Origin of the sequence: Pseudomonas sp. PDNC002 (assembly GCF_016919445.1) — a bacterium.
In the GTDB taxonomy this organism is placed as follows: Bacteria; Pseudomonadota; Gammaproteobacteria; order Pseudomonadales; family Pseudomonadaceae; genus Pseudomonas.
This window is the reverse complement of the sequence record NZ_CP070356.1, coordinates 4,724,980-4,781,171: the sequence shown is the minus strand read 5'-3', so window position 1 is coordinate 4,781,171 and position 56,192 is coordinate 4,724,980. Positions and strand designations below refer to the sequence as shown.

52 protein-coding genes (2 of these 52 only partly in view) are annotated in these 56,192 nt (G+C 65.9%); 26 read left to right on the top strand and 26 right to left on the bottom strand.

Going from position 1 to position 56,192, the window contains the following annotated elements:
• Together JVX91_RS21565 and JVX91_RS21560 are read right to left on the bottom strand one after the other, a co-directional pair.
• Nucleotides 1–281 carry the 5' portion of a hypothetical protein gene (locus JVX91_RS21565; protein ID WP_205336177.1) on the bottom strand. The gene continues 16 nt to the left of window position 1, outside the view, so 281 of the gene's 297 nt are visible here — the first part of the coding sequence; its start codon is at nt 279–281; its stop codon lies beyond the left edge, outside the window.
• Between the two features lie 76 nt (nt 282–357).
• Complete coding sequence (locus tag JVX91_RS21560; RefSeq protein ID WP_205336176.1) at nt 358–1,038, bottom strand: TetR/AcrR family transcriptional regulator; 681 nt, start codon at nt 1,036–1,038, stop codon at nt 358–360.
• A gap of 165 nt (nt 1,039–1,203) precedes the next feature.
• On the opposite strand from JVX91_RS21560, the gene JVX91_RS21555 reads away from it, so the two are divergent.
• The 3 genes from JVX91_RS21555 (at nt 1,204) to JVX91_RS21545 (ending at nt 3,527) form a co-directional block, all read left to right on the top strand.
• Nucleotides 1,204–1,695 carry a DUF1543 domain-containing protein gene (locus JVX91_RS21555; protein ID WP_205336175.1) on the top strand — a complete coding sequence of 164 codons (492 nt, stop codon included), beginning with the start codon at nt 1,204–1,206 and terminating at the stop codon, nt 1,693–1,695.
• An 80-nt stretch (nt 1,696–1,775) separates the two neighbouring features.
• Entirely contained in the window at nt 1,776–2,189 is a 414-nt protein-coding gene (locus tag JVX91_RS21550; protein ID WP_205336174.1) for an arsenate reductase ArsC, read from the top strand.
• A 342-nt stretch (nt 2,190–2,531) separates the two neighbouring features.
• A complete protein-coding gene (locus JVX91_RS21545; RefSeq protein ID WP_205336173.1) occupies nt 2,532–3,527 on the top strand; it encodes an LLM class flavin-dependent oxidoreductase in 996 nt (331 codons plus the stop codon).
• A 186-nt stretch (nt 3,528–3,713) separates the two neighbouring features.
• Here JVX91_RS21545 and JVX91_RS21540 read toward each other — a convergent pair whose 3' ends face one another.
• From JVX91_RS21540 to JVX91_RS21500, 9 genes are all read right to left on the bottom strand, one after another.
• Nucleotides 3,714–4,085 carry a YajD family HNH nuclease gene (locus tag JVX91_RS21540; RefSeq protein ID WP_205336172.1) on the bottom strand — a complete coding sequence of 124 codons (372 nt, stop codon included), beginning with the start codon at nt 4,083–4,085 and terminating at the stop codon, nt 3,714–3,716.
• A 58-nt stretch (nt 4,086–4,143) separates the two neighbouring features.
• Nucleotides 4,144–4,530, bottom strand: a complete 387-nt coding sequence (locus JVX91_RS21535) for a YbaN family protein (RefSeq protein ID WP_240201786.1) — start codon at nt 4,528–4,530, stop codon at nt 4,144–4,146.
• A gap of 43 nt (nt 4,531–4,573) precedes the next feature.
• Nucleotides 4,574–5,173 (bottom strand): biliverdin-producing heme oxygenase, encoded by a 600-nt coding sequence (locus tag JVX91_RS21530; RefSeq protein ID WP_205336171.1) that lies wholly within the window; start codon nt 5,171–5,173, stop codon nt 4,574–4,576.
• A 785-nt stretch (nt 5,174–5,958) separates the two neighbouring features.
• Complete coding sequence (locus tag JVX91_RS21525; protein WP_205336170.1) at nt 5,959–8,556, bottom strand: TonB-dependent receptor; 2,598 nt, start codon at nt 8,554–8,556, stop codon at nt 5,959–5,961.
• A gap of 123 nt (nt 8,557–8,679) precedes the next feature.
• Nucleotides 8,680–9,600, bottom strand: coding sequence for a FecR domain-containing protein (locus JVX91_RS21520; RefSeq protein ID WP_205340068.1), 921 nt, complete (start codon nt 9,598–9,600; stop codon nt 8,680–8,682).
• Between the two features lie 95 nt (nt 9,601–9,695).
• Nucleotides 9,696–10,217, bottom strand: coding sequence for a sigma-70 family RNA polymerase sigma factor (locus tag JVX91_RS21515; RefSeq protein WP_205336169.1), 522 nt, complete (start codon nt 10,215–10,217; stop codon nt 9,696–9,698).
• A 166-nt stretch (nt 10,218–10,383) separates the two neighbouring features.
• Complete coding sequence (locus JVX91_RS21510; RefSeq protein ID WP_205336168.1) at nt 10,384–11,772, bottom strand: FAD-dependent oxidoreductase; 1,389 nt, start codon at nt 11,770–11,772, stop codon at nt 10,384–10,386.
• Between the two features lie 14 nt (nt 11,773–11,786).
• Nucleotides 11,787–12,143 carry a RidA family protein gene (locus tag JVX91_RS21505; protein ID WP_205336167.1) on the bottom strand — a complete coding sequence of 119 codons (357 nt, stop codon included), beginning with the start codon at nt 12,141–12,143 and terminating at the stop codon, nt 11,787–11,789.
• Between the two features lie 47 nt (nt 12,144–12,190).
• Nucleotides 12,191–13,549, bottom strand: a complete 1,359-nt coding sequence (locus tag JVX91_RS21500) for an MFS transporter (protein WP_205336166.1) — start codon at nt 13,547–13,549, stop codon at nt 12,191–12,193.
• Nucleotides 13,550–13,888: 339 nt separating this feature from the next.
• Between JVX91_RS21500 and JVX91_RS21495 the strand changes: the two genes are divergently transcribed.
• Nucleotides 13,889–14,767 (top strand): LysR substrate-binding domain-containing protein, encoded by an 879-nt coding sequence (locus tag JVX91_RS21495; RefSeq protein ID WP_205336165.1) that lies wholly within the window; start codon nt 13,889–13,891, stop codon nt 14,765–14,767.
• Nucleotides 14,768–14,929: 162 nt separating this feature from the next.
• Here the strand turns inward: JVX91_RS21495 and JVX91_RS21490 are convergent, their stop codons facing one another.
• The gene (locus JVX91_RS21490; protein WP_205336164.1) at nt 14,930–15,790 is read right to left on the bottom strand and encodes a LysR substrate-binding domain-containing protein; all 861 of its coding nucleotides are present in this window, start codon (nt 15,788–15,790) and stop codon (nt 14,930–14,932) included.
• Between the two features lie 149 nt (nt 15,791–15,939).
• Between JVX91_RS21490 and JVX91_RS21485 the strand changes: the two genes are divergently transcribed.
• Together JVX91_RS21485 and phnX are read left to right on the top strand one after the other, a co-directional pair.
• Nucleotides 15,940–17,055, top strand: coding sequence for a 2-aminoethylphosphonate--pyruvate transaminase (locus JVX91_RS21485; RefSeq protein ID WP_205336163.1), 1,116 nt, complete (start codon nt 15,940–15,942; stop codon nt 17,053–17,055).
• A 34-nt stretch (nt 17,056–17,089) separates the two neighbouring features.
• Entirely contained in the window at nt 17,090–17,917 is an 828-nt protein-coding gene (phnX, locus tag JVX91_RS21480; protein WP_205336162.1) for a phosphonoacetaldehyde hydrolase, read from the top strand.
• A gap of 349 nt (nt 17,918–18,266) precedes the next feature.
• Here phnX and JVX91_RS21475 read toward each other — a convergent pair whose 3' ends face one another.
• Nucleotides 18,267–18,869, bottom strand: a complete 603-nt coding sequence (locus tag JVX91_RS21475) for an XRE family transcriptional regulator (RefSeq protein ID WP_205336161.1) — start codon at nt 18,867–18,869, stop codon at nt 18,267–18,269.
• A 52-nt stretch (nt 18,870–18,921) separates the two neighbouring features.
• On the opposite strand from JVX91_RS21475, the gene rhtA reads away from it, so the two are divergent.
• On the top strand, nt 18,922–19,797 hold the full coding sequence (rhtA, locus tag JVX91_RS21470; protein ID WP_205336160.1) for a threonine/homoserine exporter RhtA: 876 nt from the start codon (nt 18,922–18,924) through the stop codon (nt 19,795–19,797).
• A gap of 27 nt (nt 19,798–19,824) precedes the next feature.
• On the opposite strand, the gene JVX91_RS21465 is transcribed toward rhtA, so the two are convergent.
• From JVX91_RS21465 to gtdA, 7 genes are all read right to left on the bottom strand, one after another.
• Complete coding sequence (locus tag JVX91_RS21465; protein ID WP_205336159.1) at nt 19,825–21,075, bottom strand: MFS transporter; 1,251 nt, start codon at nt 21,073–21,075, stop codon at nt 19,825–19,827.
• Between the two features lie 45 nt (nt 21,076–21,120).
• Nucleotides 21,121–22,473 carry an outer membrane beta-barrel protein gene (locus JVX91_RS21460; RefSeq protein WP_205336158.1) on the bottom strand — a complete coding sequence of 451 codons (1,353 nt, stop codon included), beginning with the start codon at nt 22,471–22,473 and terminating at the stop codon, nt 21,121–21,123.
• Nucleotides 22,474–22,601: 128 nt separating this feature from the next.
• Complete coding sequence (locus tag JVX91_RS21455) at nt 22,602–24,089, bottom strand: benzaldehyde dehydrogenase (RefSeq protein WP_205336157.1); 1,488 nt, start codon at nt 24,087–24,089, stop codon at nt 22,602–22,604.
• Between the two features lie 83 nt (nt 24,090–24,172).
• Nucleotides 24,173–25,303 carry an NAD(P)-dependent alcohol dehydrogenase gene (locus tag JVX91_RS21450; RefSeq protein ID WP_205336156.1) on the bottom strand — a complete coding sequence of 377 codons (1,131 nt, stop codon included), beginning with the start codon at nt 25,301–25,303 and terminating at the stop codon, nt 24,173–24,175.
• A gap of 123 nt (nt 25,304–25,426) precedes the next feature.
• Nucleotides 25,427–26,068 (bottom strand): maleylacetoacetate isomerase, encoded by a 642-nt coding sequence (gene maiA, locus JVX91_RS21445; protein WP_205336155.1) that lies wholly within the window; start codon nt 26,066–26,068, stop codon nt 25,427–25,429.
• A gap of 38 nt (nt 26,069–26,106) precedes the next feature.
• Entirely contained in the window at nt 26,107–26,805 is a 699-nt protein-coding gene (locus tag JVX91_RS21440) for a fumarylacetoacetate hydrolase family protein (protein WP_205336154.1), read from the bottom strand.
• A gap of 14 nt (nt 26,806–26,819) precedes the next feature.
• A complete protein-coding gene (gtdA, locus tag JVX91_RS21435; RefSeq protein WP_205336153.1) occupies nt 26,820–27,878 on the bottom strand; it encodes a gentisate 1,2-dioxygenase in 1,059 nt (352 codons plus the stop codon).
• Between the two features lie 147 nt (nt 27,879–28,025).
• On the opposite strand from gtdA, the gene JVX91_RS21430 reads away from it, so the two are divergent.
• Complete coding sequence (locus JVX91_RS21430) at nt 28,026–28,955, top strand: LysR substrate-binding domain-containing protein (protein ID WP_205336152.1); 930 nt, start codon at nt 28,026–28,028, stop codon at nt 28,953–28,955.
• Between the two features lie 83 nt (nt 28,956–29,038).
• Here the strand turns inward: JVX91_RS21430 and JVX91_RS21425 are convergent, their stop codons facing one another.
• On the bottom strand, nt 29,039–30,454 hold the full coding sequence (locus JVX91_RS21425; protein ID WP_205336151.1) for an MATE family efflux transporter: 1,416 nt from the start codon (nt 30,452–30,454) through the stop codon (nt 29,039–29,041).
• Between the two features lie 267 nt (nt 30,455–30,721).
• On the opposite strand from JVX91_RS21425, the gene pdxB reads away from it, so the two are divergent.
• Nucleotides 30,722–31,870, top strand: a complete 1,149-nt coding sequence (gene pdxB, locus JVX91_RS21420) for a 4-phosphoerythronate dehydrogenase PdxB (RefSeq protein ID WP_205336150.1) — start codon at nt 30,722–30,724, stop codon at nt 31,868–31,870.
• Between the two features lie 25 nt (nt 31,871–31,895).
• Here pdxB and JVX91_RS21415 read toward each other — a convergent pair whose 3' ends face one another.
• A complete protein-coding gene (locus JVX91_RS21415) occupies nt 31,896–32,069 on the bottom strand; it encodes a PA1571 family protein (RefSeq protein ID WP_205336149.1) in 174 nt (57 codons plus the stop codon).
• 247 nt (nt 32,070–32,316) lie between these two features.
• Here JVX91_RS21415 and JVX91_RS21410 point away from each other — a divergent pair, with 247 nt between their 5' ends.
• The 8 genes from JVX91_RS21410 (at nt 32,317) to ubiM (ending at nt 40,660) form a co-directional block, all read left to right on the top strand.
• A complete protein-coding gene (locus JVX91_RS21410; RefSeq protein ID WP_205336148.1) occupies nt 32,317–33,444 on the top strand; it encodes an ATP-NAD kinase family protein in 1,128 nt (375 codons plus the stop codon).
• Nucleotides 33,445–33,529: 85 nt separating this feature from the next.
• Nucleotides 33,530–33,931 carry a GFA family protein gene (locus JVX91_RS21405; RefSeq protein WP_205336147.1) on the top strand — a complete coding sequence of 134 codons (402 nt, stop codon included), beginning with the start codon at nt 33,530–33,532 and terminating at the stop codon, nt 33,929–33,931.
• Between the two features lie 42 nt (nt 33,932–33,973).
• Complete coding sequence (locus tag JVX91_RS21400) at nt 33,974–35,095, top strand: saccharopine dehydrogenase NADP-binding domain-containing protein (protein WP_240201640.1); 1,122 nt, start codon at nt 33,974–33,976, stop codon at nt 35,093–35,095.
• A 166-nt stretch (nt 35,096–35,261) separates the two neighbouring features.
• Nucleotides 35,262–35,822, top strand: a complete 561-nt coding sequence (msuE, locus tag JVX91_RS21395; RefSeq protein ID WP_205336146.1) for an FMN reductase — start codon at nt 35,262–35,264, stop codon at nt 35,820–35,822.
• 10 nt (nt 35,823–35,832) lie between these two features.
• Nucleotides 35,833–36,978: an FMNH2-dependent alkanesulfonate monooxygenase gene (gene ssuD, locus JVX91_RS21390; RefSeq protein WP_054907199.1), complete on the top strand. Its 1,146-nt coding sequence runs from the start codon at nt 35,833–35,835 to the stop codon at nt 36,976–36,978.
• 64 nt (nt 36,979–37,042) lie between these two features.
• The gene (locus tag JVX91_RS21385; protein WP_205336145.1) at nt 37,043–38,248 is read left to right on the top strand and encodes an acyl-CoA dehydrogenase family protein; all 1,206 of its coding nucleotides are present in this window, start codon (nt 37,043–37,045) and stop codon (nt 38,246–38,248) included.
• Nucleotides 38,245–39,363 carry a sigma-54 dependent transcriptional regulator gene (locus JVX91_RS21380; protein WP_205336144.1) on the top strand — a complete coding sequence of 373 codons (1,119 nt, stop codon included), beginning with the start codon at nt 38,245–38,247 and terminating at the stop codon, nt 39,361–39,363. Before JVX91_RS21385 ends, JVX91_RS21380 begins: the two co-directional genes overlap by 4 nt.
• Before the next feature lie 124 nt (nt 39,364–39,487).
• Nucleotides 39,488–40,660, top strand: coding sequence for a 5-demethoxyubiquinol-8 5-hydroxylase UbiM (gene ubiM, locus JVX91_RS21375; protein WP_205336143.1), 1,173 nt, complete (start codon nt 39,488–39,490; stop codon nt 40,658–40,660).
• A 316-nt stretch (nt 40,661–40,976) separates the two neighbouring features.
• On the opposite strand, the gene sfnG is transcribed toward ubiM, so the two are convergent.
• Nucleotides 40,977–42,071 (bottom strand): dimethylsulfone monooxygenase SfnG, encoded by a 1,095-nt coding sequence (gene sfnG / locus JVX91_RS21370; RefSeq protein WP_205336142.1) that lies wholly within the window; start codon nt 42,069–42,071, stop codon nt 40,977–40,979.
• 300 nt (nt 42,072–42,371) lie between these two features.
• Here sfnG and JVX91_RS21365 point away from each other — a divergent pair, with 300 nt between their 5' ends.
• Nucleotides 42,372–42,692 (top strand): DUF2025 family protein, encoded by a 321-nt coding sequence (locus tag JVX91_RS21365; RefSeq protein WP_205336141.1) that lies wholly within the window; start codon nt 42,372–42,374, stop codon nt 42,690–42,692.
• Nucleotides 42,693–42,898: 206 nt separating this feature from the next.
• On the opposite strand, the gene JVX91_RS21360 is transcribed toward JVX91_RS21365, so the two are convergent.
• On the bottom strand, nt 42,899–43,657 hold the full coding sequence (locus JVX91_RS21360) for an SDR family oxidoreductase (protein ID WP_205336140.1): 759 nt from the start codon (nt 43,655–43,657) through the stop codon (nt 42,899–42,901).
• Between the two features lie 151 nt (nt 43,658–43,808).
• On the opposite strand from JVX91_RS21360, the gene JVX91_RS21355 reads away from it, so the two are divergent.
• Complete coding sequence (locus JVX91_RS21355; protein WP_205336139.1) at nt 43,809–44,732, top strand: LysR family transcriptional regulator; 924 nt, start codon at nt 43,809–43,811, stop codon at nt 44,730–44,732.
• On the opposite strand, the gene JVX91_RS21350 is transcribed toward JVX91_RS21355, so the two are convergent.
• Nucleotides 44,729–45,370: an HD domain-containing protein gene (locus JVX91_RS21350; protein ID WP_205336138.1), complete on the bottom strand. Its 642-nt coding sequence runs from the start codon at nt 45,368–45,370 to the stop codon at nt 44,729–44,731. The genes JVX91_RS21355 and JVX91_RS21350 overlap by 4 nt on opposite strands.
• 495 nt (nt 45,371–45,865) lie before the next feature.
• Between JVX91_RS21350 and JVX91_RS21345 the strand changes: the two genes are divergently transcribed.
• The 3 genes from JVX91_RS21345 to JVX91_RS21335 are packed head-to-tail and all read left to right on the top strand — an operon-like array spanning nt 45,866 to nt 49,726.
• Nucleotides 45,866–47,032 carry an aromatic ring-hydroxylating dioxygenase subunit alpha gene (locus tag JVX91_RS21345; protein ID WP_205336137.1) on the top strand — a complete coding sequence of 389 codons (1,167 nt, stop codon included), beginning with the start codon at nt 45,866–45,868 and terminating at the stop codon, nt 47,030–47,032.
• A gap of 9 nt (nt 47,033–47,041) precedes the next feature.
• A complete protein-coding gene (locus tag JVX91_RS21340; protein ID WP_205336136.1) occupies nt 47,042–48,694 on the top strand; it encodes a choline dehydrogenase in 1,653 nt (550 codons plus the stop codon).
• A gap of 9 nt (nt 48,695–48,703) precedes the next feature.
• Nucleotides 48,704–49,726, top strand: a complete 1,023-nt coding sequence (locus tag JVX91_RS21335; protein ID WP_205336135.1) for a GlxA family transcriptional regulator — start codon at nt 48,704–48,706, stop codon at nt 49,724–49,726.
• Nucleotides 49,727–50,502: 776 nt separating this feature from the next.
• On the opposite strand, the gene JVX91_RS21330 is transcribed toward JVX91_RS21335, so the two are convergent.
• Nucleotides 50,503–51,258, bottom strand: a complete 756-nt coding sequence (locus tag JVX91_RS21330) for a class II aldolase and adducin N-terminal domain-containing protein (protein WP_240201639.1) — start codon at nt 51,256–51,258, stop codon at nt 50,503–50,505.
• Between the two features lie 218 nt (nt 51,259–51,476).
• Between JVX91_RS21330 and JVX91_RS21325 the strand changes: the two genes are divergently transcribed.
• From JVX91_RS21325 to JVX91_RS21310, 4 genes are all read left to right on the top strand, one after another.
• Nucleotides 51,477–51,977 carry a VOC family protein gene (locus tag JVX91_RS21325; protein ID WP_205336134.1) on the top strand — a complete coding sequence of 167 codons (501 nt, stop codon included), beginning with the start codon at nt 51,477–51,479 and terminating at the stop codon, nt 51,975–51,977.
• Nucleotides 51,978–52,215: 238 nt separating this feature from the next.
• Complete coding sequence (locus JVX91_RS21320; protein WP_205336133.1) at nt 52,216–55,098, top strand: C1 family peptidase; 2,883 nt, start codon at nt 52,216–52,218, stop codon at nt 55,096–55,098.
• Between the two features lie 75 nt (nt 55,099–55,173).
• Entirely contained in the window at nt 55,174–55,563 is a 390-nt protein-coding gene (locus tag JVX91_RS21315) for a VOC family protein (protein ID WP_205336132.1), read from the top strand.
• Between the two features lie 88 nt (nt 55,564–55,651).
• Nucleotides 55,652–56,192, top strand: the 5' portion of a protein-coding gene (locus JVX91_RS21310) for a LysE family transporter (protein ID WP_205340065.1). 101 nt of this gene lie beyond the right edge of the window; only the first 541 of its 642 coding nucleotides appear in the window; its start codon is at nt 55,652–55,654; its stop codon lies beyond the right edge, outside the window.

Genomic DNA, 56,192 nt, shown 5'->3' with positions numbered 1-56,192 from the left:
GGCTGGCAGACGCCATTGGCGCCTTTCTTGCCGGTGTACGACACCGAGGGCGTGCCATCGGGGTTGATGCTGATGGAGATGGTGACGCCCGAGCCTTTGGCCTCGTAGTAATTGTCGTTGAAGACCTTGAGCTTGGCCTCCTGCCCATTGATGTAGACCGGCCCGCCTTCGTCGGCGTGGACCTGGATATTCATCGGGCAGTCATAGTTGAGCATGGGGATGGCGGCGACAGCGGGCTGCATGGCGATCAGCAACAACGGGGCGATCAGTAGCGATTTCATGACGTCTCCCAGGCAAGTGTGAGCACGGCGCGCGGCCGTGCGGACTTCCACAGCTTAGTGCAGACGCCGGCGCGCGCTAGAGCGGCAAGGGACGCAGGCGTGCCGCCGGCTCGGGCTCGGTGCCGCGCAGGACCAGGCGGGTGATGGTCGCCGCGGCCGCTTCGAAGTCGTCGGCATCCGGCTGCGGCTTGCCGGTGATCATCGCGATCTGCCAGTCGAAATCGACGTAGGTACGGGTCGCCGCGGAAATGCTCAGCAGCAGGTGCTGCGGGTCCACCGCAGCGAGCAGGCCGCGGTCGATCCAGGCGGCGATGCATTCCAGGCTGCGGCGCGATTCCGTCTGCAGGCGCTGCAGCCATTCCGGCGGCAGGCGCGGTGCACCGTGGAGCATTTCGCTGGCGAACACCTTGTAGGCGTACGGCCATTGCCGGGCGATGTACAGGCGCGCACGGATGTGCGCGGGCAGCGCCCAGGCCGGATCGTCGCATTCGCGCAGCAGCGCCGACGCTTCGAGCACAGCGTCCACCACGTTCTCCAGCAGGCGCAGGTAGAGGTTCTCCTTGCTCTGGAAGTAGTAATAGACGTTGGACTTGGGCAGGTCGGCGCGGCTGGCGATGTCCTGGGTCTTGGCGGCGGTGAAGCCTTTCTCGGCGAACTCCTCGCCGGCCGCTAGCAGGATGCGCTGGCGGTTACGGTCGCGAATGCTGAGGGCGGGACGCTGGCGTCTGCGCGTCGGGGCGGGCGCGGTCTGGGGCATGGGGCAACATCGGGGCAGGGAAACGAAGTACCAGAATATACTTTTCTATATAGCGATTGCCCACCCGTACAGCTCACTGGCGGATGGCCATTTATCCGCCATTAGATTGAACCCGACGTATGACGATTCTGTCAGAGCGTTTCAGTAACCTAGGAAGGGGCTGAAATGCTGTTCGTAGTCATGCTGGGCGGGCGCCATCCACGTGCACGGATCGAGATCCATGACGTGGCCTTCGTCATCGGCGATAACCTGAAATCCACCTACCCGCAGTTGCGTGAAGCCTGGTTCGGTAGCCCGGAAGGCCTGCACATCGACTCCTGGCTGGAGGTGGATGGCGTAGAGGCCTATCGCGTCGAATTCAGCGAATCGATGCCCGGACCGGGCGACCTGCGCCTGTTCTTCGTCAACCTGGGCGGATATGAAATGGGCAGTTTCGGCGAGGCGCACCAGTACGTGCTGGTGGCCGCCCGCGACGCCGCCGAGGCCAAGACCCGCGCGAAGCGGCGCATGCCGCGCAGTTGGGACAAGGCGCACACCGACGCGGTGATCGACGTCGATGACTGCATCGCCATCGACCAGGTTGGCGGGCGCTACGTGCATCTGGTCGAGGGCGAGAGCCGAGGCATCGTGCAGCGCAGCGATTACATCGTCTTGTGAGCCTTCATGGTTTCGACACATTCCTGTCACAAAACCTGACGTATAAGGGGCGCAACGCCGACTCCCGTGCCGAGGTAGCCATGACCGAGAAACGCCGTGTCCTGTTCGTCTGTGTCGCCAATGACGCCCGTTCGCCGATGGCAGAGGCGCTGCTGCGGCACACCGATGGGCAGCATTTCGAAGCCTTCAGCGCGGGCATCCATCCGACGGCGATCGATCCGCGCGCCCGCGAGGTGCTCGAGCACGCCGGAATCTCCACCGAAGGGCTGCGCTGCAAATCCATCGACGAATTCCGTGGCCAGCATTTCGATTACCTGATCGACCTGTGCGACAAGTCCAGCGGCGAGGGTGATGAGTTGCCCAGCTCCAGCGAAGTGATCGTGTGGAACTTCGTCGACCCGGCGCACAGCGAGCAGCACGATCCATTCCGCCACACCTTGCAGGAACTCAGCGACCGCCTGAAGCTCTTCGAAATGGTGAAAAACCGCGAATGACGTTTCAGGTGGGGGGAAAGCAAAAAGCCCGCAGGATGCGGGCTTTTTGCTTTGTAGGCCGCAGGATTCGCCGTTGCCTGGGGAGGATTGGCGGCGGATGCCTGCAGAGATGGGGCGCTGGTCCTTCAGCGCCAGGGCAGTCTGGCGGAGCGGCATGACAGGCTGGTGACGGTCCCGTGAACAGGTGATGGCAATGCGCTTCCAGCGTCGTTATCACTCGCCGGCATGAGCACTATCGATCCCGACAAGTGGCCAGCCAGGGATCGCGCCGATAGAGTCACCCTCAAAGTCATGTCCGCGGCGTCGTCTACTGGCGCCTGCGTGACCCGAATCGGAGTGCCTATGAAGTCCCTGTCAGAAACTGCCTTCTCCATGCTCGACCTGGTGCCCGTGCGCGACCAGGGCACCGCGGCGGAGGCGTTGCATAATGCCGTCGAAGTTGCCCGGCACGTCGAGCGCCTGGGCTTTACCCGCTACTGGCTGGCGGAGCACCACAACATGGACGGTATCGCCAGCTCGGCCACCGCCGTGCTGATTGGCCACATCGCCGGCAAGACCGAGCGCATCCGCGTCGGCTCCGGTGGCGTGATGCTGCCGAACCATCCGCCGCTGGTGGTGGCGGAGAACTTCGGCACCCTGGAGACGCTGTATCCGGGCCGCATTGACCTCGGCCTGGGCCGCGCGCCGGGCGCCGACCAGGCCACCATGCGCGCACTGCGCCGCGACCGCCTGGGCGACGGAGCCGATTTCCCCGAGCAGGTGGCAGAGCTGGAAATGTTGCTCGGCCCGCGCCGTTCGCAGCAGTCGCTGCTGGCGATTCCGGGGGAGGGCACCAACGTGCCGATCTGGCTGCTGGGTTCCAGTCTGTTCAGTGCGCACCTGGCCGCGCAAAAGGGCCTGCCGTATGCCTTCGCCTCGCACTTCGCGCCGCGCTACCTGCACGACGCGCTGCGCATCTATCGCGAGAACTTCCAGCCCTCGGCGGTGCTCGACAAGCCTTACGCCATGATCGGTGTACCGCTGGTGGCGGCGCCGACCGATGAGGAAGCCGAATACCTGGCGACCACCGCGTTCCAGCGAGTGCTGGCGCTGATTCGTGGCGACAGCCTGAAGCAGAAGCCGCCGGTGAAAAGCATGGCTGGATTGTGGCTGCCCCATGAACAGGAAGCAGTCGGTAATTTCTTCGGCCTGGCAGTGATCGGTGGTCCGGAGAAGGTGCGCAGTCGCCTGGAAATCCTGCTGGAGCAGACTGGCGTGGACGAGATCATCTTCACCAGCGACATCTACGACCACGAATTGCGCCTGCGTTCGCTGGAGATCGTCGCCGGCCTGCGCTGATGGCTCCATCGTGGGGAGATGTTTTGTAGGAGCGAGCTTGCTCGCTCCTACAAGTGCATGCCAGATATCGGCAGGCGGCGTAGGAGCGGACTTCGTCCGCGATCAAATCGCCGCCGCTCCAATCGACCAGGGAGCTGGGGGAAGTCATCGCGGACGGAGTCCGCTCCTACAGTGGCGGCGTGGGATTCACGCCTGCCCGTCGTCTTCCTTCTTCTTCAGCAGGTCGGCCAGCCCGGCCAATCCCTTGTGCGTCACCTTTGGCCCCTTGGCGCCGGCGTCATTGCTGTTCTGGTAGTGCAGGTCCACCTGCCGCTGGTGCTCGTTGTCGTGGCAGAACAGGCAGAGCAGCTCCCAGTTGGAGCCGTCCTCGGGGTTGTTGTCGTGGTTGTGGTCGCGGTGGTGGACGGTCAGTTCGCGCAGGCGCACGCCACTGAATTCGCGGGCGCAGCGTCCGCAGATCCAGGGGTACATCTTCAGGGCTTTTTCGCGGTAGCTGCTTTCGCGGCGGCGCTGGGCTTCGGCGAGGACGGCGTCGACTTTGCTGGTGGGCTGGTTCATGGCTCGTAGAAAGTGTGCGGGATCGGACCTTCAGCATAAGTCCGCGGCCGCGCGCTGACTATGGCCTGGGCATGTCCGGGCGCGACCAGATCCACAGATTGCCAACCGCCATGCCGAGGATCACCGCGTACAGCCAGAGGCCATGGGGCAGGGTGACCAGCATGATTGCCAGGGCGGCGAGCATCGCCACGCTGGCGCTGATCTTGGCGCGGCGGGCGACGGCGCGGCCGTTGCGCCAGTTGTGCAGGATGGGGCCGAACAGCCGGTGGTTTTCCAGCCAGGCGGACAGGCGCGGCGAACTTTTCGAGGCGGCCCAGGCGGCCAGTAGGACGAATTCGGTGGTCGGCAAGCCCGGCACGACCAATCCCACCATGCCCACACCGAGGCTGACATAGGCGAGCAGGGCAAAGGCCAGGCGCGCCAGTCGCGAGCGGGCCGGGCCCAGCGGGGTAGCGCGCGCCGCTTCGACAGGCGCGCGCTCAACGGCGTCAGACGGTGGCGGGAGCACTGTCGTAGCTGTGCTGCAGCAGGTGGGCGAAACGCTCGAAGGCGGCGATTGCGCCGGCTTCGGCTTCACGTTCCTCGGCTTCGCTCAGTTCCAGGGCGTCGAGGGTGCGGGTGAAGCGCTTCCAGCCTTCAGCGCGGCCGCCTTCGGGCTCGCCGAGGTGGCGCGCGCCGGTGTTCTCGTCCAGGCCCATCGCGGCGACGCGCTTGATCAGGAAGGCAGCGCCCAGCTTGGAACCTTCGGAGACGAACAGCCAGCCCAGGGCATGGGCCTGGCTCGGCTGGCTGACGGCGCCGGCAACGGGGGCGGGCACTTCGGTATCCAGGTCGGCCAGGTCCAGGCGCGCCTGCTCGGCACGGCAGCGCTGCGGCAGGTCGGGGAAGATATTGCCCAGCTCGGCGTCCTGGTACAGGGCCTGCAGCTCGGACTGGAACAGGTACTGGGCGACCACGAAGCGGGCGAAACGCTCGCGGCTGGAGAAGGGCTCGCGGGCCTTCACGGCGTGGTCGAGGCGCTCGTGGGGGGCGTGGGTCAGCGCGTTCAGGCGCTGCGAGCGCAGGGCGGGGAGTTCCAGGGTGGTCATGTCCAATTCCTTGAAATTACAGGTCTTTGTAGACGAGACGAATCAGCGTTTGGAAAGCGTAAAGATTGTCGGGATAGGCACGGTGCGTCGTGTAGGAGCAGTTGCTCTTTATGATGGTTTGTACCTGTAGGTTCCCTCTCCCTAACCCTCTCCCTGAAGGGAGAGGGGACTGGATTGGTGCCGGCTGAGAACGCAGGTTCATCTGGCACGGATAGCTCCCTCTCCCTTCAGGGAGAGGGGACTGGATTGGTGCCGGCTGAGAGCGCAGGTTCATCCGGCACGGATAGCTCCCTCTCCCTTCAGGGAGAGGGGGCTGGATTGGTGCCGGCTGAGAATGCAGGTTTATCTGGCACGGATAGCTCCCTCTCCCTTCAGGGAGAGGGGACTGGATTGGTGCGGGCTGAGAACGCAGGTTCATCCGGCACGGATAGCTCCCTCTCCCTTCAGGGAGAGGGGACTGGATTGGTGCGGGCTGAGAACGCAGGTTCATCCGGCACGGATAGCTCCCTCTCCCTTCAGGGAGAGGGGACTGGATTGGTGCCGGCTGAGAACGCAGGCTCATCTGGCACGGATAGCTCCCTCTCCCTTCAGGGAGAGGAGACTGGATTGGTGCCGGCTGAGAATGCAGGTTCATCTGGCACGGATAGCTCCCTCTCCCTTCAGGGAGAGGGCGGGGGAGAGGGAGCGCCCAACGTAGGATTTTATTGGCGGAAGCGGCCAGCCGGGCAGCGGATAACCTGCTGTTCCAGGTTATCCGCCCTATGCTCAGCCAGCGTCCTTGCGCGTCAGATATCCCACACCAGGTTGATGGCGAAGTTACGGCCCGGCTGCGTCAGGCGGTCGAGGTTGGCCGGGGCCAGCACCGCCGCTTCGCCGACACCGTCGTAGCCGCGCACGTCATCCCACAGCCAGTACTTCTTGTCGGTCAGGTTGTAGAGGCCGGCGTTCAGGGTCAGGTCGTCGGTCAGCTTGTAGTAGCCGGTCAGGTCGAGGATGCCGAAGCCCGGCGTCTTGAACTGGCTGCTGGTGCCGTCCGGGGCGTTGAACTGGGTATCGTCGACGCGGTTCTTGCGCTTGACCAGGGTCCAGTCGAGGAGGGCGCCGTAGCGGCCGGCCTGTTCGTCGTAGCCCAGGCCGAATACGCCGGTGAGCGGGTTGACGCTATTGATCGGCTCGCCGGTGTCCTTGTTGCGGCCGTAGGCGTAGGCCACCGAACCCTTGGTGTAGAGGCCCTGCGGTGCGCCGAAGGCGCCCAGCTCCAGGCGACCCTTCATCTCCACGCCCTTGATGATGGCGTGCTTGATGTTGTTGCTGGTGAAGGTCGGCTCGGAGTAGCCGGGTGTAATGGCGTCTTCGTTGATGAAGTCGCGGTACTTGTTATAGAAGACGGCGACGTCGAACGAGCCTTCCTCGAAGTTGCCGCGCAGGCCGGTCTCGTAGCTCTGGCTGCGCTCCGGGTCCAGGTCCGGGTTGGGTTCCACGCGGTAGCCGGTGGTGGGGTTGTCGAAGCGCCCGTACAGCGCCTTGGCGGTGGGGGTGCGGAAGCCCTGGGCGTACTGCCCGTACCACAGGTAGTTGTCGTTGAACGCGTAGGTCACGCCCAGCTTCGGCGAGAGTTGGTGCCAGCTCTTGTCTTCGCTGCTCACCTCGCCTTCGCCGCTCTGGTCGACGGTGTTGAGGAACTCCTCGGTGACGTGGGGTTTCAGGCGCGTGTGGTCATAGCGCAGGCCGGGCAGGAAGGTCCAGGCGTTCCAGCGGATTTCGTCCTGGGCGAACAGGCCGTAGGTGTCGATGGTCGGATCGGGAAAGTCGCTGCTGCGGGCCAGGGTATCGCTGGCGCTGGGAGCGCCGATGGCGGTGCAGCCTCGGCCGACGGCCAGGCAGGTGCCGGTGCCCTCGCGGTAGCCGGTGACCTTCTGCCGCTTCAGCGTGGTGCCGTAGGTCAGCAGGTGGTCGGTGTCACCCAGGGCGAAGGCTTTGTCCAGCTGCAGGTCGAACACCCACTGGCGTTCCTTGTACAGGGTCTCGCGGGTGCGCAGCACCTGACGGGTCATCGGATAGTAGAACTCGTCGGTGCTCTGGTCGGTCTTGGCGATCTGGTAGTTGAAGGTCCACTTGGCGTGGTCAGCGATGGCGCTGTCCAGCAGCAGCGAGTGCTCCAGGCCGTAGCGCTCGCGGGTGATGGTGTCGTTGCCGGTGCGCCACTGGTACATGCCGCCGGGCAGGACACTGGGCGGGAGTGCCGGGCCGCCATTGTTGTAGGGGCCGCCATAGGCGCTCTTCTGGTCGGTGTCGACGTCGTCCTTGTACTTCTCGTAGACCAGGCCGAAGCGGCTGCCCTCGGCATAGTTCCAGCCAAGCTTCGCCAGCACGTTGGTGGTGCGCACGTCTTCCGGGTTGGCCTCGGTGCGCGACAGGCCGGTACCGCCGGTGCTGCCGTAGGACTCGGTCTCGTGGCCGTTGCGCTGGCTCAGGTGCAGCAGGCCGTCGAAGTCGTCGTGGCGGCCGGCGACGGTCGCCGAGGTCAGCCAGCTGTCATCGGCGGAGCTGTAGCCGGTCTTCAGGCGCGCGCCGACGTCCTTGCCGTCCTTGATGATGTCGTCCGGGTCGAGGGTGAAGTAGCTCACCGCGCCGCCGATGGCGTTGCTGCCATACAGGGCCGAGGCCGGTCCGCGCAGTACTTCGACGCGCTTGACGATTTCCGGGTCGACGTAGTTGCGCTCGGTCTGCGCGTAGGGGCCGTTGAAGAAGCCGTTGGGCAGCTCGACGCCATCGATCTGCGTCAGCACGCGGTCGCCATCGATACCGCGGATGTTGTAGCCGGTGATACCAGCGCGGTTGCCGGTGCCGCCGACCGAGACGCCGGGCATGTCGCGCACCAGCTCCTTGATGGTGTTGACGTTCTTGCGGTCCAGTGCCTCGCGGCTCACCACGTTGACCGTGGTCGGCACCGACGTGACGCTCTGCGCCTGGCGGGTTGCGGTGACGGTGAGCGGCTGCATCTCGGCGACGGAGGAGAGGTTGCGCTCCAGGACCACGTTGCGCGGGCCGAGCTGGCGGACGCTGAGGCCGGTGCCAGCGAGCAGGCTTTTCAGCGCGCGCTCCGCCGGCAGCCGGCCGTTGACGCCCGGCGATTCCACGCCGTCGGCCAGATCACCGGCCACGCCCACCTGCCAGCCGGTGACCGCGCTGAAGGCGTTCAGCGCCTGCGGCAGGGGTTGGCGGGCGATGTCGAAGCTGTAGCCGGCCTGGGTCTGCCCGGCTTCCGCCGCGACGACGGAGGTGGCCGGCAGGCTGGCGAGGCCGATGGAGAGGGCGAGCAACGAAATGCTGGCCGGCGCGGACAGCCGGCGCAGAGGGGCACGCGAAGAAGCGGTGGTCATCGGGAGGCTCTCTTAGTCAGTCATTGTTCGCATCCGTAAATGCGAATCTATTGCATTGGCTTCTGACTTAACGAACGAGCCTTTCGAATCGCGTAAAAATACTTTCAGTTCAGGGGCGGGCGATTAATTGAGGATCAGCAGTTTCGGGTATTCGTGCAGCTCGGCGGAGGTGATCTGCGCCAGCGAGCGGGCCACGCCCAGCGGATCGTCCAGGCGCCAGTTGCCGGTGACGCTGATGTTGTCCAGGCGCTCGTTGGTATTTACGATCCAGCCGGGATAGTAGCGACGCAGCTCGGCCAGTACCTGGCTCATCGGGCAGTTCTCGAACACCATGCGTCCCTTCACCCAGGCCAGCTGCGATTCCGCCTCGCCGCCGTGCTGGCGCTCGCCGAAGCCTTCCGGACCGACCCGGATGCTGTCGCCGGCACCGAGGCTGACGCGGGCATCGTCCAGGCGCGTGCGCAGGTCCACTTCGCCGCGCTGCACGCTGACTTCCGCCTCGTTACCCAGGTAGCGCACGGCGAACGCGGTGCCGCGCACGGTCACCTGCACCGGCCCGGCTTCCACTTCGAAGGGGCGGCTGCGGTCGTGGGCAACGTCGAAGTAGGCCTCGCCACGGTATAGGCGTGCCACGCGCTGCTGGCCGTCGACCCGGCTGGAAAGCGCGGTATCGGTGTTGAGCAGCACGTTGGAACCGTCGGCCAGCTGGACTTTTTGGCGCTCGCCGACGGCGGTGAGATGGTCCGCGCGCAGGCGCGTCAGCAGATCGCCCTGGACCACGACGCCCACCGCGAGCACCAGTACCGCTGCCGCGGCGAGGGGCCTGAGCAGACGCGAGCGGCGGCGCGACCTGGGCGCACCCTGCACGAGCCGGCGCTCCAGCCGCGCAGCGGCGGTGCTGAGCAGCGGTGACTGCCAGGCATCACGCACGCGCCGATATGCCTGCGCATTGCCGTCGCTGGCAGCGAGCCAGGCGTCGAAGCGCGCGCGGGTGGCGGCATCCATGTCGTCCTCGAGGATCAACCAGTCGAGGGCTTCGGCCATCTGCGGGTCATCGGGCGGCGTGGCGTGGGGCACGGGGCGGTCCTTGGAGTGGGGGCCGCGTATTCTTGTCGAATCGGCCTGCGAGCGGTAGTCCGTCATACCGATTCCTCCAGCCGGCTCACCAGCCCGACGCAGATCGCCATGATCAGTTTCAATTCCTTTTGTACCGTGCTGGGCGAGACGCCGAGTTGCTCGGCGATCTCCGCGTAGCCGCAACCGTGCAGGCGGCTGAGGATGAAGATGCGCTGCTGGCGCTCGCTGAGCTGGCTGAGGGTTGCCCCCAGGCGTTCCAGCAGTTTCTCCGCGTGCAACTGGTCCTCGGCGCTGGAGCCGGGTGCCGGCACCGCCTGCACGACATCGAAGGGCACGTCCTCGAGCATGGTCCGCGACTGCATGCGCAGGTGGCGCAGATGGTCCAGCGCAAGGTTGCGGCCGGTCTGGAAGAGGAAGGGTTCCAGGTGGTCGATGCGCCGTTCCAGCAGGGTGCGGGCCACGCGCAGGTAGGTTTCCTGCACCAGGTCTTCGGCGATGCTCGGGTTCTTCACCATCCGTACGAGCGTACGCAGCAACGGCAGGCGCTGGGCCAGAAAGACCGCGTCGAGGTTGGAAGTGCTCACAAGGGCGTCCAGCAGGAATAATTTTCAAATGATAATTAGTATTATTCGTGAGGGGCTGCCGACACAAGGCCAACCTGAATTCCGCGGGTCTCTGGGCAAATGAAAAAGGGCGAGGCGCGCGCAAGGCGGCCTCGCCCAGTCCCTCAGCCGGCAGGTGAGGGGAAACTCAGGCCTTGTCGGCTTTGCCCGCGGCCGCCGCGAAACGCGCGAGCCGCACGTCCAGGCGGCGTGGCCGTTGACCGCGGTCCTCGGCGTGCTCCTTGCGGCGAATGGCGTTGCGCACCATCAGCGAGCCGACGTAGCGGATCGGCTCGGGCGGGAAGAAGCCCAGCGGACCTTGTGTGAGCGGTGAGCGGGTCCACGCGTTGTCCAGCCCGAGGACCAGTGAACTGAGGATCTGCCCGCCCATGTGGCAGGGCCCGACACCGCTGCCGGAATAGCCGAAGCCATAGAACACGTTGCCCGCGTCGCCCAACTGGCCGAAGAACGGCAGGCCGGTCACCGAGCGGTCGGACGGGCCGTTCCAGCTCGCCGCGATGGGGACCTCGGCGAAGGCCGGGAAGAAGTCCGCCAGGCTTTCGCGCAGCAGGTCGAGGTAGGGCGAGGGGCGGTCGAACACCGGCAGCATGCGGCCGCCGTAGGCGAAGGTGTTGCCACCCTTGCCGAGCATGATCCGGCCGTCCGGGGTGTTGTGGTAGTAGTGCACGAAGATGCGCGAATCCAGCACGGTGACCCCGGACGTCAGGCCGATCTCCCGCAGCAGGTCCGGGCGCGGCTCGGTGATGATCATGTCGCTGGAGACGATCGCCACGCTGCGTTCGAACTGTGGGAAGGCGCGGGCCATCCAGGCGTTCATCGCAAGCACGACGCGGTCGGCGCTGACCGCGCCGCGTGGGGTGCGGACGGTGGCGGGCTGGCCGTGGTCCAGCCCGGTCATCGGGGTGCCCTCGTACAGCCGTACGCCCAGCTCCAGCGCCACCCGGCGCAGGCCGCGCACCAGCTTGCCCGGCTGCACGCTGGCGGCGGCCGGGGAGAACCAGCCTTCGAGATGCTTGCGCGAACCGGCCATGCGCTGCACATCCTGAAGCGGGCGCTTGCTGAAGGAGTTGATGCCGTGTTTCTCCAGGGCGGCGATGACCCCGTCGGTGGCACCGACCTGGGCTTCGTTGCTGGCGGTGTACAGCGTGCCGTCGAGCCGGTAGTCGGCATCCACGCCGTAGTGTGTGCAGAACGCACCGATGGCCTGGATGCTCCGCTCGGATTCCTGCACCAGCCGAATCGCCTCGGTCAGGCCGAACAGGCGCTCGAGCGTGAAGAACTTGGCCGACCACGACAGGGCACAACCGCCGTTGCGCCCGCTGGCGCCGGCGCCGCAGATGTCGGCCTCGACGATCACCACGTCGAGTTCCGGGTTCTGTTCCTTGAGCATGATCGCGGTCCACAGACCGGTGTAGCCGCCACCGACGATGCAGACGTCGGCGCGGGTGTCTTCCTGCAGCGACGCGGCGCGCTCGCTGTCGTGCTGCAGGGCCTGTTCGAGCCAGAAGGGGCGCATGGCGTACTCCGTGGTCAATGGTCGGGCAGGGCGGCCGTGGCGATCATCTCGACGCGCCAGGCAGGATCGATGAGTTGCGCGAGGGTGCAGGCGCGGGTCGGGGCATGGCCGAGGGGGAAGAAGTCGTCCCACACGGCGTTCAGGCCGGCGTAATCCGCGCGGTCGGCCAGCAGGATGCGCACCGACAGCAGCTGGGTACGGTCGGCGCCGACGCTCTGCAGCAGTTGCTCGATGCCGTGGAGGATTTCCCGGGTCTGGCCTTCGATGTCGAGGGATGTATCGCTGGCGACCTGGCCGCCGATGTACAGCGTGCGGTCGTGCAGGACCATCTCGGCGCGGCGTTTCACCACGCCGAAGCGTTCGATGTTCATGGGGTCTACCTGTGGGGCGGGTGGGCGCACGTCCTTGTGCGGGGAATTCAGGAGCGCGCCATGCGTACCTTCACGGAGCGGTTGGGGACGCGCGCGGCCGAGGACGCGGCGCCCTCCGGCAGGCTGTTCCAGTGCGGCAGCAGGATGGCGGCGGAAACCAGCGCGGCAATGGTGAAGCCGATGAACACGCTGTAGGTATCGAAGTAGCCGGGCAGCAGGCCGCCGAGGATCGCGCCCACCGAGCCGCAGCCGTTGACGAAGCCCGCAGCGGTGGCAGCGGCCTTGCCGGTGCCGAAGTCGATGGCGGCCGAACCGCTGATCATCGAGTCCGGTCCGTAGAGGGTCAGGCCCATCATGAACAGCAGGGCGAATACCATCAGGCTGCTGCCGGTCTGCATGGCCGGGACGAACAGCGCCAGGCAGGCGGTGAGGGCGATCAGGCTGATCACGCAGGCCGGCATGCGCCGTGCGCCGAAGATCTTGTCCGAGGCCAGGCCGATCAGGATCGGGCCGAGCAGGCCAGCGATCTCGAAGGAGGTCGGCAGGATCGCCGCGCCCACCTTGCCCAGGCCGGGCATGCGCTCATAGACGATCACCGGTCCCCACAGGAGGATGGCGTAGCGCGCCGGCTTGAGCAGGAAGTAGGCCAGGCCCAGGGTCAGTACGGTGCGGTTGCCCAGCACCAGGCTGAGGGTTTCGCGGACGCCTGGGTTCTGCCCCTCGGGCTTGAAGCCGGCGTAGCGCACGGCCTCGGGTTCGGCTTCTACCGGCGGCAGGCCGACGTCTTGCGGACGGTTGCGTTGCAGCAGCAGGAACAGCAGGGCCACGCCACCGACCACCGCGGCGCTGGAGTAGAAGGCCGCGTGCCAGGTGCCGAACACCGAGTACGCCCACCAGCCGGCGAAGGGCGAGGCGACCAGCCCACCGAAGGCGTAGCAGGTGCTCCACAGGCCGAGGATGCGGCCGCGTTCGTGGGTGGCGAAGAAACTGCCGATGTTCTTGCACAGCCCCGACCAGCCGGTGGATTGCGCGAGCCCCTGGATGACCATGCAGGTGGCGAACACCGGCAGGGTCGCCCAGGTGCCCATGACGATGGCCGCGCCGGCGGAAATCACCAGGCCGCCGAGCACCACCACGCGCGGGCCGAAGCGATCGGCGAGCACACCCCAGGTGAACTGGCCCACGGCGTAGGCCGCGAGGTAGGTGGCGTCGAGGTTGGCCATCATGGCCTTGTCGAGGTGGAAGGTAGGGTCCTCGCCGATGCCCAGCTTGGCCACCGAGAAAGCCTTGCGGGTGAAGTAGAAGGCCGCGTAGGCCAGCCAGGTGATGGCGAAGATCTGCCAGCGCCAGCGTTGGATCGATGCGAAGGGCGAGCGCGATGCTGCGTTGCCGTGAGGGTTGAGCATGATCTGACCTCGTTTTTGTTGTTGTGCTGTGCCGGCAGTCGTTGAGCTTTTCTTGTTCTTGTTGTTTTAAGAGCGGGAGCACGTCGCACCGGTAGGGGGTGCGGGTCAGAAGCACGGAGGCTGTCTTGGGTACCGCCGAAATACTTGTGGGAAGCGGCGGTGAGGCGATAGAAACAATTCCGAACAAATAACTGAAATCGATTTATCAAATTTTAAAAATAAGTTTTCCTTGTAAGAGAGTTGCTGTGCGACCTTCGCCTCGGTCGCATGACCCTGTAGTCGCTTTCCGTCGATTTTCCGGGGAGGCGGTCAGTTCGCTGCTTTGCGAGGAATGTCCGGATGTCCGTTTCCCACGCCCAGCTCAAAGCCTTCCACGCCGTCGCCGTGCACGGCAGCTTCACCCGCGCCGCCGAGCGCCTGTTCCTCACCCAGCCGGCCGTTTCCGACCAAGTACGCAAGCTGGAAGAGCGCTACGGCGTGCTGCTGTTCCATCGCAACAAGCGCTCGGTGCGCCTGACGGAATTGGGCGAACGCCTGCTGGCGGTGACGCAGCGTCTGTTCGTGATCGAGGCCGAGGCGCAGGAGCTGTTGCAGGAATCCAGTGCCCTGCAGACCGGCAGCCTGGTTCTGGCCGTGGACGCGGCGGTGCACCTTCTGCCGCAGGTGGCGCTGTTCTGCCAGCGCCATCCCGGCATCCGCGTGCGTATCGAAACGGGCAACACCGACGAGTCGTTGCAGGCGCTGTTCGGCTATCGCGCCGACCTGGCGCTGTTGGGCCGCGCCGTGGAGGACGAGCGGCTGGTGTCCTTCACCCTGCGTCGAGATCCCATCGTTGCCTTCGTCGCCAGTGGCCATCCCTGGGCGGATCGCGAATCGATCCATCTGGCCGATCTGGACGATGCCCCCCTGGTGATACGCGAGCACGGTTCGGTCACTCGGCAGACCCTGGAAGAGGAAATGCGCCGCGCCGGCTTGCGCATGCGCGCGGCCATCGAGGTCGAAGGTCGTGAAGCCGCGCGCGAAGCGGTGGTGGCAGGCATTGGCGTGGGCGTGGTATCGGCGGCGGAATTCGGTTCGGACAACCGCGTCCAGGCGCTACCCATCGTCGATTGCGAAAGGCACATGAGCGAGACCCTGGTGTGCCTGCGCGAGCAAAGCACGCGGCGGATCGTGGCGACGTTTCTAGATCTGGTGAAGGAAGATTTGCCGGCGGAGTAGGGCGGCTGTTCGCATTCATCCGAAGGTTCCGTCGGCACCTGTAGGGCGAATAACCCGGAACGGGTTATCCGCCAGGACGGCGGATAACGCCCTAGGCGTTATGCACCCTACAGGGGATATCGGCGCGCGGCGCTCCTAAAGTCGATTCACAGGCGATGACTATCAGCCCTCCGCCAACTCCAGAAACGCACTCACCACCCGTAATCCCCGGCGGCGCTCCAGGCAGCCGATGGCGTGTCGATTCAGCAGGCCCTCGCCGCTCAGGGGAATGGCCTTCACCCGCGGATCGGGGCTGACCTCCATCGACGACACGATGCCGATCCCCAGCTCCGCCGCCACCGCCTCGGTCACCGCCTCGCGGCTGTCGAGCTCCAGCAGGACGCGCGGTTCTATCGCTTGCGCCGCGCACGCCGCATCGAAGGTGCGGCGGGTGATCGAGTCGGGTTCGCGCAGCACCATGATCTGCTGGTCCAGTTCAGCCAGCGGCAGTTCGCCGACTGACCCGGCCCATACATGGCTGGCTGGCACCAGTGCGCAGATGCGCGACTCCACCAGCCCGCGCAGGAACAGCCCGGCGCGCGGCTCCACTTCGGTCAGCACGGCGATATCGACGTGTTCGTCCAGTAGTGCGGCGAGGGTTTCCTGGGCGTTGCCCAGGCGCAGGTTGACGGTGATGCCGGGGTAGCGTGCACGCAGTCGGGCAAGCATCGGCATCACCAGGTGCGGGCCGTCGGCGGCCACCTCGATGCGCCCGGTGACCAACTCGCGGCTGGCGTCGAGCATGGCCTCGGCTTCTTCCTCCAGGGCGAACAGCGTGCGGCTGATGGCGGACAACCGAATGCCGTCCTGGGTCAGCTCCACACCCCGCGCGGTGCGGCGGAACAGGTTGACCTGGTAGTGCTCCTCCAGCGCCTTCACGTGCCCGGTCACGGCCGGCTGGCTGATGAACAGGCGCTCGGCGGCGCGGGTGAAGCTGCGTTCGCGGGCGACGGCGTCGAAGGCGCGGAGCTGGAAGAGATTCATCAGGTATATGTCCGGCTTATGCAGTGCATCGTGATAAACAATTTGAACGATATCTGGCCCGTCGGCAAGTTATGCCCAGGCCACGGCGATGACGCCGGGCCCCAACCGAATTCAGCCCTGACGACGTTCCCACGAAAGAGGAATCGAGCATGAGCACTGCCGAGCGAGCCCCCATCCTGCTGACTCCCGGTCCGCTGACCACGTCCCCCCGCACCCGTCGCGCCATGATGGTCGACTGGGGCTCCTGGGACAGCGACTTCAACGAGCTGACCGCCGATGTCTGCAAGCGCCTGCTGGCGATCATCCATGGCGAGCAGACCCACACCTGCGTGCCCCTGCAGGGTAGCGGCACCTTCTCCGTCGAAGCCGCCGTGGGCACCCTGGTGCCGCGTGACGGCAAGGTGCTGGTGCTGATCAACGGCGCCTACGGCAAGCGCCTGGCGAAGATCTGCCAGGTGATCGGCCGCGAGTTCTCCATCTTCGAAACCGAAGAAGATGTGCCGACCACCGCTGCCGACGTCGATCGTCTGCTGCGCGAAGACCCCAGCGTCACCCACGTCGCGCTGATCCACTGCGAAACCAGCACCGGCATCCTCAATCCGCTCAAGGACATCGCCAAGGTCATCGAGTCCCACGGCAAGCGCCTGATCATCGATGCCATGAGTTCCTTCGGCGCGCTGGATATCGACGCCCGTGAAGTGCCCTTCGACGCGCTGATCGCCGCCTCCGGCAAGTGCCTGGAAGGCGTGCCGGGGATGGGCTTCGTCTTCGCCCGCAGCACCGCGCTGAATGCCAGCGCCGGCAACTGCCATTCGCTGTCCATGGACCTGCAGGACCAGCACGCCTACATGGCCAAGACCGGCCAGTGGCGCTTCACCCCGCCGACCCACGTGGTCGCCGCGCTGCACGAAGCGCTGAGCCAGTACGAGGAAGAGGGCGGCCTCGCGGCCCGTCATCAGCGTTACGCAAACAATTGCCAGACTCTGCTGGCCGAGATGGCCGAACTGGGCTTCCGCAGCTTCCTGCCGGCCGAGATCCAGGCGCCGATCATCGTCACCTTCCACGCTCCGCGCGACGCCCGCTACAGCTTCACCGAGTTCTACGGCCGGGTGCGCGAGAAGGGCTTCATTCTCTATCCGGGCAAGCTGACCCAGGTGGAAACCTTCCGCGTCGGTTGCATCGGCCAGGTCGACGGCAGCGGCATGCGCGCAGCGGTCGCGGCCATCGCCGAGACGCTGAAAGAGATGGAAGTCTTCGAAATCTGACCCCGGCCACTTACTTGCCACAGGATTGATTGCCATGAACTACGAACAACCCAAGCAACTGCAAGCCGCCATCCTCGATTGGGCCGGTACCGTGGTCGATTTCGGTTCCTTCGCGCCGACCCAGATCTTCGTCGAAGCCTTCGCCGAGTTCGGCGTGCAGGTCAGCCTGGAAGAAGCCCGCGGCCCGATGGGCATGGGCAAGTGGGACCACATCCGCACCCTGTGCGATATCCCGGCCATTGCCGAGCGCTACAAGGCCAAGTTCGGCCGCGTGCCGAGCGACGATGACGTCACCGCCATCTACGAGCGTTTCATGCCGCTGCAGATCGAGAAGATCGCCGAGCACTCGGCGCTGATTCCCGGCGCGCTGGAGGCCATCTCCACGTTGCGCAAGGGCGGCCTGAAGATCGGCTCCTGCTCCGGCTATCCGGCGGTGGTGATGGAGAAGGTCGTCGCCCTGGCGAAGACCAACGGCTACGTCGCCGACCATGTCGTGGCCACCGATGAAGTGCCCAACGGTCGCCCGCATCCGGCGCAGGCGCTGGCCAACGTGATTGCCCTGGGCATCAATGATGTCGCGGCTTGCGTGAAGGTCGACGACACCTGGCCGGGCATCCTCGAAGGCCGTAGCGCCGGCATGTGGACCGTGGCGCTGACCTGTTCGGGCAACGCCCTGGGTCTGACCTACGCGCAGTACAAGGCGCTGCCGGCGGAAAAACTGGACCAGGAGCGCCGTCGCATCGGGCAGATGTTCGAAGGCTCGCGCCCGCACTACCTGATCGACACCATCGCCGAACTGCCGGCGGTGATTGCCGATATCAATGCGCGCCTGGCGCGGGGGGAGATGCCGCAGAGCAGCTGATCCCGAGCGTTAACGAAGAAGGCCCGCTTGTTGCGGGCTTTTTTTGTTGGGGGTTTGGTGTTTCTGCGCCGCTTTGGTGTGCGCGTGGGGTTCTGTCTGAACGGGGCATTCGGGCGCGTGCGGACATTTCTCTGGAAGTCTTCAAGCCAAAGCCGTGTCAGCGGAGTGCTCGCTTTCGTAGGAGCGGACTCCGTCCGCGATCGACCAACCGTCGCTCCGATCAACCAGGGGGCTGGGCACGACCATCGCGGACAGAGTCCGCTCCTACGCAGCTGGAAACGCGGGAGTCGACCTGTAGGAGCGGACCTTGTCCGCGATCAGCGCCGGCAGGCGCGCCTATCCGTTGATCTCAATTCACAACGTTGCGCACAAACCGCACCAGCACATCCCCATGGTTCTGGTAGGAAAACGGCTGGCTGCTCTTGAACACATGGAATCCACCGGCCTCGACATCCACCGTCTCCTCGGCGAGCACGATGGTCAGCCGGCCTTCGATGACGTAGGCCATGTCGTACCAGCCTTCGGCATCCGGCTCGGCGTTGTAGCGGTCGCCGGGAGCCAGCGACCAGTGCCAGAGTTCCGCCTGCCGCGAGGCGGGCGTACTGGCGAGGAGGGTGCCGCGGCTGTCCGCCTGCTGGCCGCCCCAGGCGACGGCGTCGACGCGGGTCAGGCCGCCGGTGGCCGGTGGGCGCACCAGGTCGGCGAAGGTCACGTGCAGCGCGGCGGCGATGCGGTCGAGGGTCGCGAGGCTGACGTTGTTGTCGCCGCCCTCGATGCCGACCAGCATCCGGCGGCTGACGCCTGAGGCCTTGGCCAACGCGTCCTGGCTCAGGCCGGCGTTGCGGCGCAGCATCTTTACGTTATCGGCGACGTGCACCAGCACGCTGGGACGCTCGGAAGGTGTGGGCAGTATATTGCTCATTCTGGCCTTTTTGCGCATTATGTTGCGCATAACAGTCAACCAAGAATTCCCAACCGTTGCAATGCCTGTTCAGGTCCGCATCATGCCTCGCTCGCGCTTTCTCGCTACTGTCTTCCCCATCGCCGTTCTGATCATTTCCATGGCATCGATCCAGACCGGCGCGTCCGTCGCCAAGAGCCTGTTCCCGGTGCTCGGCGCCGAGGGCGTCACCTCGATGCGACTGATCTTCGCCGCGATCATCCTGCTGGCGATTCTTCGTCCGTGGCGCGTCTCGCTGAAGGACAAGCCGCTCAAGCCGCTGATCATCTATGGCCTGAACCTGGGCCTGATGAACCTGATGTTCTACATGTCGCTGCAGACCATCCCGCTGGGTGTCGCGGTGGCGCTGGAGTTCACCGGGCCGCTGGCGGTGGCGCTGTTCTACTCGCGCAAGCCCATCGACTTCCTCTGGATCGCCATGGCGGTGGTCGGCCTGGGCCTGCTGCTGCCGATCGCCGACTTCGGTGCCGGCATCGATCCCAAGGGCGCCGCCCTGGCGCTCGGCGCCGGTGTCTGCTGGGGCCTCTACATCATCTTCGGCCAGCGCGCCGGCAACGACCTGGGTGCCCAGGGCGCGGCGCTGGGCATCACCATCGCGGCCATCTGCATCGCCCCGATCGGCATCGCCCACAGCGGCATGGCCCTGCTCGACATCAGCCTGTTCCCGGCGCTGCTGGGCGTAGCGATCCTCTCCAGCGCGCTGCCCTACACCCTGGAAATGGTCGCACTGACCCGCCTGCCGGCACGCACCTTCGGCACCCTGATGAGCATCGAGCCGGCCTTCGGCGCGTTGTCCGGCCTGTTCTTCCTCGGCGAGCAACTGACTTCGCACCAGTGGATCGCCATCGGCGCGATCATCGTCGCCTCGGTGGGCACGACGCTCAGCAGCCGGCCGAAGCCAGCGCTGGTGACGGACTGAGCAGCCACCAGCCACCGGACCGCTGGGTTACATCGAATCGAGGCCCAGCGAGGGCTCGGCCTTGCGCCTGCCGGCGGGTGCCGTTTCCCTGAGGAACAGGATGACCAGGAAGCCGGCTATCGCTCCGCCCAGCGCCAGGTACAAGGACTTTTCAATCCCATAGTGCTGGGCGATGTACCCCGCCACCGCGGGAAACACGCCGCCACCGAACACTTCGCCAATGCCAACCACCATGCCGGTGGCCGTCGAGGTCAGGGCGGCAGGCACCGATTCGCTGGTCAGCGGGCCCACCACCATGCAGACGATGGCGAAATTGAAGAACATCGCCAGCGCCAGCAAGGTGAACAGTATGAAGGGACGGGCCCCGGTATTGATCATCAAGGCGATGCAAACGGCGGTTGCCAGGCAGCACAGCAACCCTACCGGCTTGCGCCCCAGATGATCGGAAATGGCTGGCACGATGAGCATGCCGAGAAAGCCCCCCAACCCCAGTGCCGACATGACGAAGCCCATCTGCTGCATGTCCAGCAGCAGAAAGTCCGTCAGGTAGTTGGGCAGAATGACCGCGACCACGCTCAGGCACATCTGCATGACCAGCATGCCCAGCATGTTCACCACCACGTTGTGGTAGCGCAGCACCGTCGTCCAGTGGGCGGCGGGCACGGGCTCCACGAGCGCCTGGGCAGTCACCACGTCGCTCGGTTCACGCAGGGTGCGGTACAGCAGCCAGGCGATCAGTAGCCCAGGCAAGGCGACCACCGCGAAAACCCAGCGCCACGAGGGCAGCACCAGCAGTAATTGCGTGGCCAGTATCGGAGCCAGGCCCAACCCCAGCAGGGGAAAGAACGCCTGCTGGAAGCCCATGTTCATCCCCAGGCGCGAGGGGTGGGAGGCTTCGCCGGTGGCGGCAATGGAGGTGGGTGTGAAGGCGCCTTCGGCGGCCCCCATGGCGACCCTGATGACCAGCAGCGCACCGACCCCGGTGGCTAATCCGGAAAACCCGGCGAGCAGGGAGAAAACCACCACGGCCGGAATGATCACCTTGCGCCGTCCCACGCGGTCAGACAGGCGTCCCATCAGGATGGAGGCTACTCCCCAGGCAATGGCCAACACCGCGGAGATATTGCCCAGGTCCTGATAGTTGAGCTGCAAGTCCTTCATCATCGATGGAAACAGCGGAAGGATGATGAATCTATCCAGGCCTACCAGGCCGAAGCCCACCGCCAGCAGCAGTACCGCACTCCACTCATAGTTGATGTCCCAGGCCTTGTTGTTCATAGCCGATCTCCTCCCACAGGAGCGCGCTCCCGTGGCGTAGTGGATTTAGAAGTACACCAGTGCTTCGATGAGGCCGGTGAGCTGCGTACGATCGCGGCCATTTCCGAAGGGAGCGTCATGTTCGAGAGGGTCGAACCAGTCGTAGCGAAGTTCGGGGCGGATACTCAGGTTGGCATTGACGTCGTAGCGCAATCCGACCGTCAGGGCATTCAGGTCGCCGCGCTGGCCGCCCGGCAGGATGTAGCCATCGCGGTCGCGGAAGTATTCTCCGCGTAGCGAATAGGAAAGGTCCTTGCGTTGCTGATAGGTGACGACGCTATTGATGCCCCACCACTGCGCACCATCGAACGTCTTGCCGTTGAGGGCATTGATCGTTTCTGGTTTTCCATCGCCAGCCTGCTGGCCATAGACAAATTCCGCCCCCAGTGACCACTGCGCGTCGAAGGCATGCCAGCCGTTCAGGGAGTGCTGTTGCTTGAATTGGGCGTGCGGGGAGATGACCCGCGAGGCGAACAACTGAACATCGTCCGCATTGGAGTTCTGCTCATTGCCCACGATGAACTCGTAATCGACCCACGTTCCCATGTCGGGACTGCGCCAGCGCAAGGCTCCGGTGACAGACTTGTCATGGTTGTTATCGCGGAGATTGTTCCACCCCTGCACCAGTCCCAGTTCGAGACCGATGATCCCCGCTTCGCTATCCAGCAGCCGCGTACTTCCCAGCACGCCCGCCAGGGTGCCCGGCTCTGAGAGGAAGGCGTAGGTCTTGCTGGCGAAGCGGTTTCTGGATTCGCGGATGTTGGGTGGGATTTCATAGCCGATGGCGGGGCCGAAGATGCCTGCAAGCAGGCTCAGGCCCGTGCCATACGGCAGGTAGGCGCTTGCAAAGAGATTCGGCATGGCCAGGAAGAGTTGCTTGTGGCGCTTGGCCGAAGCTGGGTCGTCGTCGCCGGGGGAGTTGGCGGGCCAGTGCATGTCCCAGCCGTATGTGCGGGCGAACTGGCCATTTCGACCATACAGCGCTTCCATGCTGAAGCCGAAGGAGAACGCCTCCGGCTTGATACCGGGCAAGGGCGTTACCCGCGGGATGAAGTTGGAAGCGAGCGGCTTGTCTACGAAGACATGCAGCGACCCCAATTCGGCGCCTTCATCGGAGAACCCGGGCAGCGGCGAGTTGCTGAGGCCATCTTTACGCTCTTCGCTCGTAGAGCGGTTGTTGCGGATGTAACCGATATCCAGCAAGCCGGATACCGTGATGCCGTAGTCCTCTTCCAATGCCGGTCCGAACAGTTGTCGCGCGAGTGTTCCTTCGCCTTTGTCCGGCACTTCGGCGTGGGCGCACGATAATGCGGTGGTTGCCAGCAGCGCGCCGGCCAGACTGCACTTCTCGATAGACATATTGGGGCTCTCTTATTGTTTTTATGGCGCGAGTTTCCCTGTCCGCCACGTCGAGGCAGCGGATGGGGTTGTCGTGTATCTATGGGGCGGTGGCGGTCACCCTGAAACCGGCAGCGACCGCCTTGAGGTCAGAACGGGTACATGGGAAGTTCCGCGCGCACGGTCAGCCATTGCCATTCGCTGAACTGATCGGCATTGGTGAGTGTGCTGTAGTTGGCGCCATTGCCCGATGCGCCCACTCCGCCGATAGGCCCGAAGACTTCATGCAGCAGGGTTTGATCGTTGATATGAACGATCCCCGCTTGCAGTCGATCCGCGACACGCTGGGCGCGCGCGAGGTTCGGCGAGACCACTGCCGCCGAGAGGCCGTATTCACCCAGGTTGGCGAGCTCGATCGCCTCGTCATCTCCCTGGAACTCCGTGATGGCTGCCACCGGCCCGAAGATTTCCTCCTCGAACAACGGCATGCCTGGCTTGACCCCGGTCACGACGGTTGGCTGGAAGTAGAGGCCGCTGCGCGTGCCACCACTGCGCAGCGTTGCGCCCATGGCGAGAGACTCTGCGATCAGGCGCTCCACATTGGCGGCCTGGGTCTCGTTGATCATCGGCCCGAGCTGCACATCGTCCTCGGCTGGATTGCCCACCCGCAATCCCTGGCTGCGGGCGATGAGTGCGTCCACGTAGGCATCCAGGGCGCGAGCATGGACGAGATGGCGTCCGGTGCTCATGCAAATCTGCCCCTGGTGGAAGAAGGAGCCCCACGCGCCAGCCCGCGCTGCCAGGTCGATGTCCGCATCATCCAGCACGATGAATGGGTTGTTGCCGCCCAACTCCAGGGCGACTCGCTTGAGCATGCCGCCGGCAACCCGACCGATCTCCCGGCCGGTGCGGGTGGAGCCGGTGAAGCTGATCATCTCGACCCGAGGATTGCCCACCACGGCGGCACCGGTCTCTCCCGGCCCCGGCAGGACATGGAACAGCCCCTGGGGCAGGCCGGCGAGTTCGAGCAGCCGCGCGAAGACCACCCCACCGCAGATGGGCGTCTGTTGGTCGGGTTTGAGCAGCACCGCGTTGCCCATTGCCAAGGCCGGTGCTATGGCGCGCGCGCCAAGCAGGAGTGGCGAGTTCCACGGGGTGATGATGCCCACCACCCCCAGCGGGATGCGCCGGGCAATGCTTTGTCTGCCAGGTTCCGCCGTCGCCGTCAGGATGCCCGACGGCTGGCTGCACAAGGCCGCGCCCTCGAGGATTTCCCGTGCGGTCATCTGCACTTCCCAGTCGGCCTTGCCCTGGATCGAGCCGGTTTCCCGCACGATCAGCCAGGCGATTTCCTCCCGATGTTCGAGCACCAGTTCCGACAGGCGCCTGAGGATATCGCCGCGCAGCGGCGCTGGCAGCTGCGCCCAGGAGCGCTGCGCACGCTGGGCAATCCCGGCGCTTTGCTCCACGTCCTCCGCGTTGGCAAATCCCACGCTCCAGCAGGGCTCGGCGGTTGCCTTGTCCAGCACCGGATGTTTGCCGAGACCGCCAGCGCACCAGGTGCCGTTATAGATTTTCCCTTGCCAGGTCGCGGCGTCGGATAACAATCCCTGAGCGTGCTCAACTGAATGATTCATGGATCAACTCCTCGGCAGAGTATTCACTGTTTGGCTGTATTGATTCGGGGGTTCCGCCGTTGCCATCAGCAACGCTGTGCGCTTTATCGCTCCATCAGCAGGACCGGCTTGATGACTTGGCCGGACTTCATGTCGGCGATGGCGTGCTCGATGTCTTCCAGGGGGTAGAAGCGCACCAGCCTATCGACAGGGAACAGTCCCTGGCGGAACAGCTCGATCAGTTGCGGAAGAAATTTCTTCGGCTTGCTGTCGCCCTGGAGAATGCCCCGCACCGTGCGCCCGAACAGCAGGTGGGTCATGTCGAAGCTGGCCTTGGTGCCGATCCGCGAGCCGCCGATCAAGCCGCAGACACCACGGGTCTGGAGCATTTCGAAGGCGCCCTGCAGGACGCCGGGATTGCCCGTTGTCTCGAGGGCGTAGCGCACGCCGCCGGGGCACAGCTTCATCACCGCGTCGAGCGCATCGACACGGGACGCATCGATCACGTGGGTGGCTCCCAATGAGGTTGCCAATTCGAGCCGGGCCGGTACCTGGTCGATGACGATGATCGGCGAGCAGCGCGCCACGACCGCGGCCATCAGTGCCGCCAGGCCCACGTTGCCGGCGCCCAGGATGACCAGCGACGATCCCACTTCCGGTCGCAGCGTATTCAATATTGCGCCCGCGCCGGTCTGGAATCCGCAGCCCAGGGGCGCGAGAGTCTTCAGGTCCAGGTCCGGCGCGACCACCACGACGTTCTGTTCGGTGGCGATTGCATGGGTGGCTAAGGCGGACTGGTTGAAGAACGCGCCATTGATTCGTTCCGGCTTCCCCGAAGGCAAGCGGCGCAGCAGGGGAGCCGGGACGTCCCAGGCTTTTCCCGAGTAGCGCATGCCCGAGAAATTCATCTCCATGTGATGCCAGCAGTAGGAGGGCGCGCCGTCCAGGCAGCTGGGGCAGTTGCCGCAGTAGGCGAACGACATCAGCACATGGTCGCCCGGCCTGACGGACTTCACGCCAGGCCCCACCGCCTCGACGACGCCGGCTCCTTCATGCCCGAGGACGATGGGCAGCGGCGTCGGGTAATACTGGTCGCGAATGATCAGGTCGGTATGGCAGATGCCGCAGGCAACGATCCTGACCAGCACTTCCCCTGCCTGTGGTGCCTCCAGTTCAAGGTCCTCGATGAGGAACGGACCGCCGGATTCCCGGACGACAGCAGCCTTGATGTGCATGGGTGGTTTCCTCTTCTGTTTGGTTTCAACGGCAGATGGCTCGGCGGCGTTCAGGACGACCTGTCACCCAGCACGGCGTGCTCTCCAGGAAACGGCAGATACGAGACGGTGGCCGATTGCTCCTCAGGGAACGTAATCCGGTTGCAGGAATGGAGCCGCACGGGTGAAGCCAGGTTGCTCCAGGCAGTGCCGGTAGATGCTCAGGCAGCGCTCGAACCGTCCCAGGTCGACGCCAAAGCGCAGCGCATTGGCCACTTGTGGCGTCAGGCAGCAGTCGGCGAGGGTGGGGGACTCGCCAAAGCAGTAGGGCGTTGAGCCGTATCGCCGCAGCAGTTCTTCCACCGCGCCCAGGCCTTCCTCGATCCAGTGCGCATACCAGGCATCCTTTTGATCGGTGCTGATGCCGAGGGTGTGCTGGAGATAGCGCAGCACCCGCAGGTTGTTGATCGGGTGGATATCGCAGGCGATCAGGTTGGCCACCTCCAGTACGCGCGCCCGCAGCGGCTGCTCCAGGGGAATCAGGCGCGGCTCGGGATACAGGGTGTCCAGGTAATCGATGATGGCCAGCGATTGGGTGACGCTGAAACCGTCGCTGTCCACCAGCACGGGCACTCCGCCCAGCGGGCTGCGTTCGCGGTGCTGGGATGAGTGCTGCTCGCCGCTACGGAGATTGATCCCGTGGTAATCCAGGTGCAGCCCTTTCAGGGCGGCGGCGATGCGTACGCGAAAAGAGGTCGAGCTGTTGAAGAAGCTGTATAGCTGCATGGCAAAGGCCCACCGTGCTGGAAACAGGGAATGGCGAGTCAGGTCACCCGCACGCGGATTTGACCCAGGCCGTCCACGCCACCGGTCATCAATTCGCCGGCCACCACGGGGCCGACTCCCTCGGGTGTCCCGGTCATGATCAGGTCGCCGGGGTGCAGCTCGAAGAACTGCGACAGGTAAGCGATGGTCGCCGGCACGGACCAGATCAGCCGGTCGATGTTGCTGCGCTGCTTGTCGCTGCCATCGACCTGGAGCCAGATGGCTGCACGCGATGGATGGCCAGCGGCACTGGCCGGATGAAGCGGCGCGATGGGCGCCGAGGCGTCGAAGGCTTTGCCGATTTCCCAGGGGCGTCCCATCTCGCGCATCTGCATCTGCAGGTCGCGACGGGTCATATCGAGACCGACGGCGTAACCCCAGACATGCTCGTTGGCCTGTTCTTCCGGGATATCGCGACCGGCCTTGCCGATGGCCACCACCAGTTCGATCTCGTAGTGGTAGTTCGAGGTCTGTGCCGGGTAGGGCAGCTCCAGAGTATGGCCGGCAGCCACCGGCACGACGGCGTCGGCGGGCTTGCAGAAGAAGAACGGCGGTTCGCGATCGGGGTCGAACCCCATCTCGCGGGCATGGGCTGCATAGTTGCGACCCACGCAGTAGACACGTCGAACGGGAAAGCGCTGGTCGCTTCCGACAATGGCCAGGCTGGTGGGCGCTGGTGGTGCGAAGACATAGGACATGACGGGGCCTCGCCTCAAAGGGGATCGTGGAGTTCGCGCAGGAGCCCGAGGGCTTCCTGGATGGGGCGATCGGAGTAGCTGAACAGCACACACTCCTCGCCGCCGGCGTGCAGGCTGACGGAGGTCCAACTGGGCACCACGAAAATGTCCCGGGGCGCAAAGTCGAAGGTTTCTCCGCCGATCACCGCCTTGCCATGGCCTTCCACCACTGAAAACACCGTGGCGTCGGTACTGCGCCTGGTCTTGCCCTGGAAGCCGCGGGGCAGCAGCTGCATGCAGGCACCAATGGTGGGCATGGCCCAGCCGCCCGTGGTTGGATTCACGTAGCGCAGCTTGACCCCATCCCAATCGTCCAGATCCGCGTGGTTGCCGAGCGTCTCCAGCGCTTCGCGGGTGCGCTCGTAGGGATACTTGAAAATCGGGGAGGTGAGGCTGCGGGACTTGTGGTGCACAGGCAGCAGGTTGGCGCCATAGCGGGCGTTGCTATTGCCCTCGGGACGAAGGACCGGCTGCCTGGATTCGGGGTAATTCTCGGCAAAGCAGGCGCCGAAGAAGCGCACGGTCGGGATATCCAGGCCATCCAGCCAGACCACCGGCTCGCCACCCTCGGCCTCCGAGGGATTGCCATGGTCATGCCAGGTCCACGAGGGAGTGATGATGAAGTCCCCAGGCGCCATGCGGGTTCGTTCGCCATCCACGGAGGTATAGGCACCATGCCCCTCGACGACGAAGCGCAAGGCCGACTGCGTGTGCCGATGGCTGGGGGCGATTTCGCCGGGGAGGATCAACTGCAGGCCGGCATACAGGCTGGGCGTGATGGCCGCCTGCCCGCGCTTGCCGGGATTCTCCAGCACCAGCACCCGGCGTACCGCTTCCTCCGCGCTGATCAGCCGGCCTGCTTCCATCAGGAAGGGGCGCAGTTTGCTATAGCGCCACAGTGCGGGAATGAAATCGCTCGCGGGCTGGCGGGGAACCAGCGTGTGCAGTTGTTCCCAGAGTGGCAGCAGCGCTTGGCCATCCATGCGCCGGTAGAACTCATCGCGTTGCTTGCCAGTATCGCCATCGATATTCATCGCTCACCTACTACGGGCGGAGGAGTCGAAAGGAGGATTACTGCAAATTGCGTCTCCGTCTGGGTCTGGATTTAACGCCTGCCAGGCATACGAGAAAAATGATATTTTTAGATGAATTCATACAGAAAATAGTATAGGAAGCATCCTGTGCACTGGACTCGTCGCCTACGCCCCCGTCACCTGCAATTGCTGGTGAACCTGGCTGAAACCGGCAGCCTCAGCGATACCGCCCGATTGGCCCATACCACCCAGCCCGGCTTGTCGAAGTGGCTCAAGGAGCTGGAGGAAGATGCCGGCGCCATCTTGTTCGAGCGCCTTCCACGAGGCTTGCGGCCCACTCCGGAGGGCAACCTGCTGGTCGGGCACGCGCGGCGCATCCTCAGTGAAATGGAGCGGGCGCAAAACAACCTGGACTCGCTGCGCGAAGGCAACGCGCCCACTGTGGCCATCGGCACCTCGCCGGCTTCGGCTCCGAGCCTGGTCCCCGATGCGGTGATCTATTTCCTGAGGCGTTACCCCAAGGCCCAGGTATCCATCCAGGAAAACACCATGAACGTGCTGCTGGAGCGCCTGGAAAAGGGCCAGTTGGACGTGGTGGTCGGGCGCACCGACAACTATCGGCCCAGTGACAAGCTGCATAGCGAGATGCTGTTCAGCGAGCCCATGCAGATAGTCGCCCGGCCGGGGCACCCGTTGCTCGGAAAGGAAAAGGTGACCTGGCGCGATCTCTATGCCTACGACTGGCTGCTGTGGCCGGTGGGTACGCCGATCCGGGCGCGACTGGACACGGCATTGAGCAACGCCGGCCTCAAGCCCCTGCCATGCCGGGTTGAGTCCTCGTCATTGATCGCCAACCTGTGGCTGTTGCAGAACTGCGACATGCTCACGATCGCCTCCGGCAGGGTCACCGAACACTTCCATGGCCGTGGCCAGCTGTGCCGGGTGAATTTCGAACTGGAGGCGATGGGCGCCATCGGCATGTGCTGGCGCAACGAGGAACATTCGGCACCCGCCCTGGCTGACCTGCTCGAAAGCCTGCGCGACGCCGCCAAGCAGCCGCTTCAGCAGGCGGACTAGAGCCTCAAGCGAGCGGAGGCCCTGTCGATCCGCTCCGAGCGGCATGGAGTCGGCCGCCGGGCTCGGAAGTCATGGTGCAACCGCTAGACCGAGGCCGCGTTGGCCGTCTTTTCGTCTCTCAGGCGGATCTGCCGTTTGGCGCTGCGCGCGAGGCGGATGCACAGCATGACCGCGGCGCAGGTCAGGCCGACGATCAGGCCCTCCCACAGGCCGCGCGGGCCGGTGGGTTCCTGCAGCCAGTGGGCGAGGCCCAGGCTGTAGCCCACCGGCAGGCCGATGCCCCAGTAGGCGAACAGGGTCATGATCATGGTCGCGCGGGTGTCCTGGTAGCCGCGCAGGGCGCCAGCGGCGGTGACCTGCACGGCGTCGGAGAACTGGAACAGCGCGGAGAACACCAGCAGCGACGCGGCCAGGGCCAGCACTTCCGGATCCTGGGTATAGAGCGCGGCGATGTGCTCGCGCATCACGAACATCGCGCTTGCCGAGATACAGGCGTAGGCCAGCGCGGCGCCCATGCCCACACCGGCAGCGAAGCGTGCATCGCGCGGTGCGCCGGCGCCGAGCGACTGGCCGACGCGCACGGTCACCGCCATGGCCAGCGAGTAGGGGATCATGAATACCAGTGCGCTGAAGTTCAGCGCCACCTGATGGCCGGCCACCACCTTCTCACCCAATTCGCCGATCAGCAGGGCGATCACCGAAAAGATGCTCGACTCGGCGAACACCGCGATGCCGATGGGCAAGCCAACGCTGACCAGGCTGCCGATCACCTTCGGCCGCGGAAGCTCCCAGTGGCTGAACAGCTGGCTCGGCTTGTAGACCTTGGCGATGTTCACCCAGGCCAGCATGCCCAGCAGCATGAACCACATCACCGAGCCGGTTGCCCAACCGCAGCCGGGGCCGCCCAGTGCCGGGAATCCGAGATGGCCGTAGATCAGCACATAGTTGATCGGGATATTCAGCATCAGCCCGCAGATGCCCAGCACCATGCTTGGCCGGGTGCGCCCCAGGCCGTCGCTGTAGCAGCGCAGCACGTGATACAGCGCCACCGCCGGCAGGCCGCAGGCGATGCCGCGCAGGTAGAAACAGCTGGGTTCGATCAGCGCTTCCTCGACCTTCATTGCGCGCAGGATGGGTTCGGAGAGCAGCCACAGCGTCGCCCCCGCCAGCGGGCCGACCAGCAGCGCCAGCCACAGTGCCTGGCGCACCAGCGGGCCGGTGGCCGGCTGATCGCCGGCGCCGTAGCGCTGCGCCACCTTGGCGGTGGTGGCGAGCAGGGTGCCGGTCATCAGCAGGAACACCGGAATCCAGATCGAGTTGCCCAGCGCCACGGCCGCGAGGTCACGCGGGCCGACGCTGCCGGCCATCACCGCATCGACGAAGCCCATGGCGGTAGTAGCCAGTTGGGCGATCATGATGGGCGCTGCGAGGGTCAGCAGTTCCTTGAGTTCGGTGGCGGTGCGCCGTCCACGGGAGACGGGCTGGGCGAGGCTGGTCACGGCTTTCCTTGGCAAGAAGAATTGGCGGGGAAGCCGGCCAGTTTACGTTTTTCCGCACGCTTTTCGTAGGAGCGGATCTTATCCGCGATAACCGCGACAGCGGTGCGGTTCATCAAGCACCGGCCTGCTGGGCGGATCGCGGATAAGATCCGCTCCTACAAGAGCGTCGTGGCCGCCAACTTCTATCGCGGACGCTGGGCTCCGTCCGCGATAGAAGTTGGCGGCCACGCTGGTAAAGTAGCCGCAGCCGATTTCTGGAGTCAGTCCATGCGTATCCTTGCCGATGAAAACATTCCCCTGGTCGAAGCCTTCTTCGGCGCCCATGGCGACATCCGCCGCCTGCCTGGGCGCGGTATCGACCGCGCCGCCCTGGGCGACGCCGAAGTCCTGCTGGTGCGTTCGGTCACCGACGTCAGCCGCGAGCTGCTCGCCGGCAGCCAGGTGAAGTTCGTCGGTACCTGCACCATTGGCACCGATCACCTGGACCTCGATTACTTCGCCGAAGCCGGCATCGCCTGGTCCAGCGCGCCGGGTTGCAACGCCCGTGGCGTGGTGGACTGGGTGCTGGGCAGCCTGCTGGCGCTGGCCGAGGTGCACGGCGCGAAGCTCGCCGAACGCCGCTATGGCGTGATCGGCGCGGGGCAGGTGGGCGGTCGTCTGGTGGATGTCTTGCGCGGATTGGGCTGGGACGTGCGTGTCTGCGATCCGCTGCGCGCCGCCACCGAAGGCGGCGATTTCCGCAGCCTGGAAGAGGTGCTGTGCGAGTGCGATGTGATCAGCCTGCATACGCCGCTGACCCGCGAAGGCGAGCACCCGACGCGCCACCTGATCGACGCCGAACGCCTCAAGGCGCTGCACCCGGGCACCTGGCTGATCAATGCGAGCCGAGGCGGGGTGGTCGATAACACCGCGCTGCGTGTGCACCTGGAGTCAGGCGCCGATCTCGATGTGGCGCTGGACGTCTGGGAAGGCGAGCCGGAGGTCAACGTTCGCCTGGCCGAACTCTGCCGCATCGCCACGCCGCACATCGCGGGCTACAGCCTGGATGGCAAGTTGCGCGGCACGGCGCAGATCTACGAGGCGTTCTGCGCCTGGCAGCAACGCGCCCCGGAGGTCGATCTCGACGACCTGCTGCCCGCACAGTGGCTGGCCGAACTGAGCCTGAAGGAAGAGTGCGATCCGGACTGGGCGCTGGCGATGCTGTGCCGCGCGGTCTACGACCCGCGCAGCGACGATGCCAATTTCCGTCGCAGCCTGGTGGGCGATACCCACGCCCGGCGCGCGGCCTTCGACGCGCTGCGCAAGCACTACCCGCCGCGCCGGGAGATCACCGGGCTGTGGGTGGACATCCAGGGCGATTCGCCGCGCCTGGAAAGCCTGCTGACCGCGCTGGGCGCCAACCGCGTCGGGGAGTAGGGCGGACGCGCCGCCGCACCGACTGTCAGCGGCGTGGCTGCTCGCAGGTCTTGTCCAGTTCCTGGCAGGCGCGCTGGATCATGTCTTCGGTGATCGGGACCTCGCGGCCCTGGGCATCGATGATCGAGCCGCCGACCGGCTGCTGCGGATTGCGCGGGGCGGGGCGGGGAGTGGATTCACGGTGGGGTTGCAGGCTCATGGCCAATCTCCTCTACATCAGTACGTTGCAGTCTAGGCAGATCAGATGAAAGCCCGGTGACAGAGGCTGCCGGTGGCAGCGTCGGAGAATCGTCACCGAAGACAGACGACAAGTTGCCTCGCAGGTTGCGTGCCAATCGCGAGGGCCCCGGTCGTGCGCATGTCGTTATAGTGGTTCGGGTTCGCCGCTTCCTGGTCCGACCCGGCATTGCACCGGTGGTTCGAAGAAGTTTCCCGTGAGGATGAGTATGGACAGGATTCGCATAGGGCTGATCATCAATCCGCTGGCCGGTATCGGCGGCCCGACTGCGCTCAAGGGCAGCGACGGCGTGGCGGAACTGGCCCTGGCCCGTGGCGGTGAACCCAAGGCGGCGGAGCGTACGCGCGTCGCCCTGGAGCATCTTCTGCCGGTGCATGAACGCGTGGAGTTCCTGACCTTCCCCGGTCCCATGGGCGCCGATCTGTTGGCGGACATGGGCTTCTCCCACCATCTGGTGGGTGCCCTGGAGCAACCGCAGAGCAGTGCGGCGGATACCCGTCACGCGGTCCAGGCGCTGCAGCAGGCCGGGGTGGCGCTGATCCTCTTCGCCGGCGGCGACGGCACCGCGCGGGACGTGGCGGAAGTGGCCCGCGAAGGCCAGCCGGTGCTGGGCATTCCGGCCGGCGTGAAGATCCATTCCGGCGTCTACGCCATCAGCCCGCGCGCTGCCGGTGAACTGGCGCGGCGCCTGGTGGACGGTGGCCTGGTGCGCCTGACCCTGGGCGAAGTGCGCGATCTGGACGAAGCCGCGCTGCGTGAAGGGCGCGTCGCCGCACGCTGGTACGCCGAGCTGACGGTGCCCGAGGAAGGCCACTTCATGCAGCACGTGAAGCAGGCCGGCATGGAGACCGAAGAGCTGGTACTGGCCGATCTCGCCGCCTGGCTGGAGGACAGCTGGGAAGACGACGTGCGCTACGTCTTCGGTCCCGGCTCGACGCTGCACGGGCTGGCCGCCGACCTGCAGCTGGACACCACGCTGCTGGGCGTGGACGTGATCGAGAACGGCGAGGTGATCGCCCGCGATGTGACCGAGGCGCAGTTGTTCGAGCTGGTCGACGGCCATCCCGCCTTCCTGCTGGTGACGGCCATTGGCGGGCAGGGGCATATCCTTGGCCGCGGCAACCAGCAGATCAGCCCGCGCGTGCTGCGCGCCATCGGCATCGAGCGGCTGCGGGTGATCGCCACCAAGCGCAAGCTCGGCACCCTGGAGGGCAGGCCGCTGCTGGTCGATAGCGGCGACGCCGAACTGGACGCCAACTTTCCCGCGGCCGTGCGGGTGTGGGCGGGCTACAAGGAGGAACTGCTCTATCCGCTGGGGTGGGGCCGCGAAGAGTGAAACCGCTCGAAGGCACGGTGGTGAATACCCCTGTCGCTGATCTAGACTCGTGCACTTCGTAAAACCGGGACGGGGGAACGGGACCATGCATTCGGGTGGTTGTCTGTGCGGCGCGGTGCGCTTCGAGATCAGCGGTGAGCTGGAGGCCATCCAGGTCTGCCATTGCAGCCAGTGCCGCAAGGCGCAGGGCGGTCCGTTCGCCACGAACATACCGGTACGGCGCGAGGCTTTCCGCCTGCTCGATGGCGCCGACGCGCTCGCGCAGTACCGGGCCACGCCGGAAAAGCAGCGGGTGTTCTGCCGTCACTGCGGCTCGCCGATCTACAGCGCCCGCGACGATCTGCCCCAAACGTTGCGGGTGCGTGCGGGAACCTTGGACGAGCCGATACGGACAAAGCTCGAAGCACATTATTACGTCGAATCCAGAGCCACCTGGTGGCCACTGGAGGACACTCTGCCAAAGCACGAAGGCAGAAAGCCGGGATGAGGGCGCTGGTGGAGCCGGCGCAAGCGAGGAGTAAGGAAGCCTGTGACAAGGAATGCGACATTTCGCGTGCTGGTGCTGGGCGGTTACGGCAACTTCGGTAGCCTGATCGTGCGTCGGCTCAGTGGTATCGACGGCATCCGCGTGCTGGTGGGCGGGCGCGACCAGCGCCGGGCCAGCGAACTGGCCGCCCAGGTGGGTGGCGAGGCGGTCTGCCTGGACATGAACCAGCCGACCTTGGCGGGTCGCCTCAATGAGCTGAACGTCAACCTGGTGATTTCCACCGCCGGACCTTTCCAGAAGCAGGACTACCGCGTCGCCCGCGCCGCCATTGGCGCCCGTGCGCATTACATCGACCTGGCGGACGCGCGCCAGTTCGTCTGTGGCATCGCTGAACTCGATCGTGCCGCGCGCAGCGCCGGGGTGCTGGTGTGCAGCGGCGCCAGTTCGGTTCCGGCGCTGGCCGCCGCGGTGATCGACGAACTGCTGCCGCGCTTCCAGCGCCTGGACAGCATCCACCACGGCATCAGCTCCTCGGCGAAGATTCCCGGCCACGCCACCGTCGAAGCGGTGCTGGGCTATTGCGGCAAACCCCTTCGCCAATGGCGCCAGGGCCGCTGGCAGAACGTGCATGGCTGGCAGGGCCTGAATCGCCATCGCTTCCCCGAGCCGCTGGGGTTGCGCTGGCTGGCGCACTGCGACGTCCCGGATCTGGAACTGTTCCCGCAGCGCTACCCCGGCGTGCAGGACGTGCGCTTCTCCGCCGGGCTGGGCCTGAAGCTCACCCAGTTCGGCACCTGGGGCTTGTCCTGGGCGGTCCGCGCGGGCTTGGTGAAGGATGCGGCCCGGCTGGGCGCGGGCCTGCATCGCCTGGCAGTGGCCATGGAGCCGCTGGGGGACGGGCGCAGCGGCATGTTCGTCAACCTGCAAGGCGTCGATGGCGAGGGCAAGCCCCTGGCCCTGAGCTGGGAAATGCTCGCGCAGGACGATCACGGCCCGAATATTCCCTGCATGGCGGCGGTGGCACTGGCGCGCAAACTGGCGGCCGGGCAGCTTCGCCAACGCGGCGCGACGCCCTGCATCGGGCTGCTCACCACCGACGAATACGTGGCCGAACTGGAAGGACTGAACATCTCCCACGGCCTGCGCGAGGTCGCCGTGCATTGATACTCGGGTGTTGCCCAGGCAACAGTCGATCAGCAGCGCTGTTGCGTGAGTGACAGGAAATACCCCGAAAGCCCCGCTGAAGTGCCCTGAAATCGCACATTTCCCTGTTGGTACGGCCCTTGCTGAAGAGGAATGTATCCAGCGCAACAGTCAACAGGGAAAACCCATGACCAGCCCCATCAAAGTGGTCGCCGTCTCCGGCGGCACCTATCGCCCCTCGCGCACCCAGGTGCTCACCCAGGCCGTGGTTGACGCCATCGGCGAGCACCTTCCTGTCGAAACCCACGTCATCGAACTGGCTGACATCGCCCGCCCGCTGGGCGCCGCGCTGTCCCGCCAGGAACTCTCCGCCGAACTGGAAGCCACCCTGCGGGAAATCGAAAGCGCCGACCTGCTGGTCGTCGCCTCGCCGGTTTATCGCGGCTCCTATCCGGGCCTGCTCAAGCACCTGTTCGACCTGGTGGACATGAACGCCCTGATCGACACCCCGGTGCTGCTTGCCGCCACCGGCGGCAGCGAGCGCCACGCGCTGGTCCTCGACCACCAGCTGCGCCCGCTGTTCAGCTTCTTCCAGTCGATCACGCTGCCCATCGGCGTGTACGCCAGCGAAGCCGATTTCGCCAATTACCAGATCACCAGCGACACCCTGCGCGCGCGCATCCAGCTGGCCGCCGAGCGCGCCGCGCCGCTGTTCGCCGGCCACCCGCAACTGCGCAAGACCGCCTGAGGAGCCTGCAATGAACGTGTTCTGGTTCCTCCCCACCCACGGTGACGGTCACTTCCTCGGCACCAGCGAGGGCGCGCGCCCGGTGTCGCTGCCTTATCTCAAGCAGATCGCCCAGGCCGCCGATTCCCTCGGCTACTACGGCGTGCTGATCCCCACCGGCCGCTCCTGCGAGGATTCCTGGGTGGTCGCCTCGGCCCTGGCGCCGCTGACCGAACGCCTGCGCTACCTGGTGGCGATCCGTCCGGGGATCATCTCGCCGACCGTGTCCGCGCGCATGGCCGCGACGCTGGATCGCCTGTCCGGCGGGCGCCTGCTGATCAACGTGGTCACCGGTGGCGACCCGGACGAAAACCGTGGCGACGGTATTCACCTGAGCCACGCCGAGCGCTACGAAGTCACCGACGAGTTCCTGCGTATCTGGCGCCGCGTGCTGCAGGGCGAGTCCGTGGACTTCGCCGGCAAGCACCTGCAGGTGGAGAACGCCAAGGCGCTCTATCCGCCGATCCAGAAGCCGTATCCGCCGCTGTACTTCGGTGGTTCCTCCGCCGAGGCCCACGACCTCGCCGCCGAGCAGGTGGACGTCTACCTGACCTGGGGCGAGCCGCCGCAAGCGGTCGCGCAGAAGATCGCCGACGTGCGCGAGAAAGCCGCGAAGCAGGGGCGCACCGTCAAGTTCGGTATCCGCCTGCACGTGATCGTCCGCGAGACCGCCGAGGAAGCCTGGCAGGCCGCCGACAAGCTGATCGCCAACATCTCCGACGAGACCATCGCCAACGCGCAGAAGTCCTTCGCCCGCTTCGACTCCGAAGGCCAGCGGCGCATGGCCGCGCTGCACGGTGGGCGTCGTGATCAGCTGGAGATCTACCCCAACCTGTGGGCCGGCGTCGGCCTGGTGCGCGGCGGTGCCGGCACCGCGCTGGTGGGCGACCCGCAGCAGGTCGCCGAACGTATCAAGGAATACGCGGACCTCGGCATCGACAGCTTCATCTTCTCCGGTTATCCGCACCTGGAGGAGGCGTATCGCTTTGCCGAACTGGTCTTCCCGCTGCTGCCCGAGCCCTACGCCAGCCTCGCCGGACGCGGCGTGACCAACCTTACCGGGCCGTTCGGCGAAATGATTGCCAACGACGTGCTGCCCGGACGCAAGGCCGGTTGAGTTCTCCCTGATGTGCCGGGCAGGGGCCCGGCGCATCCCGAATCGAATTGAAGAGGAAGCGAGCGTGAACGCCAAGACGCGGCTCGACGCACAGACACCCGGGCAGATCGCACCGACTCCCGGGCAAATAGCCCAGCGCCTGGCCGCCGGTTTCGCCGAAACCGCCGCCGAGCGCGACATCCGCGGCGGTACGCCGAAAGCCGAGCGCGATGCGCTGCGCCAGAGCGGACTGCTGTCGCTGATCATCCCCAGCGAGTACGGCGGCCTGGGCGCCGACTGGAGCACCACGCTGGACATCGTCCGCCAGTTCGCCGTGGTCGACAGCTCCATCGCCCACGTGTTCGGTTTCCAGCACCTGATGCTGGCCACCGTGCGGCTGTTCTCGCGGCCCGAGCAATGGCAGCCGTGGTTCGAGCTGACCGCGCGCAACCAATGGTTCTGGGGCAACGCGCTGAACCCGCTGGACACCCGTACCGTGTCGCGAAGCTTCGCTGGCTGGCGCGAGTTTTCTGGACGCAAGAGCTTCTGCTCCGGCGCGCTGGACTCGGAAATGCTCATCGCCTCGGCGTTGGATGGCGAGGGCGGCAAGCTGCTGATCGCCGCAATTCCCACTGCACGCAGCGGTATCAGCCTCGCCCACGACTGGGACAACATGGGCCAGCGCCAGACCGACAGCGGCAGCGCCACCTTCGAGCGCGTGCGGGTGGAGGAGAGCGAGCTGCTGCGCGATCCGGGCCCGCTGAGCACGCCGTTCGCCTGCCTGCGTCCGCTGATCGCGCAACTGATCTTCACCCATGTATTCCTCGGTATCGCCGAAGGCGCGTTCGAAGAAGCGCGGCAGTACACGCTCAAGGAAGCCCGTCCGTGGTTCCGCTCCAACGCCGCAACGGTCGGTGAAGACCCCTACGTGCTCGCCCATTACGGCGAGTTCTGGGTCGGCCTGGAAAGCACGCGGCTGCTGGTTCGCCGCGCCGCGCAACTGCTCGATGAAGCCTGGAACAAGGGCGCCGCGCTGGATGCCGAGGAGCGCGGCCGGCTCGCCGTGGCCATCGCCACCGCCAAGGTCGCGGCCACGCGCAACGGCCTGGAAATCTGCAACCGTCTGTTCGAAGTCACCGGCGCGCGTTCCACCCACGCCGCGCTGCGCATCGATCGCTACTGGCGCAACCTGCGCACCCAGACCCTGCACGACCCGGTGGACTACAAGGTCCGCGAGCTGGGCGACTGGGCGCTGAACCAGCAACTGCCGCAACCGACTTTCTACTCATGAATGCGACCACACCCGAAGGGCTGTTGACCCTGCCCAAGTCCCCCGCGCTGGCGACCTCCATTCGCGCTACCGCCCAGGTGTTCGAAGACCCGAAATCCCAGGCGTTGCTCGACCACCTGCAACAGGTCGCACCCAGCGAAGCGAGCGTGCTGATCATCGGCGAAACCGGCACCGGCAAGGAGCTGGTGGCGCGGCACATTCACAACCTCAGCGCGCGACGGGGCGGTCCGTTCGTGGCGGTGAACTGCGGGGCCTTCTCCGAATCCCTGGTGGAAGCCGAGCTGTTCGGCCACGAGAAGGGCGCCTTCACCGGCGCGCTGGCGGCCAAGGCCGGCTGGTTCGAAGAGGCCGACGGCGGCACCCTGTTCCTCGACGAGATCGGCGATTTGCCGATGCCGATCCAGGTGAAGCTATTGCGCGTGCTGCAGGAGCGCGAAGTGGTGCGCCTGGGCTCGCGCAAGAGTATCCCGATCAACGTGCGGGTACTGGCGGCCACCAACGTGCAGTTGGAGAAGGCGATCAACGCCGGGCACTTCCGCGAGGACCTCTACTACCGGCTCAACGTGGTCAGCCTGGAGCTGTCACCGCTGCGCGAACGGCCCGGCGACATCCTTCCGCTGACCCGCCACTTCATCGCCGAGTACAGCCGGCGCCTGGGCTACGGGCAGAGCCAGTTGAGCGCGGAAGCCGCCCAGAAGCTGCGCAGCTATTCCTGGCCGGGAAACATCCGCGAGCTGGAAAACGTCATCCACCATACGCTGCTGATCTGCCGCGACGGTGTGGTGCGTGCCGAAGACCTGCACCTGTCCAACCTGCGCATCGAACGCAGCGAGGAACCACGCCTGGAGTCCCTTGGTGCCGAGCAGATACTCCAGCAGGCGTTCCAGCGCCTGTTCGAAGAGCAGGGCGGCAACCTGCACGCGCGGGTGGAGGATGCGCTGCTGCGCGCGGCCTATCGCTTCTGCCACTGCAACCAGGTGCACACGGCGAATCTGCTGGGCCTGAGCCGCAATGTCACGCGCACGCGGCTGATCGAGATCGGCGAGCTGGTGGTGAACAAACGCCGGGGCGCGACGGTGATCGATCCCGAGCGCGGGGTGCGGTTGTCGATCTAGGGCGTTTTCGCCGGGGCGTCTGCCTTTGGAGGTATTCGCCGCCGGCTACTGATCCACGGCAACAAAACCGGCGATTGGCCGGCCTAGACTCCGGGACCGCTTATCCCCGCGAAAGGAGTCACCCATGCACGTGGACATCGCCATTGTCGGCGCCGGCCCCGCCGGGCTCTGCCTGGCCCGCTCGTTGTCGGGCAACGGCCTGTCGATCCTGCTGATCGACCGCCAGCCGCTGGCCGCCGTGGCCGAGCCCGCCGAGGACGGCCGGGAGATCGCCCTGACCCACGCCTCCCGCGCCGAGCTGCAGCGCCTGGGCATGTGGTCGCGGATCGACCCAGAGGAAGTCTCGCCGCTGCGCGACGCCCAGGTGCTCAACGGTCCGTCGCTGTTCACCCTGCGTATCGAGGCCGAGCAGGCCGGTGCGCAGCAGCTGGGCTATTTCGTGTCGAACCAGATGATCCGCCGCGCCGCCTTCGATGCGGTACACGAATGCCCGGATGTCTCGCTGGTCTGCGGGCGTGCGCTGCGCTCGCTGCGTGTCGAACCGAGCGGCGTGGACCTGACGCTGGACGATGACAGCCGTGTCCATGCGCGCTTGCTGGTGGCGGCCGACAGCCGCTTCTCCGAGACGCGGCGCATGCTCGGCATCGGCGCGCACATGGAGGACTTCGGCAAGACCATGATGGTCTGCCGCATGGCCCACGAGAAACCGCACCACAACGTCGCCTGGGAATGGTTCGGCTACGGCCAGACCCTGGCACTGCTGCCGATCAATGGTGATCGCTCCTCCGTGGTGCTGACCCTGCCGCAGCGCGAGATGGCGCCGCTGCTGGAAATGGACGAAAACGCCTTCGCCGGCGAGATGGAGCGCCGTTTCGACCGTCGCCTGGGTGGCATGCAGTTGCTCGGCCCGCGCCACAGCTATCCGCTGGTGGGCGTCTACTCCGACCGCTTCGTCGGCCCGCGCAGCGCGTTGATCGGCGATGCCGCCGTCGGCATGCACCCGGTCACGGCGCACGGCTTCAACTTCGGCTTGCAGAGCCAGCGCCGGCTGGCCAACGAAATCCTCGCGACCCATCGTCGGGGCGGCGACATCGGCGGAGTCTGGCCATTGCGCCGGTATGCCATGGCCCACCGGTTGGCGACCTGGCCGCTGTACCAGGCGACCCGATTGATCGTCGGCATGTACACCGATCCGCGTCCGCCGGTGCGCCTGTTGCGCAATGCCGGCCTGCGCCTGGCGCAGAACCTGCCGCCGTTGCGCACGGCCATCGCCAGGCACCTGACGCAGGGGGCATAAGAGCGTTCGGTGCAGGATGAATCTTCGGTGCCAGCCGGTGCGGACTGCCCCCTCTCCCTGGGGAGAGGGCTGGGGTGAGGGGAAAGTCGGCACGGCTTCCCGAGAAAGACAGTTGCTCCTACAGTCACCTGTGTGCTCCGTGCAGCTCTTGGTAGGAGCGAAGGGGACGCCTAGTTCTTGCTCGCGAACCTATGCCTGCCCGTGATGCGGCCTGGAAACGATCGCGGACGGAGTCCGCTCCCACACCGAGCTCACCGGTGACGTAGGAGCGGATCTTATCCGCGATGACTACCCGCGTGCGCCGAATCCCTGGCTATCACGCCGCCTCGGTCCGCCGCGCCTTCTCCTGCTCCAGTTCGCGCACCAGCGGCAGCACCCGCTCGCCGAAGTAGCGCACCTCTTCCTGGAAATGCAGGAAGCCCGCCAGCACCAGGTCCACGCCCACCGCCTTGAGTGCGACGATGCGCTCGGCAATCTGCTGTGGCGTACCGATCAGGTTGGTCTTGAAGCCGTCGTTGTACTGCACCAGGTCCTCGAAGGTGGACTTCGCCCAGTTGCCTTCGCCTTCCGGTGACGCCGCTCCGGCCTGCTTCGCCGCGTGGCCGAAGGCGTTCACCGCTTCCGGGTCGGCCTTGTCGATGATCTCGGCGAGCACCGCGCGGGCCTCTTCCTCGGTGTCGCGGGCGATAACGAAGGCGTTCACCCCGACCTTCACCGAATGGCCGTTGGCGGCCGCTTTTTCGCGGATATCGTCCACCTGGGCCTTGATGCCTTCGACGCTGTTGCCGTTGGTGAAGTACCAGTCGGATACGCGCGAAGCCATGTCCCGTGCGGCTCGCGAGCTGCCGCCCTGGAAGATTTCCGGGTGCGGGCGCTGGATGGGTTTGGGTTTCAGGTTGTAGTCGTGGAAGCGGTAGAAGTCGCCCTTGAAGGTGAAGTTGTCCTGGGTCCAGATGCCCTTCAGGGCGCGGATGAATTCCTCCGAGCGGCGGTAGCGCTCATCGTGTTCCAGCCACGGCTCGCCGATGGCCTGGAACTCGCCCTTGAACCAGCCGCTGACGATGTTCACCGCGATGCGCCCGGCGGTGAGCTGGTCGATGGTTGCCAGTTGCTTGGCGGCCAGCGAGGGCGTCCAGGGGCCGGGGAGGATGGCGGCGATCACCTTGAGCTTTTCGGTGGCGCCCAGCAGCGCGTGGCTGAAAGCCACCGACTCGTGCTGGTTCTCGGCGCCATAACCGGCGGTGAAGCGAATCTGCGTCAGGGCGTAGTCGAATCCGGCGTCCTCGGCGATGCGCGCCAGCTGGCGGTTGTAGTCGATGTCCCAGTGGGTGCGCTGTTCGATCTTGCTGACTACGAGGCCGCCGCTGACGTTGGGGACCCAGTAGGCGAAGCGGATCGGTTGTTGGCTCATGGTTCGGCTCCTCGATGCTGCACAGCGGCGAAGGTGCCGCAGGGTGTACAGAGCGAAAGCCGTGCCACGGACGGAAATTCCCGGCAGATCAGAAACTTGGCGATTCACCGGGACAGCGACCGCTGTTCCGCCCGGCGCAACGCTGCTGGGCAACTGTTGCCCAGGCAACAGCACGGGGTGCGACAACCCGCCCCTGAGCACACGACAGCAAGACTGTCAGAATTCGCCGTTCACCCGCTCACAGAAGCGGGGACCTCCTGCGTGCGAATCCATAACAGGAAAAATCCAGGGGGCACCACCATGGCCATCACTTCCAGCGATATCTGCAACGCCGCCGACGGGCTGTCCGGCTTCGTCGGCTTCAACCTCAAGACCGGCAAGTACATCGTGCGCTTCAGCGAGGACTCCTTCGGCATGGACGTGGCCGAGGACAGCATCCGCCCGGCCTGCGAGTTCGTCTGGGCGCCAAAGACCGGCGCGGTGATGACCCTGAGCCGCGAATGCCTGCAGATTCTCGCCGAACAGAACATCCACGATCGGCTGAACCTCAACGAAGCGCTGATCACCTACCTGCGCCGCACCGACCTGCCGGAGATCGCCGCCGAGCGCCACCTGAAGTAATCGCCACGCCTAGGCGCCGGGCGTTCGCAGGGGCGGGGAGCGCGCAGGTGGCGCGAAGCCGGGGAGGGGTTCGCGGGCCCGCTCCTGCAGGGTACGAGACATCAGAATTCGTAGGAGCGGACCCTGTCCGCGATGGGTTCCGGCGCGATGCGGACCTATCGCGGACGGAGTCCGCTCCCACGCTCGGGGTCATCCCGTCATGCGGGTCAGAGGAACATGCCGCCCGACGCCTCCACGCGCTGGCCGTTGATCCACCGGCCACCCTCGGAGAGCAGAGTGGTGATGGCGCCGCCGATGTCGTCCGGCAGGCCCACGCGGCCCAGGGCGGTGTTGCTGGCGATCTGCTGGTTCACCTCGGCGTTGTCGCGCACCAGGCCGCCGCCGAAATCGGTCTCGATGGCACCGGGGGCCAGGATGTTCACGCCGATGCCGCGTGCACCCAGTTCCTTGGCCTGGTAGCGGGTCAGCACTTCCATGGCGCCTTTCATGGCTGCATAGGCGGCGTAGCCGGGCAGCGAGAAGCGTGTCAGGCCGCTGGAGACGTTGAGGATGCGACCACCATCGGCAATCACCGGCAGCAGCTTCTGGGTGAGGAAGAACGGCCCCTTGAGCTGGATGTTCATCAACTGGTCGAACTGGTCTTCGGTGGTGTCGGCAAAGGCGGCATGGATACCGATGCCGGCATTGTTCACCAGGAAGTCGAAGTGCTCACGACCGAAGCTGTCGCGCAGGGCGGCGCGGACCTGTTCGACGAAGGCATCGAAGCTGGCGCTGTTGGCCACGTCCAGCGGCAGCATGACGGCACGACCACCGTGCTGCTCGATCTCGGCGGCCACGACGTGGGCTTCGTCGGCCTGGCTGCGGTAGGTGCCGATGATGTCGACACCGGCAGCGGCAAGGTGCAGGGCGGCGTTGCGGCCGAGGCCACGGCTGGCACCGGTGATGAGGGCGATCTTGCGGGTCATGGCGAAGCTCCTGTTGTGGGCTGGAGTGTGGGGGGATTGAGGAAGAGCTTATTGTTCGCTCGATAAGTGATAAACCGGCTGAAATCGGAAATACTGGTCGGGTATGGCGAACAATGGCAGTTCAGCGTCCCCTTCAGTGAAGACCCAAACCATGATCCGTCCCGACCTTCTGCGCACCTTCGTCCGCGTCACCGAGCTGGCCAGCTTTACCCAGGCCGGCGAGCAGCTCGGCCTGCCGCGCTCCACCGTGTCCGAGCACGTCCAGGCCCTGGAGGAGCTGCTCGGCACGCGCCTGCTGCAACGCACCACGAGGCGCGTCACCGCCACCCAGGACGGGCTGGTGCTCTACGAGCGCAGCAAGGACATGCTGGCCCAGCTGGACGAACTCCAGGGTCTGTTCCGCCAGGACGACGAGGCCCTGGGCGGCCGCCTGCGGGTGGACATGCCGACGGTGATGGCGCGCAAGCTGGTGATGCCGCGCCTGGGCGAGTTCCTCGCGCGGCACCCGGCGCTGGAGTTGGAAGTGAGCTGCACCGACCGCCGCGTCGATCTGGTGCGCGAGGGTTTCGATTGTGTGGTGCGGGTCGGCTCGGTGAACGATCCGTCGGTGGTGGCGCGCACGCTCGGGCAGTTCCCGCAAGTGACCTGCGCCAGTCCGTCCTACCTTGCCGAGCGCGGCGTGCCGCAGTCATTGGACGACCTCGCGGGGCACCGGTTGATCCACTACGTGACGGTGCTGGGTGCGCGGCCACCGGGCTTCGAGTACCTGGATCAGGGCGAGGTGCGTTACGTACCGATGGGCGGAGCGTTGTCGGTGAACAACGCCGAGGCCTACGAGAGCGCGGCCATGGGCGCGCTGGGGATCATCCAGGTGCCGATCCATGGCGTGCTGGATGACCTGGAAGCGGGGCGGCTGGTGCGAATACTGGAGGACGTGCCGCTGCCGCCCATGGAAATCTCCCTGCTCTACGCTCACCGTCGCCTGCCGCAGCGGGTGCGCGCCTTCATGCAGTGGCTGACGCAACTGCTGGGCGAGCCCGGTGTGCTGGGCACGCCCGTGATCGCCAAACCCTAGCTGGCCCAGTCGGAATTCAGGATCACCTCGCAGAAGTTGCCGCGCACGAAGTCCGGGTCCTTCATGGCCAGCACGTCGGCTTTCACGTTGCCGAAGGTGGTTTCCGGCTTGGCTTTGATGCCGTCGTAGAAGGCTTGCAGGATGTCCTGCTTGAACTGCCCGCCACGCGGGTGGGCGGCCACCACGGCGTCGCGCTGGGCGTCGGGGAACTGCTCGTAGGCGATGCCCAGCACGTCCATTTCCACGCCGGCGGTGACCAGGGCGATCTCCGGCTTCATGTGCTGCGGGATGCCCGGCGTGGTGTGCAGGGCAATGGCGGTCCATACCGTGTCGATATCGCTTTCGGCGATGCCGTGGCTGCGCAGGAACTCGGCCGCGCAGTCGGCGCCGTCCACTTCGAAGCGTTCGCACTGGCTGCAGTACCGCGGCATCAAGCCCATGTCGTGGAACATCGCGCCGGCGTAGAGCAGTTCGGCGTCGAACTTCAGCTCTTTGCGCGCGCCGGTCAGCGCGCCCCAGTAATAGACGCGCGAAGAATGGTGGAAGAGCAGCGGAGTGGCATTGTCGCGGACCATCTCGGTGATGGCCTTGGCAAGGCTGCTGTCGGGGACTTTGACGCCGTTCAGGTCGCGGCTCATGGCGGGCTCCGGGGCTGGATTTCCAGGGTGCGGCGCAGGCTGCGTCGCGTTCGGTTCCATTGGAAATCCACGGCCTTGCGTGGACAACGAGAGCGAGGGAGCGAATCCGGACAGCCAGCGTTCGTTTGCTGCCAAGGGGTGTCATGGTCTCGTGTCGGTGCCCTGTTGCCCTCTCCCTAGCCCTGGCTACGCGCCCCGCTCCGAAGGGAGAGGGGACTGGATCGGCGCAGAGTCATACCGATACGTCAGCCGGCACGAATAGCTCCCTCTCCCTCCAGGGAGAGGGCTGGGGAGAGGGAGCTTCGAACAAGCCTTCAGGAAGCTCGATTTTTTCTCTTCACGCTCTGCTTCGAAGGCAGGGGCGCTTGATCAATCCCCCAGAAAACTTGTCGTTTTTCATCAAGAGTCGCCGCAGGTGTGCCCCTAGATTTGTCCTCGAACCGAGCCGCCGGACCATGAGCCGGCCACGCCAGAAGAAGCCGAGGAGAGTCGAGCATGTCGTCCATCGAGAGCCTGAAACTGCGTACTTCCATCGACGGCTGGGACCGCCAGGACCCGGAGCAGGCCTTCACCCTGCCGTCGCGCTATTTCTTCGACGAGGCGCTGTTCAAGGCCGAGCGCGACAACATCTTCCTGCGCTCCTGGCATGTCGCCGGACACCTGAGCGAATTCGCCGAAGTCGGTCAGTACGTGGTCTGCGATCTGTTCGACCAGAGCATCGTCATCGCCCGCAGTCGCGCCGGAGACATCCGCGCCTTCCACAACGTCTGCCAGCACCGCGGCAACCGCCTGCTGGAGGAACGTCGCGGCAACACCGGTGGCATCGTGCGCTGCGCCTACCACTCCTGGTGCTACGAGATGGATGGCGCGCTGCGCAGTGCGCCGCGTTGCGAGCGGATCAAGGACTTCGACAAGGCGGAATTCGCCATCCCGCAGGTACGCCTGGAAGAGCTGGGCGGCTTCCTCTACTTCAACCTCGATCCGAACGCGCCGTCACTGGCCGAACTGTTCCCCGGCGCCGACGAGGAGATGCATCGCGTGTTCCCGAATCTGGCCGACATGCGCCTGATCGAGGAGGCGGACGTGATCGTCCCGGCCAACTGGAAGGTGATCATGGATAACTCCATCGAGGGCTATCACTTCAAGCTCTCCGGGCCGTGCCATATCGACCTGGCCAAGCTGATCGACTTCAAGGGCTACCGCCTGACCAAGCGCGACAACTGGTGGACCTACATCGCCCCGGCCAACCTCGAAGCGGGCGAGGCTTACGGGGTGAGACTGCGCAGCGACCTGAACCCCGACGAGTGCTTCTTCAACATCGGCATGTGGCCGAACAACACCTTCTACACCTTCCCGTTCTCCGAGTTTCTCGGCACCTTCATCATGATTCCGCTGGACGCCGAGCGTTCACTGCTGCGCTTCGGCTACTACTCGGCCAATGAGCAGACTGCCGAGGTAAGCAAGGCCTGCATGCGCTGGATGAACGAAGAGCTGGGGCCCGAGGACATCGCCCTGAACATCAGCGTGCAGAAGGGCCTGCACTCCATGGGCTACGACCAGGGGCGCTACATGATCGACGCCGAGCGCAGCAACGAGAGCGAGCACCTGGTGCACCACTTCCACCGCCTGGTGTTCCAGGGTATCCACGGCGCGCAGCTCTGAGGATTGGCCATGGACTACGACTACGTCATCGTCGGCGCGGGCTCGGCCGGCTGCGTGCTGGCCAACCGCCTGGGCGCCGATCCGGCCGTGCGCATCCTGTTGCTGGAAGCGGGCCCGGCGGACAAGAGCTGGACCATCGACATGCCCTCGGCAGTGGGCATCGTGGCTGGCGGCACGCGTTACAACTGGAGCTACTGTAGCGAGCCTGAACCCTATCTCGATGGCCGGCGGATCGCCACGCCGCGCGGACGCACGCTTGGAGGTTCGTCTTCGATCAACGGCATGGTCTACATCCGTGGCCACGCCCGCGACTACGACGGCTGGGCGGCGCAGGGCTGCGAAGGCTGGGATTACCAGCGCGTGCTGCCGTACTTCATTCGCTCGGAGAACCATGCCAGCGGTGCCGACGATTACCATGGGGCGGCGGGGCATCTGCACGTCACCCCCGGCGATATCGACAAGCCGCTCTGCGCGGCATTCGTCGCGGCGGGCGAGGAGGCGGGCTACGGGCGCAGCAGCGATCTCAACGGCCATCGCCAGGAGGGCTTCGGACGGGTTGATCGCACTACGCGGCAGGGCAAGCGCTGGAGCACGTCGCGCGGCTACCTGGGAGAGGCGCTGGGGCGCGGCAACGTCACCGTCGCCACGGGCGCGCTGGCGTTGCGCATTCTGTTCGAGGGTGATCGTGCGGTGGGCGTGGAGTACGCGCAGAACGGCCAGGCACTGACCGCCCCTGCAAGCCGCGAAGTATTGCTGACGGCGGGGGCGATCAATTCGCCGCATCTGCTATTGCTCTCGGGCATCGGCCCGGCGGACGAACTGCACCAGCTGGGCATCGCGGTGAAGCATGACCTTCCGGGCGTGGGTCGACGCCTGAACGATCACCCCGACAGCGTCGTGCAATTCATCTGCAAGGCACCGGTATCGATCTACCCCTGGACCCGCGCGCCGGGCAAATGGTGGATCGGCGCACGCTGGTTCGCCACCCACGACGGGCTGGCGGCGAGCAACCATTTCGAGGCCGGCGCCTTCATCCGCTCCCGTGCGGGCGTCGAACACCCTGATCTGCAACTCACCTTCATGCCGCTGGCGGTACAGCCGGGCAGCGTGGCGCCGGTGCCGGACCACGCTTTCCAAGTACACATTGACCTGATGCGGCCCACCAGCCTGGGCAGCGTCACCCTGCGCAGCGCCGAGCCCCGGCAGGCACCGCGCATCCTCTTCAACTACCTGCAGACCGAGCAGGACCGTGCCGACATGCGCGCCGGCGCACGCCTGGTGCGCGAGCTGATGCGCCAGCCGTCGATGCGCGGGCTGGCGGGCGAAGAGCTGACGCCCGGCCCGCTGGCCCACAGCGACGCCGAGCTGGACGCCTGGGCGCGGCGCGTTACCGAGACCGGCTACCATGCCAGCGGTACGTGCAAGATGGGGCTGGCCAACGATCCCGAGGCGGTGGTCGATCCGCAGTTGCGCGTGCATGGCCTGCGTGGGTTGCGAGTGGTCGACGCATCGATCATGCCGAGCATTGTCAGCGGCAACACCAATGCGCCGACGGTGATGATTGCTGAGAAGGCCAGCGATATGATCCGGGGGCTGCCGCCACTGCCGGCGGCCAACGTCCCGGTGTGGCTGCACCCGCAGTGGCAGCACCAACAGCGCTAAGGAGAGTCGATGGCCAGTGTCGCACCGCCTTCCCGATTTCGCCGCGAGCCTTTGCGCGTGGGCCTGCTGCTGTTGCCGTCGTTCCCCGGCCTGGGGCTGGCGGCGGTGGTCGAGCCGCTGGCCATCGCCAACTGGCTGGGCGGCGAGGCGCTGTTCGAGTGGAAACTGCTGTCGCTGGATGGTGAGCCGGTGACCGCTAGCAACGGCCTGACCAGCACGGTGCACGAGGCCATCGACCCGGAGCGGGGCTGGGATGCCTGTTTCGTCATCGCCAGCTTCGACGTGCACAAGCACGCGCGCAATCGTCCGCTGAAAAGCTGGCTGCGCCGGCAGGCGGCGTTCGGCACGACGCTGGCGGGCATCGAGACCGGTACCGAGCTGCTGGCCGCGGCGGGAGTGCTGGATGGCTTTCCCGCGGCGGTGCACTGGGACAACCTGCAGGGCTTCCAGGAGAGCTACCCGAAGGTCCAGGCCCGCGCGCAGCTCTACACCCTCGACCGCCAGCGCCTGACCTGCGCAGGAGCCAGCGCCATTCTCGACCTGATGCTGGGCTGGATCGCCCAGCGGGTGGACGCCGACCTGCCGCGGGAGATCGCCATGCACCTGTTGCTGGGCGACACCCGCGAGCCCGGTGCGCACCAGTTGCAGGGGCGGCAGAGCGACGCCCACGCCCACGGCGGCAAGGTGCGCCGCGCCATCGCGCTGATGGAGCAGGCGCTGGAGGAACCGCTGGAATGCGACGCCATCGCCGAGCGCGTCGGCCTGTCGCGGCGCCAGCTGGAGCGGCAGTTCAAACAGCACACCGGGTTGTCGCCGCTCAAGTACTACATCGTCCTGCGCCTGGGCCGTGCGCACAGCCTGTTGCAGCAGACGCGCCTGAGCGTGGCGCAGGTGGCGGCCAGTTCCGGTTTTGGTTCGCTGGAGCATTTCTCTCGCGCCTACCGCGCGCATTTCGGTTGCCCGCCCAGCTCGGACCGCACCCAGACCTATACGGCGCCGGTGATGCGCCAGCCGCTGGGGCGTGATAGCTAGCGCTACGCGGATGGCTTTTTGTAGGAGCGAGGGGGACGCCTGGTTCTTGCTCGCGAACCACTCACCGGCAACTCGGTGCAACCGGCGGTTCGCTCCTACAGGGATACGCTGCTGTGTGGCCTGCGATGGCGCTCCATGTCATGCCATTGGGCGTAACCGTCGAGAAAGCCTGTTCTTCCGTAGGAGCGGACTCCGTCCGTGATCGGTTCCACTTCGCGCCGGATACTATCGCGGACGGAGTCCGCTCCTACGAGGTGCCTCTGCGCTTGGCCTGGCCCTCACCCTGACCCTCTCCCAGGGGGAGAGGGGATCGTTCGGTGCAGGCCTGCGCGGATGGCTTTTTGTAGGAGCGAGGGGGACGCCTGGTTCTTGCTCGCGAACCACTCACCGGCAACTCGGTGCAACCGGCGGTTCGCTCCTACAGGGATGCGCTGCTGTGTGGCCTGCGATGGCGCTCCATGTCATGCCATTGGGCGTAACCGTCGAGAAAGCCTGTTCTTCCGTAGGAGCGGACTCCGTCCGCGATCGGTTCCACTTCGCGCCGGATACCATCGCGGACGGAGTCCGCTCCTGCGAGATGCCTCTGCGCTTGGCCTAGCCCTCACCCTGACCCTCTCCCAGGGGGAGAGGGGATCGTTCGGTGCAGGTTGAAAGAGTTGTGTCAGCCGGCATGGACAGCTCCCTCTCCCTTCGGAGCGGGGGGCGTAGCCAGGGCGGGGGGAGAGGGTCGAGGCGCACAGGAATATCCCGACGGAGCCTCGGGGCTCGGTCGTACTTCAATCGGCGAACGCCGGCTCGCTCTCCATCAACATCTCCCGCAGCGCCGCGAAATGCCGCTCGGCGAATCCCGGATACTCCAGCCATTGCCGCATGGTCTTGCGCGCCACCTCGTCGCTGGCGATGCGCAGCGGGCGACCGCTGGCCAGGGCGGTGAGGTAGACCTCGCAGGCCCGCTCGAAGTAGTACAGGTCATCGAACGCCTGGGCCACGCTGGGTGCCGCGACCAGCACGCCATGGTTGCCCATCAGCAGGATCGGCTTGTCACCCAGCAGGCGGCTGACGCGCTCGGCTTCATCGCCCAGGCCCATGCCGTCGAAGCCTTCGTCGATGGCCACGCGCTCGAAGAAGCGCATGCTGTTCTGCTCGATGGGCGGCAGGCGCGAATCGGCCAGGCAGGCGAGGGCGGTTGCGTACTTCGAATGCACATGGAGGATGCAGCGCGCCTGCGGATGGTTGCGATGCAGCGCGCCATGCAGCGCCCAGGCGGTGATGTCCGGCGCGTCCGGGCGGTTCAGCGCCTCGGGGTCGTCCGCGTGCAGGCGCAGCAGGTCGCTGGCGCGTATCTGCGAGAAGTGCCGGCCGTAGGGGTTGATCAGGAAGTCCCGGCCATCGTCCGAAAGCGCCAGGCTGAAGTGGTTGGCGATGGCTTCGTGCAGGTTCAGGCGTGCGGCCCAGCGGAAGGCGCAGGCGAGGTCGATGCGGCCCTGGCGTTCCAGGCCCATGGGCGAAGCGACGGTGGCGAGTTTGGGCATGGCGGCTCCGGTGAGATATCCCGTGCCGGTGTGGCCGGGCTAAGTTCGAGTCTAGGGAGCCACGCCCGCGACGCTTGATGCCGAACGACCGCCGATGCCGCTCGACCGGCTGTCCGGTAAAGCCGGAAAGTCCGCCTAGACTTGTCGATTCCGTTGCCGCCCAGGCGACCAAGCTGCATGCCGGTCATGCCGACCGCGCGTGAATCAGGAGATTCGACATGTCCAGCCTGCAACGCATCACGCCCTGCCTCTGGTTCGACGGCAAGGCCCAGGAAGCGGCCGAGTTCTACACCGGCATCTTCCCCAATTCGCGGATCGTCCAGACCGCCTATTACCCCGAGGCCGAGAAGGACCGCCACGGCGGCGTGCCCGGCTCGGTGCTGACGGTGGAGTTCGTGCTGGATGGCCAGACCTTCGTCGCCCTCAACGGCGGGCCGGCGTTCAACTTCACCGAGGCGCTCTCGCTGCAGGTGATGTGCGACAGCCAGAAGGAGATCGACCACTTCTGGGAAAAACTCGGCGCCGGCGGTCCGGTGGAGGCGCAGATCTGCGGCTGGCTGAAGGACCGCTATGGCGTGTCCTGGCAGATCTGCCCGCGCCACGTCGGCGACATGGTGGCCGACCCGGACAAGGCGAAGGCCAGCCGCACGCTGCAGGCGGTGATGGGCATGAAGAAACTCGACATGGCCGCCATCGAACGCGCTCATGCCGGTAACTGAAATACCGAGAACCCAGTGGCGCTGGCGGCTGGCTGGCGCGGGCCTATAGTTCAAGGCGGGGTGGGCGTTGCCAGGCAGCAAGGAGGCGCGTCCATCCGTAGAGCGGGGCCCGGGCCCCGCAGCATGCTGCTCTCGTGGAACGGTGTGGCCGTGATTCGCGGTTGTCGGTCGGTGGAATTTCTATGGGCACGTGCCGTGTTGCATTGGAATCCATCAGCGGACAAGCGGAGACAAGGCCATGGACACACTGTTGGTACAGGGACACAAGGGCAAGGCGGTCGGCACGTTGCGCAGCAGGCTCGCCGAGGTGCTGGGCGACGATGCGGAGCAGTTTCCGGGCCTGGGCGGCGGTACCGAGTTCGACGCACAGACCGAGGCGGCGGTGCGCCACTGGCAATCGGGCGTGGGTGTCATCGCCGATGGCGTGGTCGGCGCCTACTGCCTCAACCTGCTGGGGTTGCTGCCGCTCAAGGGCATCGCCATCGATCTGCCACAGACCCAGGAGCTGTTCCCGGCGACCAAGCGTTCCAATGTGCGCCGCTACCTGCCCTATGTCAGCGCGGCACTGGAAGCGGCCGGGTTGACCGACCGGCCACTGCTGCTGGCGGCGCTGGGCACCATTCGCGCGGAGACCGAAGGCTTCGTGCCGATCTCCGAGTTTCCCTCGCAGTTCAATACCCGTCCGGGCCAGTCGGCCTTCGGCGCCTATGATGGGCGCAAGGACCTGGGCAACGTCCAGCCCGGCGACGGCGCGCGCTTTCGCGGGCGCGGCTTCGTGCAACTGACCGGACGGGACAACTACGAAAAGTACGCGAAGCAGATCGGCGTCGACATCGTCGCGATGCCCGATCTGGCCAACGCCCCGGAAGTCGCCGCGGCGCTGCTGGCGTTATTCCTGGCCAACTGCGCGACGAAGATGCGAGCGGCGCTGCCGACGGGGTTGGTTGGCAAGCCGAAGGACTTCCTCGCTGCGCGCAAGTTGGTGAACGGCGGTAGCCACGGCCTGGACCGCTTCTACAGCGTGTTCGAGATCGCCGGGCGGATTCTTCCGCCGCTGGCCGGCAAGACGCGCGGCAAGGTAGCCGCCAAGGCTGCCGGGGCGCCGCGCCTCAACGCCAGCAAGGACCCGGTCGACCTGCGTGATCGCGCCTACCTGCCGCCGCCGGCCAGCCTGCCCGACATCTTTCCGAGCAACGCCGACGTTGCGCTCTACCTGGCGGAGTACAGCCGCGCCGGGCTGATCCTCGATCAGGGCCAGGAGGGCGCCTGCACCGGCTTCGGCCTGGCCTGCGTGATCAACTACCTGCGCTGGCGCAAGTCGGGCAATCCGGACAGCGATTTCCAGTCGGTCAGCCCGCGCATGCTCTACGACTTCGCCCGGCGCTATGACGAATACTCCGGCGAGGATTACGACGGCTCGAGTTGTCGCGGCGCGCTCAAGGGATGGTTCCACCATGGTGTGTGCCTGGAGGATGACTGGCCCTATACCGCCCAAGGCATCACCCAACCGAGCTTCGGCTATGCCACCCGCGCCACCCAGACCACCCTGGGCGTCTATTACCGCATCGAGGTGAAGTCCATCACCGACCTCCAGGCGGCGATCCAGGAGGTCGGCGCGATCTACGTCTCGGCCTTTACCCATGACGGCTGGAACCAGCTGCCGGGCAGCCCCGACATCGGCCAGCCGCTGAAGAAGGGACGCAAGGCGCCGCCGCCCATCACCCATGGCACGTTGCAGAAGATTCCGTTCGATGGCCGTCCTTCCCAGGCAGGCGGGCACGCCTTCGCCCTGGTGGGTTTCAACACCGAAGGTTTCATCGTGCAGAACTCCTGGGGCTGGGAGTGGGGTAGCGGCGGCTTCGCCATCCTCAGTTACGCCGACTGGCTGGCCAACGCCATGGACGCCTGGGTCGCGGCGCTGGGTGTGCCGGGCGTGGTGCTCGGCCAACTGGCGGCCGGCAGCCAGCAGACCACCGCGCGCTCGGGGGCGAACAAGGCCGTCTGGTGGAACGAGGCGACCGCCTACGAGCACAGCATCGTGATGGGCAACGACGGCCGGGTCAGCCGCTACCTGACCCAGGACGAGCTGAGCCGCACGCTGCTGTTCCAGGCCTGCACGCTGCCGGACCAGTGGCTGCGCAGCCAGCCCGGCAACACCAAGCGCGTGGTGATCATCGTCCACGGCGGTCTGAACAGCGAGGAGGCCGCCATCACCCGCGCCCGCGCCATGGGCCGCTATTTCATCGGCAACGGCTGCTACCCACTGTTCGTGGTGTGGAAGACAGGTGTGCTGGAATCCATTGGCGACATCATCGCCGACCGCTTCCGCAGCGAGCCGGCGCGCGCCGGTGGCGTGCGGGAGGCCTTGACCGACGCCTCCGACGCCCTGCTCGAAGCCAGCGTCGGGCGCCCCCTGGCGCGGCCGATCTGGAGCGAGATGAAGGAGAACGCCGAGTTTTCCACGCTGCCCACACGCGGCGGCGACCTGCTGGTGACGGCGCTGCAGAACCTGGTGCGGACCTGGGGCCAGCAACTGGAAATCCACCTGGTCGGCCATTCCGCCGGGTCGATCTTCCTCGGCTGGCTGATCGATGTGATGGCGGCGCGCGGCGTGGCGGACAACGTATCGTCGATCCACCTCTATGCACCGGCCTGCACCGTGCAGTTCGCCAACCGCCATTACGCGCCCCACGACCAACTGATGAAGCGGCTGTACCTGGATATCCTTTCCGACCGTGCCGAGCGCGACGACAACACCGCGGCGATCTATCGCAAGTCGCTGCTGTACCTGGTGTCCAACGCACTGGAGGGCGACCTGCGGACGCCGATCCTCGGCCTGGCCAACGTGCTCGACCCCAACTACCGGGGCTGGGACGGCTCGTCCGCCACTGGCGAGGCGCTGAGCAAGTGGCGCCAGGCACTGGCCGCGGCGGGGCTCGTCCAGGGCAAGCAGATCCAGTTGCTCGAGGGAGCCAAGGTCGCCACCTGCCTGTCGCCCAGGGTGGATATCGCCGCGGCCCATGGCTGCTTCGACAACGCCGTGGACATCATCACGCGCACGCTGACGCGGATCACCGGCGGACCGCTGGCGATGCCGGTGGATGACCTGCGCGGCTATTGATAGCCTCTGCTCGCATCGCCAACACGCCTGGCCGTCGTCCGCCCTGGCCGGGCGCTCCAGCCGAGGAGTCGCCGTATGTTCAGCCACATCACCGTGGGCACCAACGACCTGCCGCGGGCCATCGATTTCTACACGCGGGTGCTCGAGCCGCTGGGGATCGTCCTCAAGGCCCACCGTCATGCGCCGGAGCGGGCGCTGTTCGCCCACCCGGACAGCGACGTGGTGTTCTGCGTCTACGAGCCGATCAACGGCCAGCCGGCCAGCGTCGGCAACGGCAGCCTGGTGGCGTTCGAAGCGCGGACGCGTCACCAGGTCGATGCCTTCCATGCCCGCGTAATGCAGTTGGGCGGCGTGGACGAGGGCGCCCCCGGCCTGCGCTTGCACTATTCGCCGACCTATTACGGCGCCTACGCACGCGACCTGGACGGCAACAAGGTGTGCTGCGTCTGTCATCTGGAAGACTGAGGTCGGGACCGGGGCGCTAGAATGGCTGCCAATCGCCGATTCCTGATTCCTGATTCCTGATTCCTGATTCCTGATGCCGATCCGAGAGTTGCCCATGTTCAACGCCAGCTACCTTGCTCCCCTGTTTTCCGTTGCCCTGCTCTGGGTGGTGGCGGTGGTCACGCCAGGGCCGAACTTCTTCACCACCGCGCGGATCGCCGCGGTGCACTCACGCCGCCACGGCTTGATCGCCGCGCTGGGAGTGGCCAGTGGCACGGTCATCTGGGGGCTGGCGGGTGGCCTCGGGATCAAATCGCTGTTTACCGCCGCACCCTCGTTGTACCTGCTGTTCAAGCTGGCCGGAGGCGCTTACCTGATCTACCTCGGCATCAAGCTGCTCAAGCGCCGGACGCCAGCGGATGGCGGCGAGAGCCTCACCGAAGTGGCCCGGCAGCGCAGCGCCTTTTCGGTCTTCCGCCTGGGCCTGCTGGGCAACCTGACCAATCCCAAGACCGCGCTCTTCGTCGCCACCCTGTTCGCCACGGCCATGCCGGCATCGCCGCCGGCGCCGCTGCTGGCGATGGCAATCGCGCTGATGGTGACGCTGTCGTTCAGCTGGTACTGCTGCGTGGTGCTGGTTTTCGCCAGCG

Coding starts and splice junctions, on each gene's coding strand:
- JVX91_RS21350 (WP_205336138.1), bottom strand. CDS start 45,370: ATGAGCCGCGACCTGAACGGCGTCAAAGTCCCCGACAGCAGCCTTGCC.
- JVX91_RS21345 (WP_205336137.1), top strand. CDS start 45,866: ATGTCGTCCATCGAGAGCCTGAAACTGCGTACTTCCATCGACGGCTGG.
- JVX91_RS21485 (WP_205336163.1), top strand. CDS start 15,940: ATGAGCACTGCCGAGCGAGCCCCCATCCTGCTGACTCCCGGTCCGCTG.
- JVX91_RS21455 (WP_205336157.1), bottom strand. CDS start 24,089: ATGAATCATTCAGTTGAGCACGCTCAGGGATTGTTATCCGACGCCGCG.
- JVX91_RS21525 (WP_205336170.1), bottom strand. CDS start 8,556: ATGACCACCGCTTCTTCGCGTGCCCCTCTGCGCCGGCTGTCCGCGCCG.
- rhtA (WP_205336160.1), top strand. CDS start 18,922: ATGCCTCGCTCGCGCTTTCTCGCTACTGTCTTCCCCATCGCCGTTCTG.
- JVX91_RS21405 (WP_205336147.1), top strand. CDS start 33,530: ATGCATTCGGGTGGTTGTCTGTGCGGCGCGGTGCGCTTCGAGATCAGC.
- JVX91_RS21520 (WP_205340068.1), bottom strand. CDS start 9,600: ATGGCCGAAGCCCTCGACTGGTTGATCCTCGAGGACGACATGGATGCC.
- sfnG (WP_205336142.1), bottom strand. CDS start 42,071: ATGAGCCAACAACCGATCCGCTTCGCCTACTGGGTCCCCAACGTCAGC.
- JVX91_RS21360 (WP_205336140.1), bottom strand. CDS start 43,657: ATGACCCGCAAGATCGCCCTCATCACCGGTGCCAGCCGTGGCCTCGGC.
- JVX91_RS21550 (WP_205336174.1), top strand. CDS start 1,776: ATGACCGAGAAACGCCGTGTCCTGTTCGTCTGTGTCGCCAATGACGCC.
- JVX91_RS21510 (WP_205336168.1), bottom strand. CDS start 11,772: ATGCGCCCCTTCTGGCTCGAACAGGCCCTGCAGCACGACAGCGAGCGC.
- JVX91_RS21505 (WP_205336167.1), bottom strand. CDS start 12,143: ATGAACATCGAACGCTTCGGCGTGGTGAAACGCCGCGCCGAGATGGTC.
- JVX91_RS21335 (WP_205336135.1), top strand. CDS start 48,704: ATGGCCAGTGTCGCACCGCCTTCCCGATTTCGCCGCGAGCCTTTGCGC.
- JVX91_RS21365 (WP_205336141.1), top strand. CDS start 42,372: ATGGCCATCACTTCCAGCGATATCTGCAACGCCGCCGACGGGCTGTCC.
- JVX91_RS21555 (WP_205336175.1), top strand. CDS start 1,204: ATGCTGTTCGTAGTCATGCTGGGCGGGCGCCATCCACGTGCACGGATC.
- JVX91_RS21415 (WP_205336149.1), bottom strand. CDS start 32,069: ATGAGCCTGCAACCCCACCGTGAATCCACTCCCCGCCCCGCCCCGCGC.
- JVX91_RS21315 (WP_205336132.1), top strand. CDS start 55,174: ATGTTCAGCCACATCACCGTGGGCACCAACGACCTGCCGCGGGCCATC.
- ubiM (WP_205336143.1), top strand. CDS start 39,488: ATGCACGTGGACATCGCCATTGTCGGCGCCGGCCCCGCCGGGCTCTGC.
- JVX91_RS21450 (WP_205336156.1), bottom strand. CDS start 25,303: ATGCACATCAAGGCTGCTGTCGTCCGGGAATCCGGCGGTCCGTTCCTC.
- JVX91_RS21465 (WP_205336159.1), bottom strand. CDS start 21,075: ATGAACAACAAGGCCTGGGACATCAACTATGAGTGGAGTGCGGTACTG.
- JVX91_RS21500 (WP_205336166.1), bottom strand. CDS start 13,549: ATGCTCAACCCTCACGGCAACGCAGCATCGCGCTCGCCCTTCGCATCG.
- JVX91_RS21540 (WP_205336172.1), bottom strand. CDS start 4,085: ATGAACCAGCCCACCAGCAAAGTCGACGCCGTCCTCGCCGAAGCCCAG.
- msuE (WP_205336146.1), top strand. CDS start 35,262: ATGACCAGCCCCATCAAAGTGGTCGCCGTCTCCGGCGGCACCTATCGC.
- JVX91_RS21355 (WP_205336139.1), top strand. CDS start 43,809: ATGATCCGTCCCGACCTTCTGCGCACCTTCGTCCGCGTCACCGAGCTG.
- JVX91_RS21545 (WP_205336173.1), top strand. CDS start 2,532: ATGAAGTCCCTGTCAGAAACTGCCTTCTCCATGCTCGACCTGGTGCCC.
- JVX91_RS21340 (WP_205336136.1), top strand. CDS start 47,042: ATGGACTACGACTACGTCATCGTCGGCGCGGGCTCGGCCGGCTGCGTG.
- JVX91_RS21460 (WP_205336158.1), bottom strand. CDS start 22,473: ATGTCTATCGAGAAGTGCAGTCTGGCCGGCGCGCTGCTGGCAACCACC.
- JVX91_RS21320 (WP_205336133.1), top strand. CDS start 52,216: ATGGACACACTGTTGGTACAGGGACACAAGGGCAAGGCGGTCGGCACG.
- maiA (WP_205336155.1), bottom strand. CDS start 26,068: ATGCAGCTATACAGCTTCTTCAACAGCTCGACCTCTTTTCGCGTACGC.
- JVX91_RS21495 (WP_205336165.1), top strand. CDS start 13,889: ATGTCCGTTTCCCACGCCCAGCTCAAAGCCTTCCACGCCGTCGCCGTG.
- pdxB (WP_205336150.1), top strand. CDS start 30,722: ATGCGTATCCTTGCCGATGAAAACATTCCCCTGGTCGAAGCCTTCTTC.
- JVX91_RS21380 (WP_205336144.1), top strand. CDS start 38,245: ATGAATGCGACCACACCCGAAGGGCTGTTGACCCTGCCCAAGTCCCCC.
- ssuD (WP_054907199.1), top strand. CDS start 35,833: ATGAACGTGTTCTGGTTCCTCCCCACCCACGGTGACGGTCACTTCCTC.
- JVX91_RS21330 (WP_240201639.1), bottom strand. CDS start 51,258: ATGCCCAAACTCGCCACCGTCGCTTCGCCCATGGGCCTGGAACGCCAG.
- JVX91_RS21475 (WP_205336161.1), bottom strand. CDS start 18,869: ATGCGCAACATAATGCGCAAAAAGGCCAGAATGAGCAATATACTGCCC.
- phnX (WP_205336162.1), top strand. CDS start 17,090: ATGAACTACGAACAACCCAAGCAACTGCAAGCCGCCATCCTCGATTGG.
- JVX91_RS21530 (WP_205336171.1), bottom strand. CDS start 5,173: ATGACCACCCTGGAACTCCCCGCCCTGCGCTCGCAGCGCCTGAACGCG.
- JVX91_RS21560 (WP_205336176.1), bottom strand. CDS start 1,038: ATGCCCCAGACCGCGCCCGCCCCGACGCGCAGACGCCAGCGTCCCGCC.
- JVX91_RS21490 (WP_205336164.1), bottom strand. CDS start 15,790: ATGAATCTCTTCCAGCTCCGCGCCTTCGACGCCGTCGCCCGCGAACGC.
- gtdA (WP_205336153.1), bottom strand. CDS start 27,878: ATGAATATCGATGGCGATACTGGCAAGCAACGCGATGAGTTCTACCGG.
- JVX91_RS21410 (WP_205336148.1), top strand. CDS start 32,317: ATGGACAGGATTCGCATAGGGCTGATCATCAATCCGCTGGCCGGTATC.
- JVX91_RS21440 (WP_205336154.1), bottom strand. CDS start 26,805: ATGTCCTATGTCTTCGCACCACCAGCGCCCACCAGCCTGGCCATTGTC.
- JVX91_RS21325 (WP_205336134.1), top strand. CDS start 51,477: ATGTCCAGCCTGCAACGCATCACGCCCTGCCTCTGGTTCGACGGCAAG.